Origin of the sequence: Flectobacillus sp. BAB-3569, from assembly GCF_002270355.1 — a bacterium.
Classification (GTDB): Bacteria; Bacteroidota; Bacteroidia; order Cytophagales; family Spirosomataceae; genus Flectobacillus; species Flectobacillus roseus.
Genome location: NZ_NJFZ01000035.1, coordinates 113,188 through 163,214 on the forward strand (window position 1 = coordinate 113,188; position 50,027 = coordinate 163,214).

Below are 50,027 nucleotides of genomic sequence, written 5' to 3' on the forward strand. Positions count from 1 at the left end.
CGGCTGCCCGATACTCTTTCTTTTTTAGAAGTCTATTTGGTTCTTCGTCATAAGTTGTTTTCATTGGTTCAACTACATCTCTAAACCAATGTTCTATTCTTTCACTAAGTTCGTCTATAGCCTCAAATGGATTTTCAGGTCGTGAAAGGTAAAGCAGGTTATGTATATCCGCTGGAATGGGAGAGTTTTCAGAGCGAATAATTAAAAGTCTATTTGTATGCTTGCTTTGACTTAATACAAGTCCAAGTTCAAACATTGTATTTTGGGTTGCCAGGTCAAGTACAATAAACTCAGCTTTATTTATTAATGCAGAAACCTTCGCTATCCAATTATCACCTATTGAAATTACATCGTCTGCACTAATTGGAACTAAACCTTTTGCAGCAGCAATTGGAAAAATATATTTTTTATAAAAAGGTAGAAGTTTTATCGGAATGGAGAAAAAGCACAACCTATTGTTAGTGTCATCAGGAAGAGCTAATTCTGCCAATGTGGCTTCTTCACTTACAGTCGGAAGTTTCAAAACTTCTTCATTCCAATAGTCCTTTAGTTCAATGAAAACATCTTCTAAAATTTTTGGATAGTCAGACGGATTTCCTTTAATATTAATGACTTTAACACCTCTACGCTCAAACCTTGCTTTTTCATGAGGAGAACAGTCTATTTTCAAAACATATGCTTGTCGTCTAAGATTTCCTAGGCGGTCTTTTATTACTTGCCAAATTTGTCTGAAATCCGTGTCATCCAAGCTATAACCAATAAATAACGGTGTTCTTGTGATAAGTAAATTAGCAAGATATGTTGCTAACATAGGATTTTTTGATAAAAACCTATCGTAATCTTCTTCGGTTACTACCAGTTTTGTTGGATGATGCAAGTCTCCATGAAGTTTAAGAATTGCAATACCATCACTTAAATTTGATATTGAAAGTTGGTCTTCATCAATTATGGGTCGGCAATATTTCGGAATTAAGCCATAACCTTGTTCAAGTAGGAACTCAAAGTTTGTTGTACAAACAATATCAAACTGTAACTCACAAAACGCTTTATGTGTCTTTCCGGGTTTTACTGAATTAAGTAATAGTAGTTCTGTTAGTTTTTCAACAAGGTTGGTTCTTGAATACTCATGACAGTAAGCAGAAATTGCGTCAATTGCATTTGTGTATTTATAGTCTTGAATGTCCTGAGCAATTGCTTTACCTAGCTCATCCCAGTCAAGCATTTTTTTGTTCTTTGGAATGTCGGCATTTTTTGAAAAACCAGCACCGATTATTGGTAAGCACCGATTGCTTACCAAATCTTGTAAGAAAGGTTTCGGAAAATATTCGATGTATTTATATTTCTTCATTCTATGTTGTCTGTCGTTTTACAATATCCGCTAACGGCAGACTGTGAAAAAACTCCAAATCTAAGCCATTAGGTTTTAATAATTGAAAATTTCTCGGATAGGTGTCCAAATATAAAAAGGACTCAAGTTAGTTTTTTCACAGCCTGACGGTTTCGGGCTTTGCGTTGGTGGGCTTTTGAAACCGTAAACTGTCTGCTGGCACCAACGTTTATTAATTGCTCAAATGTTTCTATTTGCACTGTCCGCCCACTAGCGCAAAACCCATGTTATAAGCTGCCGTTCTTGTCGTCAATGTTCGTCGCTTCATATTTTCGTTTTTGTCTTACACTATAAATTGTTCCTGCAATTAGTCCTGTCAAACCGCCCAAATAACTAAAGTTGTGCATTGAACCAACTGCAACAAAATTACTTGTATCAATCAAGTTGTCAGGTAGCCACCAATCTACACCTGTGTTTGCGAGATACAGTTTGCCGTATGCAAGTCCAATTAGTCCTGTTGTAAATGCAACAATAACAGTCACGATAATAGCTTTCAAAGTTGCTCGAAACATTTGTTTGTTGTCCTTATGAACTAAGCCAACAAGTCCGAGTATTAGTCCAATTGGAAGTCCCATCCACCAAGTCGCCATAAAACCTACAGCCGAAACTTCTATTCTCGGATTTGGAAAAATTGCTTCATTACCCAAGTCCATTAGACCAAATTGATAGAACTTGAATTTTGTGTAATACTCTGGTGAAATTGTGTAAGTCAGTTGGTCGTGCAAAATGCCGTATAGTCCACCGATGATTGGTGCAAGTCCGATTATTAATATTAGTGTCAAATATTTTTTCAAGTTGTCTGTCTTTTTACGGTTGCTTGTAACGATTATATAACTGCAATATAATTGAATTTTATTTCGCCTATCCAACCTATTTGTTGTATAAACGAATAGGTGGCATGAAGTAAGTATTTTTTTACTAAAGTCAATATAACTTTTTACCACATATCTATAAACAATAGATCCCTGACAGAAATCCATTGGAGTATTTCTATCAGGAATTAGTTAGATGAGTAAATAAAGGATGAGATTTTCTCCAAATAATACTGTTTAAAAAAAATTGGTGAGAAAATTTAACGTTTAAGTCGTACTATTTTTGGGGAAGCTTACAGCATCTTCCTTGACATATTAGGTAATATTAGGATGAAGTTTGTTAATAGCATCACCCAAACGAGTAGTCATTGTATTGACTTACTCACTATTAGATGAAACCTAAGTGCCTATAAAATACGGATAATCAATGTTTTACAGGCACTTAATTGCAATTAGCGCTATATGATTCTCTTGGAGAAATTAGAAAAGATTTAAGAAACTTCCGATAGTCATCTGACCTGTTAAGCCAATTAAAACCCTTTTATAAGGAGGTAATAGTTTTTGGTCTTCAAATGGCTTTAGTTTTTCATAAGCTTGACTGACGTCTGGTAATTCAAAAAATATCCCACCTATAAACCTACCAGACTCTTTGTAATAATATAATCCACAGCCAATGTTGAAATTGTTAGGAATCACAAATTTATTTCTAGAAAAAACTTGAGCTTTGAAGTAAGGGTTAATTAGTAGGAAGTTTTTTGAATTATCATCCAATTTTTTATTGATTATAATATCAAAATTTAATTCATTTAAAGGTATCTCAAGATAAGGCTTCTTTTCACTAACTGGATATGCCGACACTTTACTTTCTTCAATCAAAGACTGATTGTTATTTATTGTGGTCGTTCGGATTGTATATGTTTTCTCTTTTAAAGTAGACATATTGTTTCTAAGTACATACTTGTATGAGGCGCCAATAATTATATTTTTAAATAAAAAGTTAGCACCAAATCCAATATTTTTACTCCTAAAAGTAGTATCAATAAAACTTTCACTAAATGGAGTTTTAATTTCTGGTGATAATTTGAAAGAAGTGCTTCCTAAGCCGCCAGTTAAAAAAAATATATTCTGAAAAAATGGTGTGGAATTAACCTCTTTTTCAGTTTCGGATATTTGTGTGCTAAGTTTGGTAGTTTGTTGCTCGACATTTTTTAAAACCTTTTCACCTGATTCGATAATACTTTTAATTGCTTTTTTTTCTTTACTAGCTATATTATCTGGAGTTTTGTTATCCGGTTGAAAATCTTTTAGGTTAGCTATGTAAATACCTTGATTTAAAGAATTTTGAAGATCTTCAAGCTGTTTTTTTCTCAGTGGTTTTAAATCTGAATCTAATGTATTTAACAAAATGATATTTTTAATATCAACCAAACTACTCGCATCAAGTTTTTCTAACAATTCCCTATAAGATTTTAATTGGCTTTCAAGTCTATCATTTAAGGCTTTTGGAATCCCATTTGAGTGTGACAAACCCACAAAGCCATTGAGGCTTGCATTAGGTACAATGTTTCCTTCGCCAATCAAACCACTAATACTCGATTCATTTTTACCACTCGCATTAATACCCCAAATTATACCATAATCATCACCGAATTTATTTTGCAAATTATTTAAACCAAAAGAAATTTTTGATTCGACAACATCAAGAGTAAGGTGATTACCCTTGAACAAAATTGCCCCCTCACCTTTAGCATTTTTTGTAAGACCTTGAGACAATGAATTAACAATAACTAAAGTTGAGAAAATGATTGTTAAAATTAGGGTTTTCATATTTATTGAGGGAGTTTAACTTGTTTTTTAAAAAAACTAAACCTGTTACCATCAGTTACCTTAAGTTCTTGGTCTTCTTTAAATAATTTTTTATCATTAGCTTTTAATGTTAAATTGAAGCTTCCAATAAGTCCACTCAAAGCACCAACGCCTGAAACACTTACCTCTACACTAGTCAAAATTACAGTTGATAAAATTTCACCTTCAAAAACATTTGGGTCTTCAGTGGACTGGCAATCGTCTAATTCTTTATCTTTTTTTTGCCCATCATTTATGCGAATTTGCTTTGGTCGCATTCCATTAACAACATTAATTTTGAATTTAAAAGTTAGTTTTGACATAATTATTCGAGTTTAATGTTCAGAACTGATTTAATCTTATCACTTTGCTCTTCAATTTTGATATTAGGGTATCTCAGCTTTTGGTTAAAGTTTGGATCTTATTCTCTTAAATTTATCTAAAATCGGAGATAGATACTATCGGCTAAAATAGTTATTCTTTTTATGGAATAATTGACCTTATCACAAACTTGTTAGCTTCCCTCAAATAGTATAGATTAAAGATTAAAAGTTAATATAAATCATCTTCATTTGGTAGGGAGAATTTCTGAAGTGCTAGACAATTTAAAATATAATATTTTCATCTATTGACTCGGACTTTCAACCATTAGTCTAAATATTTTCCAACCACCAATAAAATTTAGAAGGTTAAAATTTACAGAACAATATTTAAACAGGGGCAACGAGTAATAGTCTCAACTTTTTCATTACGTATAAATTAGTGATTAGCAATTTAGTTAAATTTCATTAGCCCTAACTACCGAATAATAAATAAGATGCCTTTATGACTATGTGTGAAACTTGTTTACCAAAGTCCGTAAATTATAGAATATTAGTCTGAATTAGAATAAGATAAAAGGGAGCCTAAATAGAATAGCCTCCCTTTTCTATCAACAAACGAACAGTTAAATTGGTATATCTAATAATTTATTCGGAAGTAATGTTGTTAGGACATTTCATATGGATGGTTCTAACATTCTTTAAGAAACATATAATATAGAGTCTTCTACAATTGTTTTACTTCTTTTTCTGAGATAAATGTATGCCCATCTCTTTTAGTCCAATAGTTTTATGTTAACTTAATTTTGATCCATACAAGTTAGACTAAAAAAAACAAACCTCCTTTAAATGCCTTTAAAAGAGGTATAAAAGTATATTCTATAAAAAGTTTTTTAGAAATAATGAGTAGTGCAACAGCTACCCATGTTGGTGATTGCCCGTTTGTCATGTCGCAAGTTGGTTTGTCCTACGAAAAAGTATTTTATGTTGTGAAAAATATCCCAAAAAATGAAAGAAAAATCAATTACGCTAAACATTCAATCCTTATTTCAATAATTTCAATATTGTTGTCATTAGCGGTTCTTTTAGTGAAAATAATAATGTCAGCAAAGAAATGACCACTGAAAGAATCGAAATAATGTATGCTTTTTTGTCATACTTGAATTTCTTTAAAGTTTCAACTTTGATGTTCCAATCAATTTCATGTTCTTGGTATTCTCTGTTGTAACCACCTTTGGTAATAAAATCGTGTCCAGCTTGATTTACTTTGTAGTGTAGAACCTCATCAATCATTTTGGTATCAATATATCCGTCATGTGTTAGTTTGTCTAAAAGATTTTTGACTTCCCAATCTTCTTTTACTTCTAAAATCCTATCACAGACATATCTAAAACTCATCCACTCTTTGTAAGGATAAGCATCAAATCCTTTTTTAGTATGGTAAAGTCCGACATTAAGAAGTGTCTGTAATTTTTGAGTCATTGCCATATTTTAATTTTTTATAATTGTTGTTATGCCTTATTTTGTCTGTCCGAAGGTTTTCATCGGGTAGCCAATAACGTTAAAGCATTGGCGATGTGGCGGTATTCTGTGTTCCGTCTGGCCGGTGCCGCTGCTGATTAAAGATACAAAAGTTTATTTTTTATACTACTGTTTGGTGTTATTCGTCGGCTGGAACTGAAGCCTATTAGCGAACAAAAAGCTGAGAATGTATTCGTCGCCTCGCCATATTGCCAAACCGCCTGTTGTGCGTAGGCTTTTTAGGTAATCCGTTTTTGTTCTTTGTCTTCGTCAAGCACTTCAAGTATGTCGAAAAGGTCTGAACTTACCTTAGCTGGGTCTTGCCATATTTCACTACCTGAATATCTTACTACTCTATATCCGTTAAGTTGAAATAATCTGTCTCTTTTTTTATCGTTAATAAAACTTGTCTTAGAGTTGTGAAATTGAAACCCATCACATTCAACTATGATTTTTACTGATGGATCATTTGGAACCCAAATATAAAAGTCTGCTCGAATTGCTTTGTTGTCAACTTTGTAATTTGGGAAAAAGGCTTGTGGTGTTATGTGGTAAGAGTCAAATTTAAATTTTTTTGTCAAATGATGATACATTAAAATGTCCTCAACCTGTCCTTCTGTGACCTCTCTCTCTTTCTGCTTGGCTTGTAGCTTTTCCTCGAAAAATGTAAATTCATTGTCACCCGTTGCTTTCTTGTAAGATTCAATGAAGTTGTCAATACTTTTGTAATAGCCTCTGAAGTATTCAATTTCATTTTCTGTGTCATTGAACGGATGAGTAATAAATAAACAAGGCATTCTGTTTCTTAAAAATAACAGCATAAATGAGTTTAGAAATGTCTTTTCGATTGGTGATTGACAATATTTAAAAACATTCTCAGCATTATTTAAGAATACACCTTCAACAAATTTCTCATAAAATTGGCTATAGCTAATTTTATCTTCATCAGTTTCGGTTTCCAATGAATATTGTTCTGATATTGATTTGTCAATAAATTGCTTTAAAAGAGGAATAAACTCGTCTTTTTTATCAAGCTTATCGAAATGCTGTCTGAAAAAATTAGGGTTTTTCATAAGCTTAGGTACAACTGATAGGACTTTGCGACGCGGGCGGATTTCCAAGAACAAATGCTCAATTTATTATTAAAATTCACTCTATGAACAAAGCTTCAAGTTTGTACGTCAGCCCGCCTTTGCGCAAACATAATTTTGTTGGCTGTTTTTTATTTTCAGAATGGTAATTCATCTTCAGGTTCGCCGATTTCTGGTGTACCTATGCTGGATGTTTGGGCTATCAATTTGTCCAACTCCAAAAAAACTTGCAAATTTAAAGGTAAAAAAGTTTTAGGATAACTCGTCAATGTCTGAACGGCATTTAGTATGCCTAAACTGTCTTTGTCGTCTGATTGATAGCACAAAACTGCTTCAAGTTTAGGAATGTTGAAGTGAATCTTGTCAATTCCTGCACTATTTAGAAGTTTCCAATTTGTTGTAATCATTCCTTTGGAATTTGAACTTCTATCATCTGTACCGTCTTTTAAGTATAAATTATCTTGTTTTAAAGTGTTTTCATCTGGAAAAACAGAAAGTTTGGCTATGAAATCAGTGTCAAAATCCCAATCGTTAACTACGAAATAGTCTAATCCAAAGTGCTTACATAACTCAATCAACAAATATGCTGTTGCTTTTCCGTGATGCACAACAAAAGCAATGTTTAAAAAACTAAGGTAGGTTTCTGCATACTTCTTATCTCCTTTTGCTTTCTCAACTTCCTTTTCAATAGCAATTTTATAGGCTAAAATATCATTCGGGCCTTCTACTAATACAACTTTGCGACTAAACAAAATTCTATTTAAGTTTGGTTCGATTGACTTAATGTAACTATTGAAGTTAGCAAAAGATATAATTTCCTTTCCGTTATCGTCTGTTGGCATTGTATGCGAAAACTCACCAACATTGTTATACTTCTTAACAGTTTGCTTGCTTTGTTCGTCAAACTCTATCCGAATAACGCTTTTTGTATCAAAAATATCAACCATTCTATCTGAATGGGTAGTGTAAATTACTTGATGTCCCTTTTCTGCTAAACTGCATAAAACTGTCTTGTAAAAATACTCTTGGTGGTTTTCGTGCAAAAAACTTTCAGGTTCTTCAAACAGAAACAAACACTTATCATCTCCATTTCTTTCTGCAATAGCCTGAATAACAGCCATTACAAACATTGAGACATAGCCATCTCCAAAGTGGTCAATGGGGATTAAATTTGCGTTGTTGCCATTCAAACCAACTTTAAAAATCATTTGTAGAAAAATATCTTCATAGTCGGGTAAACCAAATTTTACATCACAACTATTATTTCGCAAATTGGTAGAATAGTTTTCCTTAATCTTATTTATAAAAGCACTAAGTTGTGAATTTTCAAGAACTTTATCGGTTGCCAATTCTACTTTATTTTCATAATCTTCTTGTTTGGCCGCCATTGAAGCATCAGTATCTACAATGCTTTTGATGTGTTTGGCTAAGAATGAATTCAAATTGCCCCAACTTGTTTTTTGAGTTTTGATTTCATCTTTTATATTGTGAAAATTGATGTAGAAGATATTGTAATGCTTGTTCATTCCAAACATTGAAGGTTGCATTACCGATTTTAATTCGCTATCATCTATTTCAGTAGAAATTACATAACTTCCTGTTATACTCTTTGTTGTTCTATTTGTGCTACTGGCTCTGTCCCAATACTGAGGGCAATTAAAATCAGAACCTTGTAATTCAATTCGTATTCTAATATGATTGGCGTATTCTAAATTATGTAGATCATTTTTTTCAAATGTGTTTGTTTGAATGTACTTATTACCAACTCCATATAGAATGCAATTCATGAGATTTGTTTTTCCTGAGTTGTTGTAACCAACAACCGCAATGGGCTTTTTGTAGTACTTGTTTGGAAATGTGAACTCTTGCTCTTCGCCAAATGAACGGTAGTTTCTAACCTTGATAGAGTTTATTCTTATTTCTGACATTTCGGTTTGTTTTTCGTTTTTTAAAATAGCTCTCAACGTTTTGGCGCTTGGCGCGGTGGCATATTTTGGAGTACTAAACTATCTGCCAGCAACTTAACTTGATGTGAAGTACTAGGCATTAAACTAGCTTTTTTACCAAACGCCTGTTAGCTGTTGGTGCTTCTGTTTGCCCGAAGATGTGTCGTTTCATGTTTCAGTTGTTTCATTGCCTTTGTGTAGTGAAGTAAACGGGTTGATAATTGGTATTTTTACCTTGTCGTCAATCAGTTTACTTAGTTTCGTGTCACTAGACTTGTCAATGAGTGAGTTGTCAATTAGCTTTATTAACGCCTGCTTGTCTGCCGCCTTTTTTAATTGCAATGAAATGAGCAAACAAAGTCGGTTGTAATTAATAATCTCATGAGTATGCTGTCTTGCAAATTCAAGTAAGTTGTTGTCTTTGTCCTCTGGTTTTGAACCATGAACCAACTTACTCCTCAAGTTGTAAGCTGTTTTTACTTTTTCCGAAACTTCAAGTGAATTGAAACCAAACAATGAAAGAAGTTTAGCAACTCTCAATCTTATTTTGAATGTAATCTCTGTGCTTCCGTCACTTAACAATGCTTCCAAGGATGTCACTGAAGAAAGTATTTTGTAGGCATTTACTTCTGTTTTGAGAAGAGAATCGTTGTAACGGTGAAATGCTAAATCGTAAGAACTACCACTCAAATAATTTTTGTGAGAAATCTCCTTTAGTGCTGTTTTTACATTTTTGATAAATGTCCGCAGTATTTCTTCCTCGTCTTTTTTCAAGTAGAGTTTGTAACTACTCGTTTCTCTGTGTTCAACTTTGCCTTGCCAAAATTTATCCTGCGGTTGGTCTTTGTCTTCAGAAATTGAATGCTCAAAAATTGAAACAGGATTTACCGATTGATAAACTACTGTCAAGTCAGTTGGTTTTAGAAGCCGAAATACATTTAGCCACCGTTCAATTTGCTGTGGAATTTTTTCGGGATAAAGTCCGTTATCACGTCTATCGCCTGTGACAATAGAGAATGAAAGTATTGCACCTGCAATTAATTCTCTTCCTGTCATTCTATCAAACTCACTTATGTGTGTAAGTTTTGGTCGCACGTCAGCAAGTTGTTCTTTTGTTGGTCGTCTTAGAAAAACTCCTTGCTCAATTTCAATTTCGTCAGATTCAATATAAGTGTTTCCAAGCCAAAGATCAACATTCCAAGTAACTGGTATATGACTTCGGTAAGATTCATACCCATCAATGAAAAGCTGAACATAAGAAGCTATATTGTCATGAGTGATTTGTCCGTTAGGAGATTCTTTTATAATTAGTTGAAGAAAAGAGAAGAGTCCTACTCTTTTTACTTTATGTTCTGATGCTTTAAACTCATCCATTACTTGTTGTGCTGCTTCTTCAAACTCAGGTAATGTCTGTAATTCATTGTCTATGAACTTTACGAAGTCCTCACTACTCCACTCGTACAGGTCAAAGTATTTGAGTTTGCTCCAGTCGTAATGATAGGTTGCCATTAAATAGTCAACTGATGCAACAGGGAGATATTGATATGGGATTGCTTGAAGTTTTCCTTCATCTCTTTGCTTGATCGTCTTGTCAATTGCAGCTTTGCTTAATGCAAGTAACGCTTTAAAAAGATTGTCATTATAAACTGGTGTTTGTCGTTGCATTATTTGTCAAAACTGTTTGTTCAATGTCCTAAAATTTCAAGTTTGCACAGCCGTCATAGCATGACCGCCAAAGGTAGGTGTAGCAGGTGATGATATTTTAGTGCCCAAATTGTGCTACTGTATACTTTTGATTTATGTTTTACTGTTCAATAACTTCCGTTTTCCACTTGCCATAAACCTAATTTGGCGGCACTGTTTTTTATAAATCAAGCTCGGGCATTTTTTGGATTATAAGAAACCCTCCAAAATCTATCTTATCCTGTCCAAATAGTTTGACCTTTTCATCTTTAAATATCAAGTTACTATTACCCCACCTGATCCGCCAATTGTAATGACAAGGTTGAATTATTGGCTTTCCAAGTTCTCTTGTTCCATCTTTAAAACTTAAATTCCATTTCCAAGTAGATTTTACTTTTTGAGTACAATAAGGTTCATCGTTCCAAAGTTCAATATATTCACCTGTTATTTTTTTTGTACTTCCAAATGTGGGACTAATATTTTGAAAAGTTCTTTATTATCACTATTCCAACTGTAATGATTTGGAAAATCGGTAAATCCTAAATGTCGCCAAATGGGTTCAGATGATGAAGGCGAACATTGCAATTTAATAACATAAAAATTTTTAGAGATCAGTCGCTGTGTTAATTTTGAAACTAATTGTTTACATAACCCTCTGTTTCTATGTGTTGGCTTTATTTCAGTAATTTCAATTGTCGCAGTAAATTCAACATAATTAGACCACGTTATAAATCCAACTGCTTGGTTGTCCTCCGAAATTATCGCCAATTTCTTCTCGTCGTATGAAGATTTGATAATATTCCAGTTGCAGTAAAACCCGTTTCCTGTTGAGTTTCTTTCATCTATTAACCATTTCTCAATTTCGTTCAGTTGGTCTAATTTAGGTTTAAACAAAATTTTAATTTTAGGCTTCTGTCTCATTCTTGTATGTCTGTATTTGTATGGTTATCATAACATTACCGCCAACGATTATACAAATGCAATATAATTGAATTTTATTTCGCCTATCCAACCTATTTGTCGTAAAAACGAATATTTGGCAAGAAGTAAGTGTTTTTTAACTAAAATCAATATACGTTATTTACCAAAGGTATATCTGTACAATAAAACCTTAATATAAAGCCTACTTTACTTGATTATTACCTACAATGTTCCAAAATCCAGTTATTGAGTATTTTAATATGTGATAACATTTCCATGTCTTCTTCGATGTAAGGTAGTTCCTCTGGGACATTATCAGAACCAGCAATCGTATCTTCAAGCCCGTATTGAATTTTAAATGTACATTTTTCAAAGATTTTCAAAAACATTAACTTTTCAGCTTTGGTGAGTTTCGCCATCTACTGGTGAATTAAGTTGCTACCAATTTGCGGAGCTCTACGTTATGGTCGCAGAGCTGATCCGTTTGAAATTGGTAGCAAGAATGAAGTAAAATCGTCTAAAGTAGATACTTGCTTGGTACTATTGCTACCGAAAATTCTTACTGTGTAGAATATTCGCATTGTAGATTACCGCATATTTTATGAACCAGTATACCATAAAGAATGGAGACCAGATATAAATAGTTAGTCCAATAAAGTGCCCTATCATTTTACTTTGATTTGGATAGTCGAAAAATGGTTCTATACTTTCGACTTCCACACCAGACACTTGTAAAAGCCAAATGAATGGCTCACAAACTATACCTACAATGCTTAAAAGCACCAACATAGGCAATGGGAAAAATGTAAAGGCAATAAGTAAAATACAACCATACAGAAAAATGAATGGAGATAATATTACCCTGAGCAACAACTTGCCTGTACTTTGGTACGATTGCTTATTTGTCATTCTATTTCGCTTGTGTTTTTTTCCTATCTGCTTTAATGTACTCTTTAAAGACCTTTTCAGCCGATTTTTCAATTTCAAGCAATATCTTACTCAGCGTTTCTGCATAAACATACTCAATTCTCCAAGTTTCTTCATGAATTGACCAAGAAACAGGTTTGTTATTTTCGTATATAAAACACTCGGCTTCTGGAATGAAAACTTCTGCAAGGAGTCCAAACTTTCTGAAATCTACGAGTGCGTCTAGTAGTTCATGTTTATCTTTATAGTCATTGAAATGCGCTGAATGATATATTGCTGGAAAACATTTCTCAAAATCAGAATCATCCATATCATCATGCAATAAATCCTTTAAATCACTATTTTCCAATGAGCCAGCAATCCAGTAAAGTTTATTGATTTTAGCTCCATAGGCTTGTTCAAATCTATCGAACGCTTCTTGATTATTTTTCATTTTGTTCTGCTTGAGTTTCTTTCTTGTTTACTTCAGTACATTCTGGAAATAGTATTTCTGTGAGTTCGTGATAAATTTCATTTACTCTCTTTTCCAGTTTTTCTTTCTCAAGACGGAGTCGCTTAATTTTTAACTCAGTTGGTTCTATCCATTCGTAGCTTCCCTCTGCAAAGCCTTTTGAATAATGCTCGGCTTCTTCTTTTTTTAGGAATTGTTGCCCACCAAGAAGTGTAAACACATCTTGTTTTTCGTCTGACCACTCGACATACGCCCAAAGGTATGTCTGTGAGTGCTGTCTAACTTTTCTGTGTATTGCCATTTTTATTATCAACCATTGGTTAGTCCTGTAGAGTGGCTGAGTTCTACAGGGTGTTTAGATTATAAATCGTCCTTAAAATTTTCTTCGATAAATGATTGTTGGAAAACATCCAAGTATATTTCATCCAATTCATCAAACTCTCCAAATTCGTGCTTATAGCCATACTTGTGGTTGTTGTACCAATTCTCAAAGGTCAGGGCTGTAAGTGACGGTTTCCATTTGGATATTTCACTACTGAGTCTAGCGTGCAAGTTTTCGAATATTGGTTCTCCAAGTGTGGAAAGTGCATTTGAGAGCGCCATCGCTTCATGGATTTGAAATTTCATTATACTGGCGCCATAGTCAGATTCTTTGTATTCATACTCAAAATGTGAATGGAAGAGAGAAGCAACAATCAGGCTTGGGTCAAGTATCCAGAATGATGTTGAATTCTGCTTTCTATAATAAGCCTCTGTCATTCTCTTTTCACGATGAGTATAAGCCCTGAGGGCATTATACTCATGAAAGTTTATCATTATGCCTACTCGTTTCATAGGTCAATGATTTCGCAAGTGTCATCCACATAGAATATCCAATCGTCACCAGCCTGATCAGTGTAGTACACTCTATTTCGTAGGTCGTTTGCTTCGCCCACATAAGTTCCACCTACTTGGATATCTGAATTGGTACTTCTTTTGCCTTCAATGGCAAGTACTCTAAATCTTACTGCGTCCATGATATTTTTGATTTGAATGTGATTGGTTTTTACTACTTCTTTGGTGTCACTTTATTTGCAACTATCAGGAACTTGTTGAATCCTTCAATTGCTGAATGAAGCTCTTTGATTGTATCTGACTGCTCTTTTTGACTTTGTTCGCTCTCCTTTTTGAGCTTCTGAAGCTCGGCTCTTAGCTTGTTGTTTTCGATTTCTTGCCTTTTGTAGGTTCGAATGATATGCTGAACTGCTTTATTTGCTGAGTGGTTAAACTTTTGGCTCATGACCTCATTGATGATTTCAACGATATCCTGATTTTCTCGACTGTTCATATCTCGAAGGTTAATGATTTTGAGTTCCATTTTGCTACCAATATTTGATTTATGAATTGCTGTTGAGTGATGTTAGAATACTTTTGCTACCAAAAAGGTATCTGCAGAGTGAAAAAATGATAGTTTTCCTGGTTTAAATTGGTAGCAACTAGCGGACGCTTTTTTTGAGATTATTATGATAGGAAGCACGATGTTTTGAGTTGCAAAAAAGGCTTCCTTTTCGTTTGTCTTTTAGGTTTTCACCACAGAAGTGACATTGTCCGATTGGTGTTAGCTCTAAGTCAAGTGAGATCGTTTCTTCGTCAATGTCCTCTTGTTCTTCCTCTGCCTGATATTTTACTACGCCTTTATCAATTAAGTGGGAAAAATCAACGCCTAAATCCAAACAAAGAAATTGTAGCCTTATAGAATATTTAGATTTCTCTGTATTGTTTATACATCCAAGGTACTTACCGTAAGTGTAGATAATATCCTCACGTAGTTTGATAACTTGGCTATTCGTCAATTGACTGAAATTATCCATTGTCCATCTTGAAGAGTTAAGGTTGCTGACTGAATGATTTTGTTCTTGCAGTCACTTTCTGAGTCCTTGAGAAAGCTTGAGTAATTTTGGGCACTCAGTCTGCTTGAAAAACTGATAATGTTACTTTGGTTTGAGAAATCGACATTAGCTTGTTGCTCCCAACGGTCTCTTAACCTGATAAAAGTGATTCCTTTAGCTTTTGTGATGATGATGTAGTTCATGTGTAGATTGGGGTACATTGGGTTTAATTGTTCCTACGATATCCATGATGTCCATTTGGATGTTACCTTGAAACTGTTGTCTGGAAAGACCTAAGAAATCCGAAAGTCTCTTGACAATTTGCGTAGTGACATTCCTTTGTCCCCTGAGCATTTTTCGGATATTCGAATTATCTGTATTCTCTCCGTATCCAAGCTCCTCTCTGATGATGCTGTAGAGCTTTCTTCGCTCAGAAAGAGGCATTTGTTTGTATTTTCGCTTAATCTGGAGTGGAATTGTTGTAGGATTTTCAAAAGCCTTCATGTGACCCGATATAAAGTGTTGTGACCCGTTTTTTAGAGTGGTGTTGAAAAGACTAATCTTTTTGTTTCGTTGTCAAATCGTGCAATTTCGCCCAAATCTTTACCCGTTTTAGGCTCTTTAGCGTAGATAATCGCAAGGTCAAAGCCACGAAACTTTTTTATCATATTCTCGGCACTTTCGATGCGCTTATTTAGGTACTTATTCTGATAAACTTGGATTGGTGTTCCTTTACTGGTGAGCGCAATGTTTGTCCCTGACGGCATTCTGTACTTGATATGCCATTCGGCAGTTCTGATTAATTCGTCCATTGTGATGATAAGTTTGTATTGGATATGAATGAGTAATATTTTTCTAGTGTTTCTGGGTTAGTTCTTTTTGATATTCTCTTAGCCCAGTAAAGAGATAACTCGCTAATCGAAAGGATTTTACCTTTTTGTCCACGTGGTATGATACCAAATGCTAATGAATTCTTCGCTTTTTCCAGTTCATCTTCAAATCTTACCTCAAGGAATTTTTTCTGCTCACGTTTGAGCCACACATGAGCAATTAAGAACCCACCTCTATCACGATACTTCTTCGAGAAGTAGTTAAGTGGCCAGTATGCCTCACGGTCGTACTTTTCGTTGTGTTTTTTCACCAAATCTACCTCGGCTATCTTGGTCATACAGAACGTTTTCCAATGTATGTAGCTCTCTGTTCCGTTAAAGTGCCCAAATACATCACTACCAATCAATCTCTTGATTTTCACCTCAGTTTCACCGTTAAACTTCTGCTTAGGATAGAGGTTCTTTTTGGCATAGTTCCAGAATTCGGTGATTAATTGTGCCTTTTCATGTGGCTGAATTGGCTTTTCTTGAACTGGTTTGGTGGTTCTGCTAGGCATTGGTGACTTATGACCTCCTAGGTGGCGATTGCGGAAGTATTCAGCTCTACAGCTTGTATAGTTGTCCACATCATCGGTGTCGGCGGCGCCACTGGTTTCATTTTCCTTGTCATTTGTGGAACTTTCAAGGTTATTTTTTTGGAAAGAAAGGTCAAAGGGCTCAATTTGCTTTTTTTCCATGTCAATTTCCCTGTGTCTTTCCCCGTAATTTTCTTGGGTAGATTCAACATCTACTGCTATATATGTATTGTTCAAATTTATCCTGTCTTTTAATATCGGAAAAGTTTGCCACGTCTGAGTAATTAGGATGTCCTTGGGTAGGGTACTCAAAGCCTTCAACTGAGGCTTCAAATTGACATCACCAAAGGCGATATAAAGGTTTGGAATGATTGTGTATCCCCCTGTCGAATTGTTGTCTACAATGTCAATAAAACGGGCATTTGACAGCCTAGCAAGGATATTGTAGATGTTTCTAGTCTCACATGAAATGAGTCTAGCCAGCTCTCTACGGGTAATATTAATGGATGGAACACTCGGACTATCAACCCATGTCGATGAATTGACCAGCTTGCGGAACATCGGCAAATACTTATAGAGAATCGCTTCCATAACCTTTTGGTGTGGAGTGCGAAGCTTCGCTGACAAACCTAGATATTGTAGGGCATTAAACTCCTCTGCAAGCGCATGGTATCGCTTGTAGACGTTTGAGCTTGTCTGCTCAAGCGTCTTAGGCATCCTTACGAAGTCTGTGTCAATCGCCGATTTAGGTGAAAATAGATTCATATTTTGTGAAATGGGCAAAGTATCGCCACAGGTTTGGTCGTCACACTACTTTCTGTAGCAGATACTTCAATTTGCTTTTGTTGCCAATGAGGGGTTCGAACCCTCCAGAACGTACCAAATGGACATTCTGACACCATGAAAGGGCATAACTTATTTAACTATACGTTTCGGTCTTTTCTCCTGAATGGTAGAATGACCACAAGCGCAATGACTATAATCAAAATAATTTTCATATTGAGGAAAGAAGCTACCACACAAGGTGTGGTAGTCTTTAAAATCTAAATCTACACCTATTGTCTTTAGAGAAAGAACCTCCCACATCATTCTGTGGGAGTCTAGCTAATCACTCAATTCATAAATCCAAACAAATGGATTTATGAAGCCTCTTTCTTATTTAAACCCGTCTCTTTTGTTTTTCTCGATAAAGTGCCTCACCGCAAAGAAAACGATAAATGATGGCACGAATACTTTCAAAAAAACTGCACTCCAATGCGATAAAATACTAATGATCATCCTCTAAATCGCCTCCTACGAAGTCTTTTAATTTGTCCTCCAAACTTGTTCCAGCAATACAGACGTAGGCAAAGTTGGCACAAAAAAAGGCAAAGCCCATAGCCATAGCGCTAACAAAGAAATCAACGAGGTTTTCAACTTCAACAGTACTCATGTTTGTAAAAGGATAAAAGTGAGAATGATAAAACTATTTTGACAATTGTTCCTTAAGCCACTCTACGGTACACAACACAAGCTCAATCATTCCGAAAAATAGTAACACTGGAACTAGAAGTAATGGTATCATACTGTACGATGTTAAGGTTTAGAAGCAAAGGCAGGACTCGAACCTGCGACCTTGAGGATATGAGCCTCACGAGCTACCTACTGCTCTACTTTGCGGTGTTAGTGGTTGGTAATATAATATTTATGCTACTTGTAAGGATTGAATCTCTTCGTTTGCCTTTTCCACTTCGTCAGGATGATACATATTAAGGTATTCCCAGATTGTCATTTTTTGCATCGGTGTGAATGTATCATACACACAATGATTACCCCAAGTTCTTTCTTTCATCCCTTCAAACCACTTATGTTGTAGGCAGTAACGTTTTAGCGCTGTTTTCGGAATATTCCCCTGGAAGAGACCGTAAACTTTCTTCCAATTTCTAAAGTCTAGAGTTGTCATAAACTTGTGATGGTTAGAATATTTACTTGTATAATGAAAAAAAATATACACTATTTGCACTCAAAATGTACAATTTTCGTTTACTTAGTGTTACAATTTCAATTCAAAGTAAAGTTATTAATTTAACATTGTCAAGTAATTAATTTACAAATTTTCATAAATTTTATGTCAAAAGTACCTATAGGCTTAATAATCAAGGATTTAATAGCCAAGAAAAATTTATCAGTAGCCAGTGTTGCTACAGCTTTAGGTATGTCTCGTCAAGCTGTTTATCAAAGTTTTAATAGAAAACATATGGATGAACACGAACTTGCGAGATGGGCTGAGGCGTTGAAGGTTGACAACATTGAGATTATAGGAATGATGGAGGTAGAAGCATTTACTGAAAAAAGCACTAACAACGATAAATATTTGCAAGAGTATTTAGAGAAATTAGAAGTAATGTTTAATCAGGAAATCTCTAAGAAGAATGAGCAGATAAATGAACTATTGAAAACCAATCAACAACTAGCTCAGACGAACAATGCTCTTGTCATGGCTCAGCTGGGTCGAACAAATTTTAACTTGGGAATAGTCGATACCATCAGTTCTGAAAATGAGGAAAATCTAGGCAAAATAATTTTGTTTACGCCCTTATTTGAAGCGTTAGTAGTAACAGCTTAAGAACTGCGGCTATTCTCCATAGCACTTTACGAAAGTACTAATTGGTTAATTATTAGATATATAAGTGTAGTTCTGTGTATTCCCGTACGGACTACCAAGCCTCTCCATTTTGAGAGGCTTTTTTGTTTTTAAGCCATTTGCTATTCTCCAATTCACACTTCCATTCTCCAAATCTCTATTTCATCGCTTTAATTAATCGTTCGGTACGTTTGTCGGCACGGGCATTTTGTAGTGAAATCACTGCCCAGATAGCAGCAGGAATCCAGCCAATGAGCGTTACTTGTAAAATTAAACAAATAATAGCCGTTAATATTTTTCCTCTAAATAGGAAAGATAAAAATGGGAAGAAAATCGCTAACAGAGTCATCATAATAGGTCGTTTTTGTGAAAAATATATCTATAATTATGAAACGAAATAGAACGATTCTCAAGCAATAACCAAGATTTTTGTGATATAAGAACTTTTATTGATATAAACACCGAGCTTAGTGTGGTGAGTTGAGAAAATCTATAACACTATCTTTGTGACGAATTTATTTAATCAAAAAAGACTGAATTCATAGTCACCATAACCTAAGAGTATGGCTATATCAACTAATATCTGTCAATTTAGTAATAGTATTTCCTTTAAACTCAAATACGGATTTTCCTGATAATTGTAGTACTTGTCCTTTTTGTAATCCATCAGGAAAATCCATACCAAGGGTTGCTACATATTGTATATCAACCTCTGTAGTATGCTCGAAGTGGGTAATAGTACTAATGGTTTGTGTTCTTTCCGAGAAATAGGCTTTTGCTGTTTCAGCTTGTTGTCTAAATTCGCTCAAGCCATTTAGCATTAGATTTGTTTCACCGTTTTGGATGTTTTCAAATACAATATTGATATCAAAATCTTTCACCATTTGGTCTATATCAAATTGATTATAGCCATCGATATAGTTTTGTATAATTGCTTCTCGATTTGTCATGACGGATGGTGTTGGTTATTTATCGGTTATAAAAAATAGTATCAAATCTTTGCTTGAAACAGTGTTTAACGTGAGTTTGAAACTAATATTTGATAAAGTTTATTTTGTGTCTCCCTCAATTTCCTTCAATATCCTTTGTGTATGTTCAATAATAACTCCATACTGATTTCTTAACTCAGATAGACTTCTTGAGGCATAGAAACTATATTTTTGAAGATAGGGGATTTTTAAAATTGCTGGGTTTATAAAAGAATGAGAAACTTTATGGTCAATATCATTTTCTGATAAGTCTACATTGGGTTGGCTGAGCGACCATTCGTCTAGGTTTTGCGTTTGTAGCTCAAATATTCTAATTCCAGACGTGTCAGCCAAGTGAAGCGTTCCTCATATAAATCGGTAATGTCGTTTAACAAAGCTTTGTTTTTGAGAAGACGAAAATATCCAGCACTTTTGGCAGCTTCATAGTTACCATTGTTGGGGCTAATTAGGGTTGTTGTATAAAAAAGAGTAGCATTTGATTTCAGAAATGATGATATACTATCTTGGGTGATTTCGGGACGAAGGGGAAGTGTTCTGATAAAGGTCGCGCACTGAAGTTGACGGCTAATAGAAGTAGAGTCTTCCTTCATTTCCAGCAAATCATGTGTCAAATCTCTTGAAATACTTTTCTGGAAATTTTGTGCAATCTCCTCATTTTTATTATCCTCACTCCAATTATTTACCCACAAACTTATGGTGATTGAAACAATGATGATAATGGCTTCAGTAAGGAAATAGGCTCCCTTTTCGACAAGGGAAATTTGTATTTTTTTAGAAGAGAGGTAATTTGTTTGATGAGTTTCATAGCGTTCAAGAGATGAAATGGTGTAGGCAAGATACGATTTTTTCATAAAACTATGATGATTCAAAGATTAAGGAGGCGCGATAATTTGCGCCTCCCAGCAGGTTAGGCGATTTTACTGTTTTTGATATACTCTTACATAGTCTACTTCAAAGCGATTGGGGAAAGTGGTATTGCTTGGGTCGCCACCATTTTGTCCTCCAATGGCCAAATCAAATAGCATGTAGTGTGGTTGTTTGAAGGGATTAAACCCACTTCCATCTTTATTTTCGAGTTGGGAGAGGGGCGTGCTTATCATCAATTGGTCATCGACGTATAAGGCTATATGTTCCTCGTCCCAATCCATGCGCCAAGTATGAAACTGACTTGCCCATGTGCTATCTACGCTTTTGGTTTTGCTATGCCATTCGGTTTTGTTGCTGGTGCCCAAACAGGCGATATTAGCCAGTATTTTGCCTCGGTAAAATTCCATAATATCGATTTCGCCGTTAGCCGGCCATGGCTTTTGAACACCCAAAGTCCACCATGCTGGCCACAAGCCCGAACGAATGTCAACTTTAGCACGTATTTCAAATCGTCCATATTGCCATTGTTGTTTTCCTTGGGTGATTAAGCACGAGGAAGTGTACTCGATATTGGGACGATTTTCTCGCCAAGATTTACTGCCAGCTTTGTAATTGGGGTTGGGAAGATTCACCTTTTTTGCCTCAATGATTAATAAACCATTTTCACAATGAGCATTATCGGGTTGATACCATTGTAGTTCTTCGTTGCGTACAAAGCCTTTTTCGTAGTTCCAATTGTTGGGATTGGGAGCACCATCCTGATTAAATTCATCTGCCCATACTAAATGATAAGTATCTTTGGGTTTTTCTTGAGCCATTCCTGTACAACTAGACAGTACTAAAGTGGCAAAAATGAGGTTTTTGATTTTCATAGAGGGTTTTCTCTAAGGCTTATTTCCAAGCCAAATATCTTTTCATTCCTTCCAAATAATAATAATCCGCATAAGTAAGCGGTACATCGATTTCGGTATTTTGCGGAATATGTCCTACACAATGTTCGATGATAAAGCCACCATTTTTGCCTTGTGCTGCATGGTAAGGCGCTTTTGAAAGATTGACCAAAATCGTTTCTGCTTCCTTGAAATAGGCTTTATTGAGCTTTGGCGTACTGTATTTTGCTAATTCCAGAAGTGCGGAGGCAGTCACTGAAGCCGCCGATGCGTCTCTTAAAGCGTTGGGAATATTGGGTGCATTGTAGTCCCAGTAAGGAATCTTATCCGCAGGCATATTGGGATTGCTCATGATAAATTTAGCAATGTTTTGCGCCTGTTTTAAGTAAATAGGATTTTTGGTTTCACGAAACATTACCGTATATCCATAAAGTCCCCATGCTTGTCCACGTGCCCATGCCGATTCGTCAGCGAAACCTTGTGCGGTTCTTTTTTGCTGAACCGCACCTGTTGTTGCATTATAGTTGATTACGTGATAAGAACTGTAGTCTGGGCGAAAGTGGTTTTTCATGGTTGTATTGGCATGAGTTACCGCAATCTTGTAATAGCTAGAATCGCCAGTGACTTTCGTAGCCCAGAAAAGCAACTCCAAATTCATCATGTTGTCGATAATCACCAAGTATTCGTTTTTGTTGCTATCCCAAGACTTGATACAGCCTACTTTTGGGTCAAAACGAGAAGCCAACGATTTAGCACTTTGAATCAAAATATCTTTGTATTCAGGTTTTGGGTCAATGTCTTTGGCATTACCAAAGCTACAAAACATCATAAATCCCAAGTCGTGTGTAGAGGTATTGAATTTTTCTTTTTCTAATACCTTCAAAATACGATTTGCCTCGGTCAATGTTCTTTCGTCCTTGGTTTGTTCGTAAATGTACAACAAAGAGCCAGGGTAAAAACCACTGCACCACCAACCTGAGCCACTCCATTCATATTTATTTGATTTGGGGAAATACGTTTTCGGGAATTTATCAGCAGGAAGATTTTGGGCTAAAACTTTATATTGTTCGGCTGCCTCAGAGAATGCTTGTTTAAAGAGCTTTTTGTTTTGAGCAGATTGCGCAAATGATTGAGTGGTTAAAAGGGTTAGGGTATAAATTAAAATCAGACGTAAGTTTTTCATAAATAATGTAATGAATAAAGTGAGTAAAAAAGTTTTTTAACTGTCGTAAAACTACTTCGAATCTCTGGCACAGGAAGGGCGTATTTTAAGAAAAATAAGGGGTTAAAATATTCAAAAAACAAAAGAGCCGTCAATTGAAAAATCAGTTCACGACTCTTTTGATAGGTGCAGTCCCAATCAGTCAATTATTTGAGTGTTGAGTGTCGAGTTTAGAGTGCTGAGTTTTGAAAAAGAACTCCGCACTCATCACTCCAAACTCATCACTCAAACTTCTCTTACCATCCCGGATTTTGGAGCATAGCTGGTGCTTTGCGTACTTCCGAGTCAGGAATAGGTAAAAGGTACATTTCTGGACGGAAGTTGTGTCTTCTTATCGACTCCGTTACTTGATATGTGTAAGTGTTGTTAGCGTTTTTGGTAATTCTCATACGTTTGTTGTAGCCGTTTGATACATCCATGGCAATTTTCCAACGACGAATATCATTCCAGCGGTGGTCTTCAAAAGCCAATTCGACACGGCGCTCGTTGCGGATGATTTCACGCATTTGTTCTTTGGTCATATTAGCTTTTAAACCATACAATTTTTCATCTCCAGCTGTTATACCAGCACGGTCACGAAGCGCAATAAGCGGGGCATAAGCCAAATCTGTTTTGCCTGTCTCGTTGATTGCTTCAGCATAATTGAGCAATACTTCGGCATAGCGCATGAGCGACCAACCACGGTTAGTTGTAAAACTACTGTTTGCTGAAATATTGGCATCACACATTTTTCGGCTGTAGTATCCTGTTGTTTGTCCTGCCTGCGTAAAACCATCCGAAGGGGCATTTTCGTAGGTCAAAACTTGTCTTTGAGCATTAGCACTTGCCAAATAGTACATCGACTCGTTGTACACAATCGAATATTCAAAACGAGGGTCACGGTTTTTATATGGATTGTTTGGATCATAACCCGATGTTGCATCCGAAATCGCCTTTCCGTTTTTCATAGGGAAAGCATCCACCAAGTTTTGCGTAGGCATGGCATTATATGCCCCTCCGCGGGTTGGCATATTATAAAAACCTTCCATGTCACGGTTGGCAGAACGGTTTTGGAAAATAATAAACTCAGGGTTAACACGATTCAAAAACACTTGATAAAAACCATAACCAGGCGCTGTGGTATTGTCTTTGTACAAAGAATATTCGCCCGAATTCATCACCGCCAGAGCGGCATCAGCGGCTTTTTGCCAATGTGCTACATCATACGTAGGATTGCTGACGATTTTGGCAAGATCTGCATTTTGGGTTTCAGCACCACCATTAAACAATGGACTAGCTGCGTATAGCAATATGCGTGACTTAAGTGCTAAACATGCTCCACGAGTAGCTTTACCATAGTTTTGTTCTGAATAATCGGCACTTTTGGGTAAAACCGTAGCTGCTTCGTCTAATTCTTTTACTAAATAATTGACACAATCAGCGTACGAATTACGTGGTAAATTGATAAAGTCGGTAATGTCATATACTTTGTCACCTACCAATGGCACACCTCCAAAGCTAATCAATAGCCAATGATAGTACCAAGCACGCAAAAAACGAGCTTCTGCGACCATTTGCGCTTTCATGGGTGCTGAAAGTGGAGCATTAGGAAGTTTCTCCAACAATAAATTGACCCTACGGATATTGTTATAGGGTGTTGACCAAAACTCAAAAAATGGGAAGTTGGTCGGGCTCACCGTTCCACTGTAAAGTATTACGGCTTTTTGTCCTGTGCCCGAATAACGATATTCTGCGTCGTCGGTGGCTTCTTCGGTATTGCCATGAGAATCCCAACGACCTTTGGTATAACTAAAACCAATGTCGCTATAGATACGATACAAAAATCCTATTGTACGTGTGCTATCAGAAAAAACCGTTTCTTCGGTCAATGCTGTAGTTTTGGGGTCAAGGAAGTCATCCGACGAAAAGCAGGAGGTAAGTCCTATGACACATGCGAGTAATAATATTTTTTCATAAACTAAAATCAATAAGTTGAATACCTTAGAAAGTAGCACTAATACCAAAGTTGATTAACCGTTGTGGAGGATAACTCACACGGTCGGTACCCGATGAAATTTCTGGGTCAAGTTGATACAGTTTGTCAAGGCTTGTGAAGGTCAGTAAGTTAGAGCCGTTTACATAAATTCTTGCTTGCTGAATACCCAATCCTCTGGTCAAACTACTTGGTAAGTCGAAGTTGATTTGTGCATTTCTCAAACGTAAATAATCCCCTGGAATCAGCCAGAATGTTGATGGATATGCTGTTGGGTCACTAATACCGCCTAGCAAGGTCAAACGAGGATATTTGGCATTGTCGCCTAACTCTGGTGTCCATGCGTATTTGTGTACTTCGGTAAGGTTTGAAGAAAATGCACGGATAGATTCTGCCGTACCTCTTACACTAAAGTTACGTGCTCCTTGGAAGTTGGCACTGATGCTGATTGCCTTGTAGCGGATACCCAAATTGATACCATAAACCGTATTTGGGGTGTTTGGATTTCCAGTTACCGACATATCAAAGCCATCTATTTTGCCATCGCCATTCAAATCAGCGTATTTCAAATCACCCGGTTGTACGGGTACGGCTGTTTTGGGGCTGTTGGCGATATCATCGGCATTTTTGTAGTATCCAATAAAGGTATATGCTCTCATTTGTCCGATGCTATTTCCTGTGAATCTTTGATAAGGGTATAAAGGACTAGGTTCATCTTGGAAGACAATTTTGTTTTTGGCTACAGAATAATTTCCCTTAATGTAGTACGAAAACCCGCTTTTTGTAGGACTTTGATAACCCAACTCGATTTCATAGCCTCGGTTGTTTACTTTTCCCATGTTTACAGGTGGAAGACCTTGCCCAAAAATGGCTGATACTGTACCACGAGTGGTCAAAATATCATATCGATTATTATCAAAATAGTTGAAACTACCTGTTACATTGCTATTGAACAAGCCAAACTCGATGGCTAAATCTAGTTTTTTCTCTTTCTCCCATGTAACCTCGTTGTTGGCAAGCGTACCTTCGACTACGCCTGTATATAAGTTGCTTGAATACCCAAAGTTAGGTGCAACTACCCCGTTACCATTTGAGTAATTTTGTTGATAGTAATAAGAGAAGCTGTTGCCTAAAGCGTCGTTACCTACAATACCATACGAACCTCTGATTTTCAACAAATCCATGAATTTTGGAAATGAATTTTTATAAAATGGTTCTTCCGAAATATTCCAACCTGCCGAAACTGCTGGTAAAAGCCCAAATCTTTTGTCTCTCACAAAACGGTCAGAGCCATTGTAAGCTACGTTGAATTGTACCAAATAACGATTTTTATAATCATATCCCACACGACCAGAATACCCTTGGAAGTTGTTAGGAATAAAATTATATACAGCATTGCTATTGGACGCTTCTGTTGAGTTACGGTTAAAAAGTCCTAAAGCATACACGTGGTGTTTTGAATCAAAAGTACGGTCGTAGTTGACCATTAATTGCATATTCAAAACCCTTGAAGTACTTCTGGCATCATATCCTAGAAAGAAACGACGCACACGATACACATTCGGGTCACGAGCTTCGTAGGTATCTGTGGCTGAATTATATATAAATGATGGAAACTGGTCGCGGGTCATGCTACGTCCGTAGCCATAGTTGCTGGTAAACGAGATACGACCTTGGACAAACAAGCCTTTGGTAAGAAAATCTAATTTTTGCTTCGCCGAGCCAATGAAGTTGATATTACTTTCGTTGGTTTGGTTGTAGCCATAATACTTCAAACGTCCCACCACATTATTCACATTATAGCTTGGGTTTTCGTTTCTAATCCAAGTACTGTAGCCCAATGAACCGTCTGGATTATACACAGGATAGGCAAATGGCGCTAAAGTCAAGAAACTACTATAGTCATAAAATAAGTCGTTATAACCAAATGGACTACCTACTTGTGGGGTATTTACTTGTCCAAAATTGCCATACAAATCCAATCTCAAATCAAGTGATTTGGTAACCGACATATCCAAATTTGAACGATAGTTGTAACGTTGGTGAAAATAATTACTATTTACCCCTTGGTCTTGACCAAAATCTTTGAGCATCCCATCTTGATACAAATAACCTACCGAAACAAAGTATTTTACCTTTTGGGTACCGCCCGACAAGTCTAGGTTTCCACGATATTGCTTGGCAAATTGTTTGAACAAAACATCTTTCCAGTTGACATTTGGGTGACCATAAGGGTCTTTGCCATTTTTGAATAATTCCAAATCTTGGTCACTCCAACGTGGTTTAAACGATGGACTTGGGTTTACGCTATTGTCGTTAATTTGAGCTTGGTTGTACATTTTCGCACTTTCATAAGCATCCAAATAGTTTGGAATGATGGTAGGCTGAGAAAGTGCCATTTCAGCACGCATTGAGATTTGCGGAGGACCTTCTTTACCTCTTCTTGTCGAAACTACAATTACGCCATTAGCACCACGAACGCCATAGATTGCCGTTGTTGATGCATCTTTCAAGATAGAGAGATTCTCGATTTCGTTAGGGTCAATACGAGCAAATTGGTCATACGAATACTCAACATCATCTACAATAATCAAGGGGCGGTTGTTGCCATTATAAGAACTTACCCCACGAATGTAAAAACTTGCGCCATCGGCACCGGGACGACCAGAAGGTTGTTGCGAGAAAAACCCCGGAAGTTTACCAGCCAAAGCATTTTGCAAACTTGCAGAAGGGTTTTCACGAATTTCACGACCAGACACTGAACTTACAGAGCCTGTCAAGGTGATTTTTTCTGCTGACCGTAACCAATTACCACAACTTCATCGAGCGATTTGTCTTCGTCTTCAAGCGTGACATTGACAGTTGAGCGACCAGCTACACTAACCTCTTGTTGTTTAAAGCCAAGCGAACGAAATACGAGTGTATTGCTTTGCCCTTTTAAAGTAATTTTAAAAAAACCTTTTGCGTCAGTAAGGGTACCGTTGGTACTTCGCCCTTTTTCGAAGACTGCCACGCCTGGCAGTGCTTCTTTGCCTCCTGTTACTACTCCCGACACCACCTGACCTTGTGCAAGGGCATTTTGTGCCATGAGCGTAACAATAGAAATCCATATATAAAGTATTTTTTTCATAAAAACATGAGGGTTTTCAGATGGAATTGAAGCCATGAATTTGTTGTTCAAAACAATGAAGTAATCGTGCAAAATGAGATTTAATTATTAAGCTTTCGGCTTTCAGCTATGGGCATTCGGCTTGAAGCACTATAAGGTCCAGTGGATTTTGAGTGTAAAAGATTGATTAGAAAAAATACATTCATAATTCACAACTCATCATTCCGCATTCTTACTTACCAGCCTTCGTTTTGAATAAGCTTATTGTTTTTTAGCGTTTCGTCATACGGTAAAGGCATACTGTATAGTTTGTTAGAAAACTTCATCGTTGATACCACAAATGGCGTAAAAGTCAATGTTGCATTGGTGTTTTTCACGATTTTCATTCCTTTTAGCGAACCACTTGTCGCAGTTTCTGCTATTTTCCAGCGACGAATATCCCAAAAACGATGTTCTTCAAAGGCTAACTCAATACGTCTTTCATTTTGGATGAGCGCACGCATTTCGGTTTGTGATATACCCGCTTTGATGCCGTAGCGATTGTCGGTGCCTGCTCGAATCCCTGCTCTTTTACGAATATCAATGATTCTGGTAACGGCTTCCGTTGTTCTACCTAACTCATTCAGTGCTTCGGCTGCGTTTAAGAGTATTTCCGAGTATCTGAATAGTGGGAAGTTATGGCTCTGATTGGTATAAGTGGTATTATTCGAAAAGTCTGCCATAAACTTACGTAGGTAATACCCTGTGCGAGTTTGAACGGCAATACCTCCTGGTTTGTCCAATCCTCCTTCAAAAGTTTCCACTGCTCTACGCAACCAAGTTTGACCATTGAAAAATACCGTCAAAGCCAAGCGAGGGTCACGGTTGGCATAAGGGTTTTGTGGGTCGTAACCTGATTGAGCATTGGTAATATCTAGCCCAGTAATCGTAGGAAAAGCATCAACTAAATTTTGTGAAGGACTCGTCAAGCCCAGACTTGCAGCGGGCGAACCGAAGCCGACTGGGGCATTGTAGTTTTCAATAAGAAAGTTATTCCCTGACTGTTTGGCAAGAATGATTTCGGTATTCTTTTTTGTCGTAAAAACACCTGAGAAAGAAGTCTGCAAAGCATAATAGTTGAGTCCAATCAATTCGTTGGCAGCATCTAAGGCTTTTTGCCAACGGTTAGCGTCATACGTTGGATAGCCCATTAAGGCCTTCAAGTTGGCATTGGTGCTGATGCCTCCACCATTAAATAGCGGACTAGCAGCATACAACAAAGCACGACCTTTGAGTGCAATCGCAGCTCCTCTCGGAATTCTTCCCCAGTTGCTATCCGAAACAGGTTCAGGAGTAAGTGTTCCTTTTACGGCATCACATTCTGAAACGATGTAGTCGATACATTCTTCGTAGGTATTACGAGGAATCGACAAATCATCTTGGATGGTAAATACTCGGTCACCAATTAATGGCACACCACCATAACGTTTTACCAATTCAAAATACAATAACGCACGAATATAACGCGCTTCGGCTTTCCAGATGGCAATACTGTTGGTGGCTGCTGGCACTTTGTCGATATTACTCAAAAAGATATTGACACGACGAATACCCGCATACGAAGTGCCCCAATAAGGGTCGGGGTTGTTAACCGTACTGATTAATCCATTGGTATAATATTCTGCTTGACGATTGGTTCTGGACGGAACGGCATCGTCTGTACCTGTTTCCAAAAAGTCACCTCCCAGTCCATTGATTCTATTAAAACCATCGGGGATATAACTGTAAATGTTGTTGAGGAAAAAGACGGCTACGGTAGCATTTTTATCTTTGTCGTCCCAAACCAAAGTGTCAAGAATCCAATCACGAGGCTCAGTTTCTACCCTTTCGCAAGCCGCAAAAGTTAGTGCTGTAGCCAAAATAAAGGATGATATATATTTTTTAGAAATCATTTTTTCTGAAAATTTTAAGCTTGATGAAAGCCATTTTACAATTTGAGATTTACACCAAAATTGAATACTCGCTGAATAGGATAGTTGCTCGAAAAGCCCTCTGGGTCGAGGTATTTGTCGGCATTAAATGTCACAAGGTTGGTAGCGTTGGCAAAAACACGAATTCCTTGCACTTTGATGTTTTTACAAAGCTTACTAGGAAGGGTATATCCCAATTCGATATTTTTCAAGCGAACATAATCTCCTGAGCGTGCCCAAAAAGTAGAAACTAATTGGTTATTAGTGTTTGTACCAAGCCACAGACGAGGGTACGAAGCGTTTGGATTTGTAGGAGTCCAACGGTCGAGGTGTTGCTCGAATGCTTGTCCAAAACCTCCATTCTGGAAAGCCAACATCGAATTGGCATTGGCCACAATTACTCGGTTAGCCACGCCCTGCACCAACACAGAGAAGTCGAATCCTTTTCGCGAATATCCTAACGTTGACCCGAAGGTAATGTATGGGCTCTGTGGTCCGATTGGCGCCACATCAAGCTGATTGATTACACCATCATTGTTCAAGTCTTTATATTTGAGGTCGCCTAACTGTGGTTGATACCCAACAGTCGTAGCACGCGATTGTAGTTCGGCAGTGGTTTGATAAAAACCCTCAGAAATATATCCAAAAAGCTGTCCAACTCTTTGTCCAGTTCGATATAACCATGAATAGGGTTGTGTCACTTCGTCGATATAAATTACTTTGGAATTTTGGAAGCCAGCATTTGCTGTGGCATAAAAATCGCCTATCGAGGTACTTTTTTGCCAATTCAACTGTAAGTCAATTCCTGTGTATTGATTTTTACCAATATTTTCATTTGGATAAATATTTCCTAATATGCTAGTATTGCGACCACGTTGAATCAACAAATCATAATATTGCATATTGTAATATTCGACGGTAAAGCCTAAAGAATTATCAAATAAAGCTCCTGTAAGCCCAATATTGAGTTTGTTAGATTTTTCGAAGGTAATATTAGGATTCGCCAGTGGCTCTTCTGTGACACCTGTATTACCCCCTGCACCTGTACCGAAAACGGCGCCAGTATTATCAAAATAACGTTGGATATAGCTAAAATAACCGGGGTTATCATTACCATTTTTACCATAACTAGCATATAATTTCAAATAAGAAATCCATGCTTGAGATTGTAGGAAATCTTCCTTCGAAATATTCCAAGCCAAACCTACTGCTGGGAAAAAGCCATATTTGGTTGTGCCTCCTGTTGGGTATCTGTTTGAGCCATTCAAGCCAAAAGCAAGGTCAAGGATATATTTTTGCTTGTAATTATAGCCCATGCGTCCTGCTAAGCCTGTAATAGTATAGGGCAAATCAGAGCCTGAAACGGAGTTTTGACGATTAGCCAATAATACAGCATTTACGCCATGATTCCCTCTAGTTTTGTCATAACCCAAAGACAATTCCAAATAGTCAGAACGTCCTTGATAATCCATGTAGTTATAGTTACTTTGGTCGCCGTTTACGCCAAATTGCTGGTAAGTTTCTTGTCCAGTAGCAGATACATTTCTTTGGAAAACAGCAAAAGTTTTATTACGTACTACGTTTTCTGAAAGTGTAGCATAATAAGAGCCCACGGCTTTAATCCACATACCAGAAGCGATTTCGTCGAGCGTTCTTTTCAGGTAAAAGTCAGCCAACATATCTCTTTTGAAGTTTTGTTGGTATCCAGACCCAATAGTCTGTGCTAAGATATTGTTTTGAAACTGCTGATTACCACCATACGAACCATTAGGATTGTACACAGGATAGGCATTGTTAGGCGTGTTGAGAATACTATTCAAAATATTACTTGTTCCAGCACCTGCATCATTACCATTCAGAATACGCCCCAAGAGATAAATACCGCCCGAAAGCTTGGAATTTAGCTGTAAATCAACATTCGAACGTATGGTATATGATTTAAAGTTATTATTGGTATTGTAAGGGGTAGTGGTATTTTTTTTCAAAAGCCCCGTTTGGTTGATATGGTCAAACGAAATAAAGTATTTCGAAAAATTATTTCCTCCTGTAGCACTAAAAGTATAGCGATCCATACGTGAAGATGGCTCTAGCGTAGCATCACGCCAGTTGACATTCGGATAGTTGTAAGGGTCTGAGTTGGTCGCATAAGCCTGTAAAGCTGCATCAGAATAAACAGGAGTCAGTCCGTCGTTTACACGTGCTTCGTTATAGAGCTTGGCATAATTATAGGCGTCCAATCCCTTCGGGAACTTCAAGGGTTGTTGAATCGCTGTTTGCGCGGTAAATGACATTTTAGCATTTGAAGCCGAGCCTTTACGAGTATTGATTACCAAGGCACCACCATTGCTGCGCACGCCAAGCATGGCATTGGATAAAGCATCCTTGTGTACCGTGATTGATTCGATTTCTTCCAAATCAAAAATGGTAAGCTGTCTCGGAATACCATCGATGATAACCAAAGGCCCCTGCCCACGAAGTCCGAATGAAATACCATCGCTTCCTGGCTGTCCCGAAAACTGGAATGTACTCGTACCTGCAAGTCTACCCACTAAGGTATTGAGTATCGACGTAGCAGGCATTTTTTGAATATCTTTGTTGTAAATTGCTTGCGACGAACCAGCGGTAATTTCTGATTGTAAAGACTGATTGAAAAGTCCTCGAATAGGTTTGATGCGAGCAACAGCAGGGTTTTGACTACTCAAAACAACTCTCTCAGAAATGTCTTTTATCGAAATTTCTTTTAGAAAAGTCCCCACACAGTAAATCCCAATTTTGTCACCAATTTGCGCATCAATAGTGGCAATACCATTACTTGATGTAGTCGCAAACATTCCTGTTCTACTGTTTTTAAGATTCACATTTTCCAACACTTCGTCATTGTCATCTGTTACCAAAATAGTACGTAAAGTAGCATTGGAAGTTTGTGTGTTTTCGGTAGTGTTTTGTGCTTGAGTGGTATGGCTTAGAGGATAACCACTCAAGAGCACCATCAACCAAAATGAGGAGGGGGGAAACCTGAGGAATTGAGGTTTTCGTAAAAGTTTGATCATAATTATAGGGTTTGATAAAACGGAAAAAGGTTTGGAATGAAATAGGTTGGTTAAACAGAAAAGGGTTTTTGTGTTTTTACAATAATATATTTGAATAATGCAAAAATGGCGATAAAAAATGGTCTGATGTAGGGTGAAATTCGTTTAAAAACAGGGTCAGTTTGAGCCTTTGAGTTTATCGGGGCCCGTTTTTGATTATTTTGTATTAGATTTTTTTTAAGGAGTAATATCCTTGCTCAATTTGCTTATACCTAAGTGATAGTTTTGCCATCGTTGGAGTTATCTCCAACGAATCATGCGTAAGCAACTAGCCAAGTTATGGGAAGGGATATTGCTAGTGTGTTGCTGACGCGAGTTTGTTGGAGAAAACTCCAACAATGCCTTTGTCCACATTTAAGACTTTAATGATTGCTTTAAACCATGAAGAAAATTATACGATTACTAATTACACTACTATTGTTTTGTGAAGTATTCCCAAGCAAGTCGCAGGAGAGTATCCATAAATATCGCTTCGAACATATTACTGTTAACGATGGGCTACCACATAGCGATGCTAACTGTATTGTGTCAGATAGTACGGGGTATATATGGGTGGGTACCAACAATGGAGTATCAAAATATGACGGCTATTCGCTCAAAAACTATGACCTGCCAGTCAATCCACACAACGGTTTGCCCAGCAATAGAGTAGTGGCTATGCACCTTGATTCCCACAAGCGATTATGGGTGGCATCAGGAAGTGCAGGATTAAGTTTTTGGGATAAGCATCACGATAAATTTATCAATGTTGCCGAACGAGAAGGCAACGGGGTAGACCAGAATGCACTTGAAAAACTTCGGGTTAGTAATGTTCTATCCATTTCCAGCGACTCTTTTGGAAGGGTTTGGGTGGGCACTCGTACCATGGGCTTGTTCATGTTGGAATTTAAAAATGAATTATTGGTTTCTATCCGTCAAATAGTAATACATGGTACCACACAGTATGGGGTATCCTCGATGGCACGTGAGCGTGATGGGTCTATTTGGATTGGTACAATTAGTCATGGGCTGTGGCATTTAGCTCCCCAACAGTCTATGCCAACTCCGACACTTTTTACGAATCATAAAATTTCTGCTTTGTGGGTCGATAACCACGATAATCTGTGGATAGGAACACAGTTTGAATTATTTTTGCGAATAAACAAGAAAAAAGAAACCGTGTTTATCATACAACATTAATACAGCAGTTTTCGGAAATAGGCAGTGTCTTTGTGGATTCTTTCCAGCATCTATGGGTAGGAACAAATCATGGTTTATACTATTGGGCAGGGATTCCAACAAGTACAGAGCCTGCTCTATTGACTGTTTGGAGAAATAGCATGCAAAGTTTTTTCCCAACAGATGGAGACTCGTACAGCATTAATTCAGGGAGAGTACATCAGATTTTAGAAGATAAATACCATAATCTTTGGCTAGCAGCATCTTCGGGAGGGCTCAACAAAGTAGATCTTAAAAGAAAACCCTTTTTTGTGATTCAACGCCAATTTGGCACAGCCTCTTCTTTGCCTAGTAACTACATTAATGCCGTACTGACCGATCAAGATCAAGAGCATCTTTGGATAGGTACAAGAAATGGATTTTCTAAATATCATCTTCAAAATCATACCTTTCAAAATTTTGTTCATACCCCTATCAATGGCGATGGTTCAGGAGTGGATGTTTCTGCTTTTTATCAACAAAAAGATGGTACGCTTTGGGTAGGAACTCGTTATCGTGGGCTAATAATTTTTAATGGAAACAATCGAAAAGTACTTACGGATGTGAATGCCAACCTTTCTTTTTACGGAACTAGCGTAGAAAGAATTTTAGAAGATCGGTTTGGTACAATTTGGGTAGCGACTTTTGAACGAGGTCTTTTGCGTTTTGATAAAACAGGAAATCTATTACAGCAATATTCGCTTGATGTTAATAATTTTCCTGCAAGACAATGTACCTATTTGTTGTATGAGCCCAACACAGACCATCTTTGGGTGAGCTCACGCGATAAAGGAGTTCTAAAACTCAAAATATCGGCAACAACGATGACCTTGGTCAACAATTATCAATATGAAAAGAATAACCCTAATAGTTTGAGTGGTAATTATGCTTGGCCATTGGTCAAGGATTCAAAAGGCAATTTGTGGGTTGGTACGATTGGGGCAGGGCTGAATAAAATCTCTCCTCAGGGTATTGTTGAGCGTTGGAATATTGGTTATTCAAACATCGAATCGCTGATATTTGACCGTCAGGGATACCTTTGGCTAGGTGGCGAGGGCTTGATGAGGCTTAATACTCAAAATCATCAACAGATTCATTATGATGTTGGCGATGGGCTACAAAGTAACTCTTTCAAAATTGGTGCTGTTTGCCAAGACAAAGGAGGCTATTTTTATTTTGGAGGCATCAAAGGTATTACTTATTTCAAGCCAGAGCAGATTCAGCCAAGTAATCAAAAGCCTGAAATACATCTGACTACGCTACGAATCTACAACAAAGAGGTACACATAGGTGAGCCATTTGAGGGACGAGTGATTTTGTCGCAGCCATTGGATGAAACACAAGAGCTGACTATTGAACCTAACGAAAATTATTTTTCCATAGAATTTGTCGGTATTAATTACAAAAACCCCAAGAAAAACCAATATGCTTACAAGTTGGTAGGCTCAAACGACGACTGGATTTATACAGATTATAATCAGCGTATTGCCAACTTTTCGAACCTTGATGCTGGTGAATATACGTTCTTGGTCAAGACCAGTGATGGGGAAGGAGGCATGGTCGGCCAAGCCTGCCGAAATCAAAATTCGGGTGTTACCGCCTTGGTACAAAACTTGGTGGGCGTTCCTCATTTATGCTTTGATTTTATTTTTTGCTTTCAAAGAATACCAAAAGGCAACATTAGCAAAACAGGCTTTGAAAAATGATGTCTTGATGGAAAAATACAAAGCAGATCAAGAAAAGACTTTGACCGATCTCAAACTTCGTTTTTTTACCAATGTTTCGCATGAATTAAGAACGCCGTTGACCTTAATTTTGGGGCCAATTGAAGAGTTGGCTTCTTCGGAACATGAGAAAAAGGACAAAATCATGCTGATTTTACAACAAACCAGAAAATTACTGGATTTGGTAAATCAGTTACTAGATTTTCGGAAAGCCGAGACGGGGAATATGAAGATACTGGCAACCTTCGGAAATATCATTCCGATGATAGAAGAGGTGTTTTTGATTTTCAAACTCAAGGCTCAAGAGTCCTCGATTGATTATACCATGAGTTTGCCACAAACGACAGTAGAGCTGTTTTTTGATAGTAGTAAATTAGAAATTATTCTGACCAACTTGCTATCCAATGCGTTTAAATATACGCCATCGGGAGGTAAAATATCTTTGAAAACAGAAATTGTCGGTAGTTCTTCTGAGGAGGCAGTTTTTGAGGGAGGTAGACCAAGTAAGAACTTTCTCCAAATTTCTATCCAAGACTTTGGGGTTGGTATGTCGGTCGATGAATTGGATAAAATCTTTGACCCTTATTATCAAGCTTCCCACACCGAAACCCTCAAAATTAGAGGAACAGGGATTGGATTGTCACTGGTTAAACAGTTGGTAGAAGCTCATAAAGGTAGCATAGAGGTCGAAAGTGCCATTGCTAAGGGTACAACATTTATCTTAAAATTACCTTTTAGTAAAAAACCTCTTGTCGAAAACACCGAAGCTGAACATCATCACGAAGAGACAAAATCGCTAGTAGAGGAGGTTATTCCTGTTGTAGCACCTTTGGAGAAGTTTTCGGCGAAAGTCTTGATTGTTGAAGACCAAGAGGATTTAAGAGCGTATTTGAAGCAAATTTGTGAAGTAAGTTATGAAGTTGCCACCGCTGTTGACGGATTAGATGGTTGGGATAAAGCCCTAGAATGGCAACCCGATTTGATTATTAGTGACATCATGATGCCTAATAGCGATGGGTTGGAGCTTTGTCAAAAGGTCAAACAAAATCCTAAAACCTCGCATATTCCTGTGTTTTTGCTGACGGCTCGTGCGGCAGTTACACATGAAGTGGAAGGTTTAGAAATGGGAGCAGATGAATATATGGCAAAGCCATTTAATCCTTTGGTGCTGAATGCCAAAATTGCTTCTATTCTTCAAAATCGCTCGCAATTGCGTAGCTATTACCAAAAGCAGATTTTGCTAGAACCGAGTTTGCCAGATATTCCAGACGAAACAAAAGCATTATTGGAAAAAGCTATGGCGATTGTAGAGGCCAATCTAACCAATCAAGATTTTACCGTGCAGACGCTTGTGAAGGATATGGGAATGAGCCAGTCTGCGATATATCGTCAAATTAAATCCATTACAGGACAATCTTTGGTGGAGTTTATTCGAGATATTCGCCTTAAACGAGCAGCGCAATTGCTGAGCAACGGCAACCTTCGTGTGACCGAAGTTGCTATGCTAGTGGGCATTGAAGACATGAAGTATTTCCGAAAAATGTTTCAGCAAACCTATAATGTCTCTCCGTCAGAATATGCCAAGCAGAAGAAAGAGAATTTGATGTAGTGAGGTGGAGGTAGTAATAGAATTTGTTTACCATGGCGAGGACTTTTTGTGAAGTTCCGATGCTGGTGCTGGCTTCCTAGCCAGTACCTATTTTTCTCTGGATTCTATCCAGAGAATATCCAAGCTATTGCTAACTTCTCGCAGCAGCTACTCCTTTTTACGGAGATTATTTTTTCAAATAATAAAGGATTAGAATCCTTAGATTTGGTAAGTACTGGCTAGGAAGCCAGCACTAGCGGGTCACTCATTCGTTCAATCACTAAATTAGAGATGACTCATGTTTGGTATTTCATGTTTTGTCTTAACAAACAGAAGCTAATTTGTCTCCCTAGCAACCGCCTTGGCGAAGAGCACGTTTATAAATTATTTTATGATCTTGTTCTACATAGTCGCCCGCTACTATTGGATACGAATACTTGGGTGCATGCGATACACTGTGGCTTCTTATAATTATTTTGTCCTTGACTTTCAGGTTATGTAATTGCTCAAATTCGGTGTTAGTATTCAAAATATTATTGCCAGACTTTTCTGGTCCAAAACTAAGGATATAATCTTCTCCATTAATTTTGACCATTATCCCGAAGCCCAATCTTGAGCCTGCTGGGAGAGAAAGGGACGTCACAATGGCCTCCATATTAGAGAAAGCACCTATGTTCTTCCTTATTTTAGCTTCGGCAGCATATACTTTTTGGCCTGCGGGAGACGCTTCCCACTTTTTGAACATCACACCATCAGGGCTTGCTTCCCATTTTTTTAATGCGGCTTTCCTTTCTGCAATAGTGAGAGGCTTAGAGATGGACTTTTTGGAAGTTTCTTTGGCAGGTTCATGATTTGCCAATACCAGCCCACTTGCTCCAACCAGTGCTAAAATCAGTGTATAAATGATTTGTTTCATATTTGTTGTCTGTTAAATTGAATAGAACAGAATGTGCAAAATATCGAGGTATAAAAAAGGGTTTTGGGATACGATAATTTTCATACTGTTCACATGACAAAATTACCATAATCTACTAGCTACTTGCTGTCACTCACGTGTTATTGATGTGTTATAGAGTTGTTAAAATGATCTTGTGCTGGTGCTGTCTTCTCTCCAAAGCTATTCCTATTCACGGAGTTGGCTTTTATTCTAATAATACAGGATTAGAATCCTTAGATTTGGTAAGTACTGGCTAGGAAGCCAGCACTAGCGAGGTTTTTTATTGAAGTTCGTTGAAATTAGCATACTTCAAGTCTGTATATGAGTCCTCCATGTGTATTGTCGAGCTATTACTAATTGTACTTTTTTAACAAATCCTGCATTGTTTTGATGTCGGGGGTATCATACTTTTCACCAATATCTTCTTTGATATTTCCATCACTATCTAAAATCAAAAGAGTTGGATAAATATAACTTGGATAAGCCCTTTTATTGTATTTTTTGTTTATCTCTATGCCCTCGCCAACCTCAGCATCATATTTCAAGTTGATAAACTTACTGTTTAATACGCGTGAAACTTCTCTATCTTTCAAAACAGTTTTACTAAAATGTAGGCATGGTCCACACCAACCTGTATAAATATCTAAAAATATCAATTTATGCTCTTTTTTGCTTTTCTGAGGCTTACCTGAAAGTTATCTTCTTCAAAATTTACAGCAGATTGTGCATGAATCTTTCTGTTATTTTGCACTTCTGTGAAGTAAATAAATCTATGAAAAATCATCATAAAGGAATAAAAAAGTGCTAAACCCACAATCATAGCTTTTAAAACTTTAAAAGCTATGCGAATAGAGTTAAAATATTTGTAGAAAATGATTACCAAAAAAGGGATAATAATAGCAACAATAAAGTTGGTTTCATCTGCAAATGGTTTGTATGAAATAATTAAATAGACGCCTATTAGACCTAATATGAAGACTATGAAGTAGAATAATTTGTTGAAGTAGTTTTTCATGGTGTTAGTTTGTTTTGGGGACTATTCCCAATGTTTCTGAGCTTGGTAAAGGTGTTTTTTAGTACAAAAGTTTATTATATGCTCAACAGCCTACCTGACTCAATACTTGTATGCTTGTTGCACAATTCAAATATATGGAAATGAAAATAGATTGTTACACTGTGTTCCGAAGAAATGTGTATTAATGGTATTCAAATGTATAAAACTCATTAACTAGTTATCTTTAAAAAATAAACCTCCTTTAAATGGAATTAAAGGAGGTTTTTACAATTAATATAACAATATCCATACTACTCGAATGCTATTTTACAAATGTCTTTCAGACTCGTTTATTTCAAGATCATTGATGCTTGCGTATCTTTTTTGCATCAAGCCATTTTCATCAAATTCCCAGTTTTCATTTCCATAAGCTCTGAACCAGTTGCCTTCTTTGGTTTGATACTCGTACTCAAATCTAACTGCGATTCTATTTTCTGCATGCGCCCAATACTCTTTTTTGAGTTTGTAATTCAATTCTCGTTGCCATTTATCAGCTAAGAATTTCACGATTTCTTCTCTTCCGTTGACAAACGTACTACGATTACGCCATTCACTGTCGACGGTATACGCCAAAGATACTTTTTCAGGATTTTGTGAGTTCCAAGCGTCTTCAGCCATTTGAATTTTCTGTTTTGCGGTCTCCAACGTAAAGGGAGGAAGGGGATGTTTCTGTTCCATTTGATTAGTTATTTAGATGATACTTTTGACTATTGCCTTTGATTTATGGACAATTTCGTTTGATCCGAACAATTGACTTTCTATGATTGAGCTTTCGAAAAGCAGATAAATATGGGTTGCCAGCAATTCGTCTTCTATGAGCTGACTAAAAAACACTCTCAAATCATTTTTATGTGATTGGATTACACTAAGAATGTTTTCTTGCTCTTTTGAAATTTCAGACATGATATTGAGAAAACTACAACCTCGAAAGTTTTCTTTTTCATTCATGTGCATGATAAAGTCAAATGCGGCAACAATTTTTTCTTGGGTATTTTCAGATGTTGAAGTGAACTCTGAAAGTGCATTAAACCAAGATTCGTGTCTTCTATTCAGAAAAGTGACACATAGGTCGTCCTTTGTTTTGAAATGTTGGTAAAAACTCGCTTTTGCCACATTCGCCTCACTAATAATCTGGTTAATACCTGTGCTGTTATAACCTTGATGATGAAATAAAATGGAGGCTCGTTCTAGTATTCTTTCTCTTGGTGAACTCATGATTTCCTTTTTTTTACCAAAGATATGAATAAAAATATTATATACAAACAAGTCTGTCTGTTTTTTTGGAAAAAAACTGAATTTAGATCAAGTTAAATAATCGTGTAAAATAAGATTTGGGTGCTTTTGGCACTAGACAATAGGAACAAGACAAAGGGTTTTAATATGTTTTAGTAACTGCAGATATCTTTTACTGAAAGCCTAATAGTTGAATTTTATTTTGTCTACTAGCTTAATAAGTTAGAAACCCTCTAAAATGGCTAGAATAAACCAAAATTTACAAAAGAAGAATGGGTTTTCTGTCCATCAAAGTCGTTGTAGGTTAGGGCAGTCTGTGTCAGCGAAAGGATAAAAACAGTCAAGCTGATGATTGAAAAATAGGTCTTAACTTTAAGTAGTTTGTTATCTTTTGTCATTTTAAATAGTTTGATTTATGGTAGTTCTCGAAAAGTGTTGATGAATAAACTAGGCATTTGATAATTTGTACTTTTGTGGTCTTGAATCTTAAAAACCAATGAATCAAAATGCTTAGTGTCCCACGTTGGTGCGGCTTTCTAGCCAGTATCCATTTTTTCTCTGGATTCTATCCAGAGAAAATCATTCCAAAACATTACAATTGTGCTTACATTCATCATTGGTTCTCCCTATGTACAGATTGATTTATCTATGCGCAGGATTAGAATCCTTAGATTGGGTAAGTACTGGCTAGGAAGCCAGCACTAGCGGGGGGCACTTATAGCATTGTATTGGGTTTTCTTTTAAAGGAAAAAAGGCACATGCCGAATGTTATGATAGGTTGCTCTAACGGTATTCAATTGCCATTGAATTTTACACGACTGATTATATGTAATGAATTGGTGTTATACTCCCCTTTAATGTCATGGCATTAGAAAAATATCAATCAATAATTTGTTGTCCTGTCGCCACTTTAGCCAACCCGTCAGCGGATTTTTACATTTATCAATATAGGTTTGACAAGGCATTCCTTCATGTGGATTATTATCTTCATTGTAAAAACAATCATACTTTACCTTTACCCAGTCGCCCTTAACTTCTATAGGACAAAACATTTCTAGTTCATTCGGAATCGTCAAGGTTTTTGCATTGTCATTTGGATCTTGTCTCAATGGCAACTTTGGGGTGGGTTCATCTGTCTCAGAAGTGAGTCTTCTAATTCCAAAAGACTCTAGGATGTATTGATCCCATGTTTTGAACTCGTAAGAATTGATTTTAGGCAAATATTTAAGTTGTGAATTGTTTACTAATACTTTATATGCTTTGGCTGTTTGGGCTACACAAACAAAGTGCATTATCCCATAATCAGGTTTATAAAATAACGAGGAAATAGTCGAATTACTACCATCTTCGGAGTACATATCCTTACTGGTAAGTTTATCCGTTAGTAAGCTATCATTAAATACATCAAACTGACTTGGAGGAATAATTAGGCCAATACCCAGCGTTGAGACGTCATTTGAATACTGTAAATTATTCTCTTGAACCGTTAACGTACTTACTTCAGTTGTCGCTGTAGGAGTATTGACTGTTTGTTTTACAGTGGTGTCTAAACTATCGCTTCTATTGGATTTTCCTTGTCCACACGAGAGTAGGAGGGTTGAAGTTAGAAGGATTAATATTGTTTGTTTCATATTGTATCAAAATAGCTTGTAACAGCATCGGCATTAAGGATCATAAATGTACAACCATCAGACCTAAAGCTATTTACTTAAATAGCGAACATTTTAATTTTGGAAAAAACTACGGTTATCGGTTTTTAGTCTCCTCTAAGTTATCACTGAACCAGTCATAGCCTACAATTTTTCTATATTCAGAAGGGACATCATTGCGTCGAGCCAAGATCTTATGATTGGGATGACTTGGCAGATTCTTTGAGACAATCAGTTTGCCTGTTTTCTCACTTTTATTATTTTTTTCGTAATAAATGTATTCCACTGTGTCCACAGACTCTTTATTCCATTTGAATTTGTACATTTCTGTTTCGCCAGGGTGTCCATAGCATACACCTCTAATTATTTGTTCTTTTGGAGAAAAAGTTGGATTGATAAATTTCAGACTGCTTGAAAAACGTTTCCTGTCGTCTCTTTGCAAGTACACATTACTAAATGCCTTCAGGCAGCATCCTGTAGCACCATACCAGTTGACTATGAAATCTTTTAAGCCATCTCCATTAATGTCAGTAATGGTATCTCCTGTATATTCTAAAATCGATTGTTCGTGAGAAAGTACTTTCTGGAATTTACCGTGGTTTTTTGAAAAGATGTCGATAAACAGAGTAGAGGAAGTCTTCCTTCGAATAATCAAATGTGGAAATTTGTTTGAAAAGTAAAAGCCTTCCTTTAGGTTAACTTCTACTTTATCCGAACTATCGGGTGTAGAAATAAAGTACTTCTTTTTAAAGATATTTAATCCCTTAAGTTTTTCGGCCATCCTTATGGCTTTTGTTAAAATTTTGCTGTTGTTTAAGCTGTCCCAATTCTCTTGTACTTCTATTGGGCTGGCATTGCCAGCTGGCACCGTCTCTTTTAGATCAATCAAAGTTTCTGTCGGATTGCTTTGGTTTGTATCAACAGATTTCTCTTCCTGAGGTTGCCCACACGAGATAATTAATAGGATAATTGCAATTGTAAAAGTGTAGTTTATGAGTTTCATTGGGGTATATTTTGGTGTTGTTGAAGAGGTAATTAAGGGAATAGTGTTTTCTTGAATTTCTGATTAAATATAAAAATAAATACCACAAGAATTGGTAACTATAGCCAAGCTGTAAATACGAATTATAGCCCATTTTGTCCATCTGCAGTAGAGCATACTATTTTCCATTTGTAAAAAGAGGAGCTAAGTTAGTGGGCAAAATAAAATTTAAGATTGTGCTTTGGGCTTTCAGGTATCGGCTTTCGGCGGTGGGCTTTGTAAAAAAGCATGGCTGAGGTTAATAAAAAGCATTTTAACACTCTGTGCCTTGTGCCCGTTGCCTTGTCCCTAAAACCCATAAATCAAATCTTATTTTGCACTATTACTTATGCTTGATTAAATTAAATGTATTCTGATAGATTAAAGAGTGCTAATCGAGTTTTTAAAGATGGTGATTTATCAACCATTAAGGCAGTAATGTACCGATAAAACAAATACGTAAGAGTTAAGCCTCTTAATTGGCAAACAGAATACTCAATGGTTTACAGGGGTAGGTTATTTGAAACGACCCTCCGATGACGAACACATTCTGGTTATTTGATTAATCATATGCCCATTGGTCGCTGACCGGTTGAGTCGTCAACCTCAAGGGCAAATTGTGTTAAGTTTATCACTTGATATCCTTCTCAAATATCGATATGTTTTATGGGATCAGAGATTGTCATTTTATCTGCCCGTAGCTGAGAATGATGATAGTTGTGTTTCGTAAATGTTTATTTTACAGGAAGTTATTCGCTTTTGGAAAAGCTATCTATTAACGTGTCTGTTAAAATACGTTCTTTTATTTTTGTCCATGAGTTATTTGATTCAGGAAAACCAGTTCTGCAATACCCAGCTTTATTCCTGAAGTCAAACACGGCGTGGTAATAATTATTTATTGAAAGAAAAGCCTTTGATTCGTCCTCTGTCCAAAGAATTTTTAAAGTAGAAGGCTTGTGTTTGTCAGTCACGTTGGCGACATTTAAAATCATCATTCTGCAACCACTTTCAAATGGAGATGCAAACATATCATCTTCAAATTCTAAATAGGGCAAATATGTAATCTTTGTCTGAGTGATTCCGTGCATAGAAAGTCTGTCTTCTAAACGGTCGTTTCTAGCTATCGTTGCAGGGTGTGTCATTTTAAACGTTCTGATGATAATGATCTCAATTTACCTAAGGCAAAATCTGTTGGTATTAGTTTTTATTCTTCAATATTAACTAACCAATGTTTTTTATTTATTATCCTCAATTGTAAGCTTCCCCACAATAGTATGGATGAAAAATCAACAGAGGTGTTACATTTAGTTGATTTTGGATAATATTTCAAATGATTTAGTATAACCATTGGCTCTGATAACCAGATTTTTATCGACTAATAAATCGTAGGGCAACGCATTGAAATTAAGGGTTTTGATGATTTCACTATCAAAGCCCTCTTTGATATTTAGTTGAGTCCAAGTTACTTTATCTTCCTTAATTGCTTTTTCCCAAGTCAATTTATTGGAGTCAAGTGAGACCCCAATAATTGCTACTTTGTCTAAATCAATTGTTTTAATGATATCATTCATTTTTCTATTGAATATTCGACAAGGCCCACACGCAGCGTCCCAAAACATAATAAAGGTATATTGTTTGGTTGTGTCAATTATGGGTTTTTCGATGCCATTTGTATCAGGGAATGAATAATTTTTAATTACTTTTCCAATTAGACTACGTTTTATCAACGATTGTTTTATCCAAGGGCCAAGATCTTTATCCTGATTTTCTATAGGTATTTTCTCCATCAGAGCATTTATTTCATCTGTTGAAGCTATGTCCATAATATTTGCTATTAATGAAAGATTACTTAAAGAATTGGGATATTTTTCTGTATGTTTTTCAATCAAATTCATGATTTTAGCTTTGTCCTCGAATGAAAAACTATCTTTAAATTTTTGGGAAATAAGTCCCCAAATTTTGTGGTCATCAATTGTGATAGGATTTCCAGAAACACTGACAGGGGAAACTTGAATAACTTTACTATCGATCAAATTTGGCTTATTTTTATATATAACATTGATCGTTTTTCCATCCGTATACACACCTCTAGCTCCTTGAAAATCATTAAATCCAATTTCAATATGCATAGGATAGTCTAGTTTTCCTGTTAGGACAAATTTATTTTTACTGATGATAATAGTGTCGATTGTAAAAGTTGGGTTTCTGTGAACATTCACCTTTTTAATAAGCCCATCTTCATAAGTGCCAGTGATTTTAAAAGGAATTTGTTGTGAAAAAATAGTATGTGAAAGGAGGAGGAATAAATAAAATAATTTTTTCATAGATGTGATTTTTTTGTTTTTAGTATTTAGTTTTTCAACAGGTTGTCAATCCACTCATATGCAAAAAACTCAAAAGTTTTCAAAGCAGTTGGTGGATAATTTATAATGGTCTATTTGTTTCGTTGTGTGTTCAAGTTTAAAATTTAATTTTAAGTCCAAACTCTTTTTTCATTGTAAGTAAGGCTTCTGCATTACCTTTTGCATCGTCAACTGGATTATGAGTATGTCTAGTTTTACGTAAATGTTTGAACGTTTTAAAAGTGTCCTTTTCGATTCCTTTGTAAAGACTCCCTAAGTTTTGTGAGCTAAATCCAAAAGGATTTGCCCCTATAAAGTGATGAAAATACCAACAAATAAACATCCAGTCAAAGCCATTGTTGTCACTTATAAAAATGGGTCTGTCTTTACATACTTCCTTGATCCAATTGGCAAAGTTTAACATTACAATATTGGGTTCTTCAAATGTCAAGGTTTCTTCCCTTGAATGTCCCGAAACAGCAAGTGCTTCTGGAATAAACCTATCAGAGATTGGTTTTAGTTTTCCATAAAATGTTTTGTCGAGTTGTTCGTTCACTAAAACTGCTCCAAAAGATATCATAGAAAAGTCGCCTGGAATAGGTCCGTCACTTTCTATGTCCACCATAATATATGCCATAGGTTGTGTATTTGTTTAGGGGTTGGTAATATTGTCATAAGGTTTTCAGATTGGGTAAGTGGTTGATTTATAGGTGATTGTTTTGATCTAAGGCTAAGGGTTATGGTTAATCTAAACTCCTATTTTAGCACCGAACCAGCCATTTTGCCCAAAGACTATTAGTTGCTGTATTTTTCGTTTGGATGTTGAAGTTGATAAATTTCGTCTGTTTCTAATTTGTTTCTTAAAACATTCGAAATCTTGTATGTTCCATCATTCAAAATTTCTATTTCCTTGGAGTCAATAGCCGATAATATCTCTGATGCAAAGTTTTTAAGTTGCTTGTGATAAAACCCAAAATCGTTTGAAAACTTTTCGGATTCAGTTTTCCAATTTTCGCCATAGAAAGTTTTCAAATATCCTTCGTCTGTCCAATAGAGATAGTTAAGTCCTAAATTTCCTAAAAATTTGTACGCATATCTTCTTTTCCTATTTTCTTGGTAAACCCCACAATATAAATGATAAATGCGGTTAAGATTAAGGTCTATTTTATCTGGTTGAGTAAGGAAGGCGTTTAAAGCTCTTTGTAGTTTCCAAGTTTCAAATTGTCCTTCTTCAATAATGCTAGTCTTTATGAATTCAGGCAATTTTACTTTGTTGTATTTGTCCTTAAAATTAAACTCAATCAAATCTAAATATGCTTCGCTATCAAGTTGTTGCTCTAAATCTGGTTGCGAATAAATAAAATTCTCCAAGTCCTCAACAGATATGTCTCCATTAAGAAATTTGTAAAATTCTATTTTATTGTTGCTAGACAAGATTGACATAATATGGTAGCTACTGTTTGGAGCTTGGGGAGTTTGAGTTCTGCCAGCTAGTAAGTTTATCATTGCAATATTGCTGATATTTTATTGATAAGCCAAGCTCGACCAGAAGCATAATAAAGAACAAACGTTGAGGAAAGATTCGTTATGCCTACCTCATTTTGACAGAGGTTTTTGTTAGTCTTTTGAAGTTTTTGTCCCACAAGATGAACAAAATGGTAAGTGAGCAAAATTTTTATTCTCACACTTTTTGCAATTACTAAATAATTCAAGTCCGCAATATCTGCAAAAGTCTGTTGTAACATATTGTAGCTCGATTTCTTCACCTTTTATTGGCAATGCCCATTTCTTGATAATAAAATCTTTGCCACAAGAAGGACAATAATGGTTTTCAAGAGCTTTTTCAGCTACTTCCATTTGTACTTTCTTTGAACGTTCTTCTGTTGACACTTGTAGTTCTGCTTGCTTATCCTCGATATATTTCCCGATAGTTTTTATTGCGTAATAACCAAGTCCACCTGATACTATAATTCCAACAGTATACCTTATATAGCCTCCATAGCTTGGTAAGTAAGGCACAAGCCCAAAAAAGAATGTATAAAAAGCAAAAAGTGTGAATCCAAAGTATAATGGCCAAAATTTATGTCGACGATAACGAATGAAAAAGAAAATACCTAATGCCAATATTGGGGCTACAATGAAAAGTCTGATTAAGAAAACTTTTAAATCATAATGCTTTACTGCACTATCGAACTTATTTTCTGCCTCTGTTTTTTCATCGTTTACCAGTTTTTGAAGGGCAATATTTTGTTTAGTAACCGTCTCAATTTCAGTTTGTTTTGCTTCTAATTTAACCTTCCAGGCGTCCTTGATTTTATGAATTTCATCTAATCTCTTTGCTCTATCAATTACTTCTTGGTCTTTGTCTGGCGAGCCCAAAGTTTTTCTAGTCTGTACCCAATTGTCAAATGATTGCTTTTCGCTTGTATAGTTTTCTTCTGCTGTTTTTATGGTCTTTTCAATTAATGACCTCTGAGCACTTAAATTTTCGATTTGTAAGTTCAAAGCATTTTGCTTCGTAGTAAGCTGTGAAAGTTTTGCTTTGTTTTCAAATGACTCCATGAGAGGTCTTGTTGAAGAGCTATCAATGTCATCAATAATTTTGTTGCAAAGTAGAACTAAAAACAAACAAAGTATGATTGAAATTGAATAGTAGATTAGCCTTGATGTTTTCTCTAGTTTTTTACTGTTAATATCCATTATTGTGTAGGTTTAAAATTGTTGCCAATGTTTCTGGGCTTTGTGAAGGTTGGCTTTCCAAGCACAATAGCCTAATTTATTACTAAAATTCATTAAAAGCACGAGACTTCCAAGCTTGCACCTCAGCCCGAGGGATGCAACACTCATGTTGTTGACTGAGCTTTCTTCTATTGTTACGTTTACGGTCTTAGTGCTTGTCCAACTTAAAAACAGTCTGAATTCCTTTACCTCTTAAGCTATCCTGAAATGAATCCATTGTCTTTTCTGTCAAATTTTCATCATACGCATCGAGTTCAAGTCCTACGCAAAAGTATTTTTTAGTATCATCTGCAGTCTGAATGGCGATATAGTTGCTACCAAATATACAAAAAGCGAAAAGCCACTTCCACTTTGACTTGTCAATAGTTATTTTTCGAATGTCAGACAATGGATATGTCTTAACTTGTCGAAAAGGGAAATTAGGATTTATAACTATTAAAGCATCTTGTGTCAAAGCAAAGCTGTTGTTTAGAAAGGCACAAACGGTATATCTGTCGGCTTCCCATTTTTAGTACAGTTTAAAAATATACATAATCTGTCTACTTTGATTATGTTTAGACCCTTCTTGGGCTGAGTGTAGCGTAGCGGAACGAAGCCCAAGAAGGGTGTTCTGTTTTTTCATTCTATAATCTACTGGGCTCATTCCACCTAGAGAGACATGCGGGCGAACGAAATTATAATCCCTCAGCCATAGATCTGTTTCTTGGCGAACTTCCTCCAAAGAATCAAAAGCATAAGCATCTAATACATGTCTGCGGTAAGTTTGATTGAATCGCTCAATGTAGGCATTTTGCGTTGGTTTCCCTGGTTGAATATAGTGAAAAACGATGTCATTCATCTGACTCCATTCTTGCGCTAGCTTTGCTACAAATTCTGGCCCATTATCCATTCGAATCTTAGTGGGCTTACCATATTTGTTCACCAAATGGCGAAGAATATAAATCACCCTACTACTCTTGAGCGAGTAGTCTGTCTCTATGAAAAGTACTTCTCGATTGTAATCATCTATCACGTTAAAGCTTCGGAATGAACGCCCATTGCTCAAAACATCACTCATGAAGTCTATGCTCCAAGTTTGAGTAAAGCTTTGGGGTACTTCTAAGGGCTCTTTTACTCTAGCCACAAGACGTTTTTTAGCCTTTCTACGAATAGAAAGACCCATATGAACATACACCCGATGCACTCGCTTATGATTGAAACTATGACCCGCATTGCGCATACGGTGGTAAAACTTCCAAAAGCCTTCACGAGGATGATCCTTACTCAATTGTGATAATTCATCCATTAACACTTGATCGTTCTTAACGGATTGATACCTTAAACTGCTTCGGCTCGTTTTGAAGATACGGCATGCCTTGCTAATGCCTCTTGGATAGAGTTCTTTCAACTCTCGCACAAGTGCTCGCTTGACACAAGGCTTTAGAGCTTTTTTTCTATGACATATTTTGCCATATCCAACTCCAAGGCTAGTTCTGCATACATGCGCTTGAGTTTGGCGTTCTCTTCTTCAAGTTGTTTGACCTTCTTGAGTTCGCTCGCTTCCATGCCGCCATAACGCTGACGCCATTTATAAAATGTTACCTTACTGACCCCATATTCCCGAACAATGGTGTCTAAGGACTTGCCAGATTCAAATTCCTTAAGAATCTTGGCAAT

Annotated in this window: 50 protein-coding genes, 1 tRNA gene and 1 pseudogene (1 of these 52 running past the window's edge); 4 read left to right on the forward strand and 48 right to left on the reverse strand. The window is 36.6% G+C overall.

What is annotated here, in order from left to right; all coding sequences use genetic code 11:
- The 23 genes from BWI92_RS24325 to BWI92_RS24435 all read right to left on the reverse strand — a co-directional run.
- Positions 1–1,348: the 5' portion of an SIR2 family protein gene (locus BWI92_RS24325; protein ID WP_095167792.1), read on the reverse strand. The gene continues 257 nt to the left of window position 1, outside the view; 1,348 of the gene's 1,605 nt are visible here — the first part of the coding sequence; its start codon is at positions 1,346–1,348; its stop codon lies off the left edge, out of view.
- 266 nt (positions 1,349–1,614) lie between these two features.
- On the reverse strand, positions 1,615–2,169 hold the full coding sequence (locus BWI92_RS24330; RefSeq protein ID WP_229363514.1) for a hypothetical protein: 555 nt from the start codon (positions 2,167–2,169) through the stop codon (positions 1,615–1,617).
- Positions 2,170–2,679: 510 nt separating this feature from the next.
- Positions 2,680–4,026: a hypothetical protein gene (locus BWI92_RS24335; RefSeq protein WP_095167795.1), complete on the reverse strand. Its 1,347-nt coding sequence runs from the start codon at positions 4,024–4,026 to the stop codon at positions 2,680–2,682.
- A 2-nt stretch (positions 4,027–4,028) separates the two neighbouring features.
- Positions 4,029–4,367: a hypothetical protein gene (locus BWI92_RS24340; protein WP_095167798.1), complete on the reverse strand. Its 339-nt coding sequence runs from the start codon at positions 4,365–4,367 to the stop codon at positions 4,029–4,031.
- Between the two features lie 1,041 nt (positions 4,368–5,408).
- Positions 5,409–5,852, reverse strand: coding sequence for a hypothetical protein (locus BWI92_RS24345; RefSeq protein ID WP_095167800.1), 444 nt, complete (start codon positions 5,850–5,852; stop codon positions 5,409–5,411).
- Between the two features lie 272 nt (positions 5,853–6,124).
- Positions 6,125–6,958: an endonuclease domain-containing protein gene (locus BWI92_RS24350; protein WP_095167803.1), complete on the reverse strand. Its 834-nt coding sequence runs from the start codon at positions 6,956–6,958 to the stop codon at positions 6,125–6,127.
- 155 nt (positions 6,959–7,113) lie between these two features.
- Complete coding sequence (locus BWI92_RS24355; protein WP_217903476.1) at positions 7,114–8,940, reverse strand: ATP-dependent endonuclease; 1,827 nt, start codon at positions 8,938–8,940, stop codon at positions 7,114–7,116.
- A gap of 150 nt (positions 8,941–9,090) precedes the next feature.
- Entirely contained in the window at positions 9,091–10,587 is a 1,497-nt protein-coding gene (locus BWI92_RS24360) for a HEPN domain-containing protein (protein WP_095167805.1), read from the reverse strand.
- Positions 10,588–11,049: 462 nt separating this feature from the next.
- Entirely contained in the window at positions 11,050–11,526 is a 477-nt protein-coding gene (locus tag BWI92_RS24365; RefSeq protein ID WP_095167807.1) for a GNAT family N-acetyltransferase, read from the reverse strand.
- A gap of 218 nt (positions 11,527–11,744) precedes the next feature.
- Positions 11,745–11,945, reverse strand: a complete 201-nt coding sequence (locus BWI92_RS24370; protein ID WP_095167809.1) for a hypothetical protein — start codon at positions 11,943–11,945, stop codon at positions 11,745–11,747.
- Between the two features lie 127 nt (positions 11,946–12,072).
- The gene (locus BWI92_RS24375) at positions 12,073–12,435 is read right to left on the reverse strand and encodes a hypothetical protein (RefSeq protein ID WP_095167812.1); all 363 of its coding nucleotides are present in this window, start codon (positions 12,433–12,435) and stop codon (positions 12,073–12,075) included.
- Between the two features lies 1 nt (position 12,436).
- Positions 12,437–12,886, reverse strand: a complete 450-nt coding sequence (locus BWI92_RS24380) for a hypothetical protein (protein WP_095167814.1) — start codon at positions 12,884–12,886, stop codon at positions 12,437–12,439.
- Entirely contained in the window at positions 12,876–13,205 is a 330-nt protein-coding gene (locus tag BWI92_RS24385; RefSeq protein ID WP_095167816.1) for a hypothetical protein, read from the reverse strand. The genes BWI92_RS24380 and BWI92_RS24385 overlap by 11 nt, the downstream gene beginning before the upstream one ends.
- Before the next feature lie 59 nt (positions 13,206–13,264).
- Entirely contained in the window at positions 13,265–13,720 is a 456-nt protein-coding gene (locus BWI92_RS24390; RefSeq protein ID WP_141234915.1) for a hypothetical protein, read from the reverse strand.
- A gap of 14 nt (positions 13,721–13,734) precedes the next feature.
- A complete protein-coding gene (locus BWI92_RS24395; protein ID WP_095167821.1) occupies positions 13,735–13,920 on the reverse strand; it encodes a hypothetical protein in 186 nt (61 codons plus the stop codon).
- 32 nt (positions 13,921–13,952) lie between these two features.
- A complete protein-coding gene (locus tag BWI92_RS24400) occupies positions 13,953–14,261 on the reverse strand; it encodes a hypothetical protein (RefSeq protein ID WP_095167823.1) in 309 nt (102 codons plus the stop codon).
- A gap of 118 nt (positions 14,262–14,379) precedes the next feature.
- Positions 14,380–14,754: a hypothetical protein gene (locus BWI92_RS24405; protein ID WP_095167825.1), complete on the reverse strand. Its 375-nt coding sequence runs from the start codon at positions 14,752–14,754 to the stop codon at positions 14,380–14,382.
- 192 nt (positions 14,755–14,946) lie between these two features.
- A complete protein-coding gene (locus BWI92_RS24415; RefSeq protein WP_095167829.1) occupies positions 14,947–15,276 on the reverse strand; it encodes a hypothetical protein in 330 nt (109 codons plus the stop codon).
- Positions 15,277–15,308: 32 nt separating this feature from the next.
- On the reverse strand, positions 15,309–15,584 hold the full coding sequence (locus BWI92_RS24420; RefSeq protein ID WP_095160485.1) for a hypothetical protein: 276 nt from the start codon (positions 15,582–15,584) through the stop codon (positions 15,309–15,311).
- Complete coding sequence (locus BWI92_RS24425) at positions 15,572–16,942, reverse strand: hypothetical protein (protein ID WP_095167831.1); 1,371 nt, start codon at positions 16,940–16,942, stop codon at positions 15,572–15,574. Before BWI92_RS24425 ends, BWI92_RS24420 begins: the two co-directional genes overlap by 13 nt.
- 502 nt (positions 16,943–17,444) lie before the next feature.
- Positions 17,445–17,609 carry a hypothetical protein gene (locus tag BWI92_RS27480; protein WP_176464524.1) on the reverse strand — a complete coding sequence of 55 codons (165 nt, stop codon included), beginning with the start codon at positions 17,607–17,609 and terminating at the stop codon, positions 17,445–17,447.
- Positions 17,610–17,763: 154 nt separating this feature from the next.
- Positions 17,764–17,836, reverse strand: a tRNA-Met gene (locus BWI92_RS24430).
- 25 nt (positions 17,837–17,861) lie between these two features.
- On the reverse strand, positions 17,862–18,119 hold the full coding sequence (locus BWI92_RS24435; RefSeq protein WP_095167836.1) for a hypothetical protein: 258 nt from the start codon (positions 18,117–18,119) through the stop codon (positions 17,862–17,864).
- Between the two features lie 165 nt (positions 18,120–18,284).
- Here BWI92_RS24435 and BWI92_RS24440 point away from each other — a divergent pair, with 165 nt between their 5' ends.
- Positions 18,285–18,782: a helix-turn-helix transcriptional regulator gene (locus BWI92_RS24440; RefSeq protein WP_095167839.1), complete on the forward strand. Its 498-nt coding sequence runs from the start codon at positions 18,285–18,287 to the stop codon at positions 18,780–18,782.
- A gap of 175 nt (positions 18,783–18,957) precedes the next feature.
- Here BWI92_RS24440 and BWI92_RS24445 read toward each other — a convergent pair whose 3' ends face one another.
- The 10 genes from BWI92_RS24445 to BWI92_RS24490 all read right to left on the reverse strand — a co-directional run bounded on the left by BWI92_RS24445 (position 18,958) and on the right by BWI92_RS24490 (position 32,848).
- Positions 18,958–19,152 (reverse strand): YqaE/Pmp3 family membrane protein, encoded by a 195-nt coding sequence (locus BWI92_RS24445; RefSeq protein WP_166580036.1) that lies wholly within the window; start codon positions 19,150–19,152, stop codon positions 18,958–18,960.
- A 220-nt stretch (positions 19,153–19,372) separates the two neighbouring features.
- Positions 19,373–19,750, reverse strand: coding sequence for a hypothetical protein (locus BWI92_RS24450; protein WP_095167841.1), 378 nt, complete (start codon positions 19,748–19,750; stop codon positions 19,373–19,375).
- A gap of 320 nt (positions 19,751–20,070) precedes the next feature.
- Positions 20,071–20,640 carry a DUF6090 family protein gene (locus BWI92_RS24455; protein WP_095167843.1) on the reverse strand — a complete coding sequence of 190 codons (570 nt, stop codon included), beginning with the start codon at positions 20,638–20,640 and terminating at the stop codon, positions 20,071–20,073.
- 66 nt (positions 20,641–20,706) lie between these two features.
- Positions 20,707–21,528, reverse strand: a complete 822-nt coding sequence (locus BWI92_RS24460) for a family 16 glycosylhydrolase (RefSeq protein ID WP_095167846.1) — start codon at positions 21,526–21,528, stop codon at positions 20,707–20,709.
- Positions 21,529–21,547: 19 nt separating this feature from the next.
- Positions 21,548–22,729 (reverse strand): glycoside hydrolase family 88 protein, encoded by a 1,182-nt coding sequence (locus BWI92_RS24465; protein ID WP_095167848.1) that lies wholly within the window; start codon positions 22,727–22,729, stop codon positions 21,548–21,550.
- A 275-nt stretch (positions 22,730–23,004) separates the two neighbouring features.
- The gene (locus BWI92_RS24470) at positions 23,005–24,762 is read right to left on the reverse strand and encodes a RagB/SusD family nutrient uptake outer membrane protein (protein ID WP_229363517.1); all 1,758 of its coding nucleotides are present in this window, start codon (positions 24,760–24,762) and stop codon (positions 23,005–23,007) included.
- Complete coding sequence (locus BWI92_RS24475; protein ID WP_176464525.1) at positions 24,749–27,520, reverse strand: TonB-dependent receptor; 2,772 nt, start codon at positions 27,518–27,520, stop codon at positions 24,749–24,751. Before BWI92_RS24475 ends, BWI92_RS24470 begins: the two co-directional genes overlap by 14 nt.
- Positions 27,517–27,870, reverse strand: coding sequence for a carboxypeptidase-like regulatory domain-containing protein (locus BWI92_RS24480; RefSeq protein WP_176464526.1), 354 nt, complete (start codon positions 27,868–27,870; stop codon positions 27,517–27,519). Before BWI92_RS24480 ends, BWI92_RS24475 begins: the two co-directional genes overlap by 4 nt.
- A 215-nt stretch (positions 27,871–28,085) precedes the next feature.
- Positions 28,086–29,780 (reverse strand): RagB/SusD family nutrient uptake outer membrane protein, encoded by a 1,695-nt coding sequence (locus tag BWI92_RS24485; RefSeq protein ID WP_095167858.1) that lies wholly within the window; start codon positions 29,778–29,780, stop codon positions 28,086–28,088.
- A gap of 35 nt (positions 29,781–29,815) precedes the next feature.
- Positions 29,816–32,848 carry a SusC/RagA family TonB-linked outer membrane protein gene (locus BWI92_RS24490; protein ID WP_095167861.1) on the reverse strand — a complete coding sequence of 1,011 codons (3,033 nt, stop codon included), beginning with the start codon at positions 32,846–32,848 and terminating at the stop codon, positions 29,816–29,818.
- A 420-nt stretch (positions 32,849–33,268) separates the two neighbouring features.
- Here BWI92_RS24490 and BWI92_RS24495 point away from each other — a divergent pair, with 420 nt between their 5' ends.
- Genes BWI92_RS24495 through BWI92_RS28385 form a run of 3 tightly spaced genes read left to right on the forward strand, consistent with a single transcriptional unit; the run spans position 33,269 to position 37,417 of the window.
- On the forward strand, positions 33,269–34,066 hold the full coding sequence (locus BWI92_RS24495) for a two-component regulator propeller domain-containing protein (protein WP_095167863.1): 798 nt from the start codon (positions 33,269–33,271) through the stop codon (positions 34,064–34,066).
- 32 nt (positions 34,067–34,098) lie between these two features.
- On the forward strand, positions 34,099–35,790 hold the full coding sequence (locus tag BWI92_RS24500) for a two-component regulator propeller domain-containing protein (protein ID WP_095167866.1): 1,692 nt from the start codon (positions 34,099–34,101) through the stop codon (positions 35,788–35,790).
- Between the two features lie 7 nt (positions 35,791–35,797).
- The gene (locus tag BWI92_RS28385; RefSeq protein ID WP_229363524.1) at positions 35,798–37,417 is read left to right on the forward strand and encodes an ATP-binding protein; all 1,620 of its coding nucleotides are present in this window, start codon (positions 35,798–35,800) and stop codon (positions 37,415–37,417) included.
- A gap of 328 nt (positions 37,418–37,745) precedes the next feature.
- On the opposite strand, the gene BWI92_RS24510 is transcribed toward BWI92_RS28385, so the two are convergent.
- The 15 genes and pseudogenes from BWI92_RS24510 to BWI92_RS24575 form a co-directional block, all read right to left on the reverse strand.
- Entirely contained in the window at positions 37,746–38,312 is a 567-nt protein-coding gene (locus BWI92_RS24510; RefSeq protein WP_095167870.1) for a hypothetical protein, read from the reverse strand.
- A gap of 374 nt (positions 38,313–38,686) precedes the next feature.
- On the reverse strand, positions 38,687–38,989 hold the full coding sequence (locus tag BWI92_RS24515; RefSeq protein ID WP_095167872.1) for a thioredoxin family protein: 303 nt from the start codon (positions 38,987–38,989) through the stop codon (positions 38,687–38,689).
- The gene (locus tag BWI92_RS24520; protein WP_095167874.1) at positions 38,986–39,348 is read right to left on the reverse strand and encodes a hypothetical protein; all 363 of its coding nucleotides are present in this window, start codon (positions 39,346–39,348) and stop codon (positions 38,986–38,988) included. The genes BWI92_RS24515 and BWI92_RS24520 overlap by 4 nt, the downstream gene beginning before the upstream one ends.
- 306 nt (positions 39,349–39,654) lie before the next feature.
- Positions 39,655–40,065 (reverse strand): nuclear transport factor 2 family protein, encoded by a 411-nt coding sequence (locus tag BWI92_RS24525; RefSeq protein ID WP_095167876.1) that lies wholly within the window; start codon positions 40,063–40,065, stop codon positions 39,655–39,657.
- A 12-nt stretch (positions 40,066–40,077) separates the two neighbouring features.
- The gene (locus BWI92_RS24530; RefSeq protein ID WP_095167902.1) at positions 40,078–40,602 is read right to left on the reverse strand and encodes a TetR/AcrR family transcriptional regulator; all 525 of its coding nucleotides are present in this window, start codon (positions 40,600–40,602) and stop codon (positions 40,078–40,080) included.
- Positions 40,603–40,862: 260 nt separating this feature from the next.
- Positions 40,863–41,018 (reverse strand): hypothetical protein, encoded by a 156-nt coding sequence (locus BWI92_RS27495; RefSeq protein WP_176464527.1) that lies wholly within the window; start codon positions 41,016–41,018, stop codon positions 40,863–40,865.
- Between the two features lie 462 nt (positions 41,019–41,480).
- Positions 41,481–42,251 carry a hypothetical protein gene (locus BWI92_RS24535; RefSeq protein WP_095167878.1) on the reverse strand — a complete coding sequence of 257 codons (771 nt, stop codon included), beginning with the start codon at positions 42,249–42,251 and terminating at the stop codon, positions 41,481–41,483.
- Positions 42,252–42,366: 115 nt separating this feature from the next.
- Entirely contained in the window at positions 42,367–43,272 is a 906-nt protein-coding gene (locus BWI92_RS24540) for a hypothetical protein (protein ID WP_095167880.1), read from the reverse strand.
- Between the two features lie 767 nt (positions 43,273–44,039).
- A complete protein-coding gene (locus tag BWI92_RS24545) occupies positions 44,040–44,432 on the reverse strand; it encodes a DUF2251 domain-containing protein (protein ID WP_217903477.1) in 393 nt (130 codons plus the stop codon).
- Between the two features lie 162 nt (positions 44,433–44,594).
- Entirely contained in the window at positions 44,595–45,614 is a 1,020-nt protein-coding gene (locus BWI92_RS24550; RefSeq protein WP_095167882.1) for a thioredoxin-like domain-containing protein, read from the reverse strand.
- A gap of 136 nt (positions 45,615–45,750) precedes the next feature.
- Positions 45,751–46,269, reverse strand: coding sequence for a 3'-5' exoribonuclease (locus tag BWI92_RS24555; protein ID WP_095167884.1), 519 nt, complete (start codon positions 46,267–46,269; stop codon positions 45,751–45,753).
- 158 nt (positions 46,270–46,427) lie between these two features.
- Entirely contained in the window at positions 46,428–47,138 is a 711-nt protein-coding gene (locus BWI92_RS24560) for a hypothetical protein (RefSeq protein WP_141234916.1), read from the reverse strand.
- Between the two features lie 111 nt (positions 47,139–47,249).
- Positions 47,250–48,332 carry a hypothetical protein gene (locus BWI92_RS24565; protein WP_141234917.1) on the reverse strand — a complete coding sequence of 361 codons (1,083 nt, stop codon included), beginning with the start codon at positions 48,330–48,332 and terminating at the stop codon, positions 47,250–47,252.
- A 187-nt stretch (positions 48,333–48,519) separates the two neighbouring features.
- A complete protein-coding gene (locus BWI92_RS24570; RefSeq protein ID WP_095167890.1) occupies positions 48,520–48,825 on the reverse strand; it encodes a hypothetical protein in 306 nt (101 codons plus the stop codon).
- A 171-nt stretch (positions 48,826–48,996) separates the two neighbouring features.
- Positions 48,997–50,027 (reverse strand): annotated as a pseudogene (locus tag BWI92_RS24575) (IS3 family transposase); the annotation flags it as partial.

What these genes read in the sequence shown, in the direction of transcription:
- BWI92_RS24480 (WP_176464526.1), bottom strand. Translation starts at nt 27,870, where the DNA reads ATGAAAAAAATACTTTATATATGGATTTCTATTGTTACGCTCATGGCA.
- BWI92_RS24555 (WP_095167884.1), bottom strand. Translation starts at nt 46,269, where the DNA reads ATGGCATATATTATGGTGGACATAGAAAGTGACGGACCTATTCCAGGC.
- BWI92_RS24375 (WP_095167812.1), bottom strand. Translation starts at nt 12,435, where the DNA reads ATGACAAATAAGCAATCGTACCAAAGTACAGGCAAGTTGTTGCTCAGG.
- BWI92_RS24370 (WP_095167809.1), bottom strand. Translation starts at nt 11,945, where the DNA reads ATGGCGAAACTCACCAAAGCTGAAAAGTTAATGTTTTTGAAAATCTTT.
- BWI92_RS24445 (WP_166580036.1), bottom strand. Translation starts at nt 19,152, where the DNA reads ATGATGACTCTGTTAGCGATTTTCTTCCCATTTTTATCTTTCCTATTT.
- BWI92_RS24550 (WP_095167882.1), bottom strand. Translation starts at nt 45,614, where the DNA reads ATGAAAAAATTATTTTATTTATTCCTCCTCCTTTCACATACTATTTTT.
- BWI92_RS24465 (WP_095167848.1), bottom strand. Translation starts at nt 22,729, where the DNA reads ATGAAAAACTTACGTCTGATTTTAATTTATACCCTAACCCTTTTAACC.
- BWI92_RS24460 (WP_095167846.1), bottom strand. Translation starts at nt 21,528, where the DNA reads ATGAAAATCAAAAACCTCATTTTTGCCACTTTAGTACTGTCTAGTTGT.
- BWI92_RS27480 (WP_176464524.1), bottom strand. Translation starts at nt 17,609, where the DNA reads ATGAGTACTGTTGAAGTTGAAAACCTCGTTGATTTCTTTGTTAGCGCT.
- BWI92_RS24510 (WP_095167870.1), bottom strand. Translation starts at nt 38,312, where the DNA reads ATGAAACAAATCATTTATACACTGATTTTAGCACTGGTTGGAGCAAGT.
- BWI92_RS24340 (WP_095167798.1), bottom strand. Translation starts at nt 4,367, where the DNA reads ATGTCAAAACTAACTTTTAAATTCAAAATTAATGTTGTTAATGGAATG.
- BWI92_RS24455 (WP_095167843.1), bottom strand. Translation starts at nt 20,640, where the DNA reads ATGAAAAAATCGTATCTTGCCTACACCATTTCATCTCTTGAACGCTAT.
- BWI92_RS24520 (WP_095167874.1), bottom strand. Translation starts at nt 39,348, where the DNA reads ATGAAAAACTACTTCAACAAATTATTCTACTTCATAGTCTTCATATTA.
- BWI92_RS24535 (WP_095167878.1), bottom strand. Translation starts at nt 42,251, where the DNA reads ATGAAACAAACAATATTAATCCTTCTAACTTCAACCCTCCTACTCTCG.
- BWI92_RS24415 (WP_095167829.1), bottom strand. Translation starts at nt 15,276, where the DNA reads ATGAAGGCTTTTGAAAATCCTACAACAATTCCACTCCAGATTAAGCGA.
- BWI92_RS24490 (WP_095167861.1), bottom strand. Translation starts at nt 32,848, where the DNA reads ATGATCAAACTTTTACGAAAACCTCAATTCCTCAGGTTTCCCCCCTCC.
- BWI92_RS24530 (WP_095167902.1), bottom strand. Translation starts at nt 40,602, where the DNA reads ATGAGTTCACCAAGAGAAAGAATACTAGAACGAGCCTCCATTTTATTT.
- BWI92_RS24485 (WP_095167858.1), bottom strand. Translation starts at nt 29,780, where the DNA reads ATGATTTCTAAAAAATATATATCATCCTTTATTTTGGCTACAGCACTA.
- BWI92_RS24335 (WP_095167795.1), bottom strand. Translation starts at nt 4,026, where the DNA reads ATGAAAACCCTAATTTTAACAATCATTTTCTCAACTTTAGTTATTGTT.
- BWI92_RS24345 (WP_095167800.1), bottom strand. Translation starts at nt 5,852, where the DNA reads ATGGCAATGACTCAAAAATTACAGACACTTCTTAATGTCGGACTTTAC.
- BWI92_RS24400 (WP_095167823.1), bottom strand. Translation starts at nt 14,261, where the DNA reads ATGGAACTCAAAATCATTAACCTTCGAGATATGAACAGTCGAGAAAAT.
- BWI92_RS24545 (WP_217903477.1), bottom strand. Translation starts at nt 44,432, where the DNA reads ATGACACACCCTGCAACGATAGCTAGAAACGACCGTTTAGAAGACAGA.
- BWI92_RS24385 (WP_095167816.1), bottom strand. Translation starts at nt 13,205, where the DNA reads ATGGCAATACACAGAAAAGTTAGACAGCACTCACAGACATACCTTTGG.
- BWI92_RS24395 (WP_095167821.1), bottom strand. Translation starts at nt 13,920, where the DNA reads ATGGACGCAGTAAGATTTAGAGTACTTGCCATTGAAGGCAAAAGAAGT.
- BWI92_RS24495 (WP_095167863.1), top strand. Translation starts at nt 33,269, where the DNA reads ATGAAGAAAATTATACGATTACTAATTACACTACTATTGTTTTGTGAA.
- BWI92_RS24350 (WP_095167803.1), bottom strand. Translation starts at nt 6,958, where the DNA reads ATGAAAAACCCTAATTTTTTCAGACAGCATTTCGATAAGCTTGATAAA.
- BWI92_RS24365 (WP_095167807.1), bottom strand. Translation starts at nt 11,526, where the DNA reads ATGAGACAGAAGCCTAAAATTAAAATTTTGTTTAAACCTAAATTAGAC.
- BWI92_RS24390 (WP_141234915.1), bottom strand. Translation starts at nt 13,720, where the DNA reads ATGATAAACTTTCATGAGTATAATGCCCTCAGGGCTTATACTCATCGT.
- BWI92_RS24380 (WP_095167814.1), bottom strand. Translation starts at nt 12,886, where the DNA reads ATGAAAAATAATCAAGAAGCGTTCGATAGATTTGAACAAGCCTATGGA.
- BWI92_RS24360 (WP_095167805.1), bottom strand. Translation starts at nt 10,587, where the DNA reads ATGCAACGACAAACACCAGTTTATAATGACAATCTTTTTAAAGCGTTA.
- BWI92_RS24560 (WP_141234916.1), bottom strand. Translation starts at nt 47,138, where the DNA reads ATGATAAACTTACTAGCTGGCAGAACTCAAACTCCCCAAGCTCCAAAC.
- BWI92_RS24435 (WP_095167836.1), bottom strand. Translation starts at nt 18,119, where the DNA reads ATGACAACTCTAGACTTTAGAAATTGGAAGAAAGTTTACGGTCTCTTC.
- BWI92_RS24450 (WP_095167841.1), bottom strand. Translation starts at nt 19,750, where the DNA reads ATGACAAATCGAGAAGCAATTATACAAAACTATATCGATGGCTATAAT.
- BWI92_RS24540 (WP_095167880.1), bottom strand. Translation starts at nt 43,272, where the DNA reads ATGAAACTCATAAACTACACTTTTACAATTGCAATTATCCTATTAATT.
- BWI92_RS24525 (WP_095167876.1), bottom strand. Translation starts at nt 40,065, where the DNA reads ATGGAACAGAAACATCCCCTTCCTCCCTTTACGTTGGAGACCGCAAAA.
- BWI92_RS27495 (WP_176464527.1), bottom strand. Translation starts at nt 41,018, where the DNA reads ATGACAAAAGATAACAAACTACTTAAAGTTAAGACCTATTTTTCAATC.
- BWI92_RS24425 (WP_095167831.1), bottom strand. Translation starts at nt 16,942, where the DNA reads ATGAATCTATTTTCACCTAAATCGGCGATTGACACAGACTTCGTAAGG.
- BWI92_RS28385 (WP_229363524.1), top strand. Translation starts at nt 35,798, where the DNA reads ATGGAAAAATACAAAGCAGATCAAGAAAAGACTTTGACCGATCTCAAA.
- BWI92_RS24440 (WP_095167839.1), top strand. Translation starts at nt 18,285, where the DNA reads ATGTCAAAAGTACCTATAGGCTTAATAATCAAGGATTTAATAGCCAAG.
- BWI92_RS24420 (WP_095160485.1), bottom strand. Translation starts at nt 15,584, where the DNA reads ATGGACGAATTAATCAGAACTGCCGAATGGCATATCAAGTACAGAATG.
- BWI92_RS24405 (WP_095167825.1), bottom strand. Translation starts at nt 14,754, where the DNA reads ATGGATAATTTCAGTCAATTGACGAATAGCCAAGTTATCAAACTACGT.
- BWI92_RS24565 (WP_141234917.1), bottom strand. Translation starts at nt 48,332, where the DNA reads ATGGATATTAACAGTAAAAAACTAGAGAAAACATCAAGGCTAATCTAC.